Source organism: Caldanaerobius polysaccharolyticus DSM 13641 (assembly GCF_000427425.1).
GTDB lineage: Bacteria > Bacillota > Thermoanaerobacteria > Thermoanaerobacterales > Caldanaerobiaceae > Caldanaerobius > Caldanaerobius polysaccharolyticus.
Genome location: NZ_KE386494.1, coordinates 518216 through 575886 on the forward strand (window position 1 = coordinate 518216; position 57671 = coordinate 575886).

The following is a 57671-nucleotide window of genomic DNA, read 5'->3' on the forward strand; positions in this document are numbered from 1 at the left end:
AGTGCCCTACACCGTAAAACAGTATCATCACCGCTACCACCGGCATGGACAGCGGTATCACTATCCTGAACAATATGGTAAAGTCGTTGGCTCCGTCTAACCTCGCCGACTCTATCAGGCTGTCAGGTATACCCTGAAACGCCGTCCTCATTATTATCAGGTTCCACACGCTTATGGCTCCGGGTATTATCATCGCCCACATGGTGTTCACCATGTTCAGGCTTTTTACCAGCAAAAACGTAGGTATCAACCCACCATGAAAGAACATAGTAAAAGCTATTATAAACATGAATACGTCTCTTCCGTACAGGTCTTTCCTGGATAAGGCATACGCACCTAACGACGTCAGCAATATGTTTAATGTGGTACCCGCTACCACGTATATGAGGGTATTCTTGTACCCTATCGCTATCATCTCGTTCTTGAACACCATCCCGTATGCCCCTAATTGAAAGCCTTTGGGCCACAAGAGTATGGACCCGCTCTGCATGACTTTTACGGGATCACTCACTGACGCAAATACCACGTACAGAAAGGGATACAACGTAACTACCGTGATTATAAATAATATCAACGCATTCACCGCATCAAATATTGTCTCCCCCACACTCTGCTTTATCTTCAAGCTTTCACCCCCTCACCACAGGCTGTTCTCGGTCAGCATCCTGCTTATCTTGTTGACCACGATAACTAAAATAAAGCTTATCACTGAGTTAAACAGACCCACTGCTGTGGAGTAGCTGTAGTCCATCATCAGTATTCCTTGCCTGTACACAAAAGTGGATATCACGTCTGCCGTGTCGTAAATAGTAGGATTGTATATGAGGATGATTTTCTGGAAATCCGCTGACATTATGGCGCCAAACCTCAGTATGAGCATTATAACTATCGTGGGCAGTATACCAGGCAGTGTGACGTGTATCATCTGTTTCCACCTTCCTGCCCCGTCTATCTTAGCCGCTTCATAAAGCTGGGGATCTATGTTGGACAGTGCTGCCAGGTATATTATTGAGCCCCATCCTACACCCTGCCATATACCTGACCCTACGTATATGGTCCTGAACCACTGGGGCATGGTCATAAAGGGTATTCTCTGCAATCCCAGCATGGCCAGTATATCGTTTATCAGTCCATCCCTGGATGTAAACTCCAGTATTATGCCTGCTATTACCACGATGGATATGAAATGGGGCAGATAGCTTATGGTCTGCACCGTGCGCTTGTAGATCTGGTTTTTTACTTCGTTTAGGAGCAAGGCCAGTATTATAGGTGCAGGAAAGCCAAATATAATATCGTACACGTTAAGCAAGATGGTGTTTCGCAAAAGCCTCCAAAAGTAATAGCTGTGGAAGAACGCATTGAAATGGCTAAAGCCAGCCCAGGGACTTCCCAGTATGCCTTTTGCAGGGCTGAAGTTTTTAAAGGCGATTATAGCACCGTACATGGGGACGTAATTGAATATGATGAAGTAAGTCAATACCGGCAGCAGCATAATGTAGACGTATTTGTTTTTGTACCACTGCTTTTTGAGGAACTTCAGGCGCTGGGCTGTTGTAACAGACTGCTTAGTTGTGGAAACCTTTGCCTCCATTAAATACCTCCTCTCTTTGTTGTAAAATAATAAAAATATAACACCTCCTCACATAAATTATGTGGTTTTTTCATTGTTCATTTGTAATTTTTATTGTATTCTTTCATTTATTTTTTGTAAATCAATATTTTTTCACATCCATATTATAAATTTAACAGTGTAAAAACGATTTCTCTTAAATAAAAAATGGACAGAAAGCCTATAGACTGGCTCTAAACTGTCCAGGAGTGATGCCTTCGTATTTTTTAAAGACTTTTATAAACGTATTAACATTCTCGAAGCCTGATTTATACGCTACATCTTTAATCCTGCAATTACTATTTGAGAGGAGACTTTTAGCTCTTTCAATGCGCTTTTTGTTCAGATAATCTATGTAGTTAAATCCAGCATGTTCCTTGAAAAACCGGCTCAGATACTGACTGGATAAATTAAAATGTTCTGCTACCTTGTCAAGGCTTATGTCGATATCTGTAAAATTACCGTCGATATAGCTGATTATCTCTTCAAAAAGCTTTTTGTTTCCTTTTTTACGGCTATTTACATTTATACAAATGTTCTCAACAAGAGCTTTTATTTTTTCTATAGAGCATTTTATGCTACCGCATATTAAAAAATCGCTATGGGTATCAAAAATATTATACATGCCAAATGCGTTTATCTCATAAGCTGCTTTTAATACCGTGCTATAGATATCGTAAACAAAATACTTCATCATCTGCAGAGAAAGGCGCTTTTCACATATATTTTCCCTATACAGTTCATCTATAATCTGCATTGCGTGAATATCGTCTCCAGCTTTTATACAATTGGTCAGGGATATCTCTTTTTGAACAGGAAAATCATATATAACATTTTCTACTTTTATATCTTCATAAAATAAAATATCCATTCCTTTTAATATAGCATAATCAAGGGCAATCCTGGCTTCTTCGTATGATGTTGCTATGTTTTTATAATCGAGGTATATATTCCCTACGCCGATATTTACTTTAAAATGCAGTTCTGATTCCACAAATTCTTTAACTTCTTGAGAGAAAACGCCTAAATCCCCTCTACATGCCTCTACGTCACCGTCTTGGGTGAAAATTACCCCTATCAATCCACCGCTTAGTTCCATTATATAACCTGCACCAATGCGGTTAAGCGCATCTTCTATATTCCTCATAACGGTAAGCCTCAGCAATCCCATTTCTACATCTGTTCCTTGGGAGGCATCTTTAAAATTCAAATTTACCAAAATCACTGAAAAAAGATCAAAATTTAAATCTATATCAGTATTTTTTGACAGCTCTTCCAATGGCACATTTAAAATAGAGCCATTCAATAATCTCATAAGCAAATCCTGCCTAAACACAGGTTTATATTTTTTTATTTCCTCTTTATAAGCTGCAATATCGCTATAGGATTTTCGTATAACACTGTATATGGTTTTATAATCATCGTATTTATCGTCTGGCAACACACTTAACCTATCGCTATTTATATAAGAAAGTATTTCTTTTACAGGTTTATAACTTTTACCGGCAATGTAATACGATATAATGAGGCCGATAAATGCACAAAATAACACCAGACCTACAGTAAATTCCTTTACCCCTTTGACCTGTTTCATAAATACATTCAACGGCGTAATTGTAATATACTTCCATTTATTGTATGACGATGTAACGTATGAAATAACCGCGTTATTTCTAACATAATCAATAGTCTGAGAAGCGTTTGCAGTACCAGTGTTCCCATCAATAACCCTTGCGTAAATACCTCTTTTGTCATTAGTACTTATAACGTTTCCTTGAGAATCTAAAATGTAATAGTAACCCTTGCTGTCTTTTACTAGTCGGGACATCAAGGTAGAATATTGATTCTCGCCTATAAAAACTATTAATGAACCGAATTCATTGCTTTCATTCTGTGGAAGTGACTGTAAATATGTGATCTCTTTGCTGTTCCTGCTATCCACCGCAATATCTTGCGAAGGCACATAATGCTTATAATGATATTGATCTAACAACTGCTTCCACTCTTTATACGACATGCCTTTGTATTTATATACGGCGTTGTAAAACATATAAGGCGTGTACATTCCACTGCTGGATACGATAACTCCATTTTTCTTGGAATAAATAAAAATATCGTCTAAAAAATTATTAGGAGCTCTATACACAGCTAAATCCTTGATAACATCCATAATCAACAAGCGGGTGTCCACGTCCATAGGACCGCTATTGTATAAAAAGCTCCTTATCCTGGGATTGGACGACAACTCAAACGAAAGTTTATCTAACTCTTTTGCCCTCACGTCTATGACGTCAGCTGCTTGTCGCAGCATCGTCATATTTTCTCTCTTAACAGCTGTTTCCACGATGCTCGAAGTCTTTATATAATTGATGGTACCTATTATAGATATAGGGATGATCAAGATCAAGACGTAAGAAAAAAATATCTTGTAAAAAGTTTTTATCTTCCGAGTCATACCTTTCCGATTCCCCCTTTTGGCATGTCGCCCGTTGACGGAAAAACTATTTTCTCTATTTATCTCTATTTATTATTATAAAAAAAATCTATAGCCTTCTGATGCGCCATATTTTCCACTTCATCATCTAGGGGTATAAGTTCATTTATTCCATGCCTGGCTAAAGCGCGAGAAATCAGCATATCAGTCAGCACAGGGTTTTTAGGAAGTAATGGGCCATGTATATAAGTCCCAAAAACATTTTTGTAAACAGCACCTTCATACCCATCAATGCCATTGTTGCCATTACCTACTAATACCTTCCCTAGCGGCTTTACCTTATCTCCTAGATACGTCCTACCCGAATGATTTTCAAAACCCACTATCATCTCCCCGGAATCCAGTTGTACCACCACATTGCCTACAAGGCGATCTTTCCCACTCTCTGTATATACATCTAATAATCCCATTCCAGGTATTACAGTGCCATTCTGAGCTCTATAATAATTACCTAATAATTGATATGAACCGCAAACAGCCAGTATGACAACCCCGTTCTCCGCAGCATCTTTAAGGGAAGGGGCTTTGACGTTAAGAAGATCTTCTGACATAAGGTTTTGCTCCTTATCCTGCCCCCCTCCCATAAATACTATATCATAGTCATTGAAATCCACATTATCTCCAATGCCCACCTTATCAACTAATACATCTATTCCTCTCCATTGGCAACGTTTTTCAATGGCTATCACGTTTCCTCTATCGCCGTACAGGTTCATGAGGTCAGGATATAGATAGCATAATTTTAACAAATCTATCCCTCCCAAAAGGGTTTCGCGTAACCGGATTTTTCCAACATTCTCCTTAACTCCAACATACAGGTGTAAGTAGGCAATACAAACAACACATCTCCCTCAGGGACTCTTGAAATAGCTTCTCTCAAAGCCTTTTCCATATCGTTTATAGTAATTACCTCGCTCTCCACTTCCGCGTACTTAAGCCTAAGGGTCAATTCCTGAGCCCTCCTGCCAGTAGTGACAATCTCTTTGAGACCCTTCATAAGCGCTAGTTCCTCAAAATCTACATCCCATATCCATGACACATCCGTTCCGTCAGCGTACTTATCGTTCAACGCCAACAACAGATGTTTATTCCCTTCCAAGGAGGCTATAGTGTTTATTACCTGATTGTAACCAGCGGGATTTTTTACCAGAAAAAACATCACTCTTTTATTGCCTACCTCAACAATTTCTCCGCGCCCAAAAGACGTTTTGTTCTGGGCCAAGCCATCTCTGATCACTTCAGGCTCTACTTGGAACACACTAGCTACCGCCACAGCTGCCAACGCATTGTATACATTGTACATCCCCACCATGGGTACGTAAATGTCCAAGTCTTTTTTAAAACACTTTACAGCTAAATGAGAACCTGATATATCTCTGTCCACCAGTTTTAATAGGGATACATCAGGTTCTGGCCTGCTATGGCCACACTCTGGACATTTGTACTCTCCTAAATGAGAGTACACATACCTTATGTATATATACTCCGAACCGCAATTGTCACATATCTGAACGTCCAGATCTTCTCTTTGCCCCTCAGAAATATCCCTATCGTCTACCCCAAAGAATATGCTATTGGCGTGATACCTGCTCAACCCTGCTACCCTAGGGTCATCGGCGTTTAGTACGATTTTACATTCCCTTGATAGCTTTTTTAAACCTTTATCTATTAGATATAATGTCCTATCGATCTCAGTATACCTGTCCAATTGATCTCTAAAGAGGTTTGTCACAACTACCGCATGGGGTTTAATCTCTTTACACGCTAGGGGCATAGTGGCTTCATCCACTTCTAATAGCAATATGTCACCTTTAGGTTTCCCTAAAAAGCTACAGCCATTCAATACCGACGTAGTCAAACCCGATATAAGGTTAGCACCGCTCACATTATTTAGCACTTTATATCCATTTCTCTCAAATATGCTTTTGATCATCCTGCAGGTAGTAGTTTTACCATTGGTTCCCGTCACAATAATGCGACCTTTGGTAAACCTGCCTGCCAGCTTTTCCAATAGATGCGGATCTATTTTTCGCACTATTTTCCCTGGCAGACTAGTGCCACCACGTCCTATAGCCCTGAGAAATCTTTGAGTGAACTTTCCAACTATAATAGCAAAAATAAGCCTCAGATCCACTGGGTTTACATCTCCATACAAAAATAATATATATATATTCAAAACAATGTTAATCGCTATAAAATATGATAACATAAATGAGTTAAAAAAAAAGACCTAAACGGCCTGTGAAATGCAGTTACCTTTATCATCTATTTTTAACATAAAATATAAACATTATTCATCTGCTTCGCAATACTTATTCAAGGTTTCCCATAGTTCTCTATCTACTTTTTTTAAGTTAATCGGCTTCATGTTTTTATCCGTAAACGCCAATCTCACATATCCCTCGGCCAAAAGCTCCACGCCATTCAGTATTTCATATTGAAATTTTATGGTAGCCGCTTTTAGTTCGGCGATCTTGGTGTTAATAGTCAACACCTGATCGTACATTGCAGGCTTAACGTAATGGCAAAAGTTCTCTACCACCGGCATAAATATCCCCTTCCCCTCTAACGCCTTATATGGGATATTTATGTCCCTCATGTATTCTGTACGTCCCACTTCAAACCAAACAAAATAATTGACATTGTAAGCAACGCCCATCTGGTCGGTCTCTGCATACCTTACCCTTACTTTGGTCGTGTGCAAAAAGGTCACCTCTCTACCACGTGCACTTTTATGAGGTTAGTAGTGCCAGTCTGATTAACAGGAACGCCAGCAGTAATCACTACCGTATCCCCCTCCCTTACGAAACCTGATGCCAACGCCGTTTTAACAGCCTCTTCAATCATCTCGTCGGTGGAGTTTACAGCTTTTGTTATGAGGGGATATACACCCCATACAAGAGACAATTGCCTCGTCACCATGCGATCATATGTAACCGCTATTATAGGCGCAGCAGGCCTGTATTTTGATACCATTCTGGCCGTCAAACCAGACTTGGTGGCCGTTATTATGGCGGTGGCACCTAGGTCCTGAGCCGTAGTGCATGTAGCATGGCTTATAGCGTCGGTCACTGTAGCGTGAGAGCAATATTTTTCCCTTAGCAGCCTTTCATAATCAATGGCGTCCTCAGTCCTGGCAGCAATCCTAGCCATCATCTTCAAGGACTCTATAGGGTATTTTCCTGCTGCGGTTTCTCCTGACAACATTATGGCATCTGTCCCATCAAAGATAGCATTAGCTACATCAGCGACTTCTGCCCTGGTAGGCCTGGGGTTGCGTATCATAGAATCCAGCATCTGGGTGGCCGTTATTACAATTTTACCTGCGTCGTTGCATTTTTTAATAATTCGCTTCTGCACCAAGGGAACTTCTTCAGCTGCAATCTCTACCCCAAGGTCTCCTCTAGCTATCATGATACCATCCGACACTTCTATGATTTCGTCGATATTGTCCACGCCTTCACTGGTTTCGATTTTAGATATGATCTTTATATGAGATCCTCCGTTTTTTTCCAGAAGCTCTCTTATCTCAAGGACATCTGACGCTTTTCTTATAAATGATGCAGCGATAAAATCGACGCCTTTTTTTATGCCAAAAATTATATCGCTTATATCCTTTTCTGTTACAGAAGGCAAATTAACTTTAACCCCTGGAACGTTTACGCCTTTGTTGTCACCCAGTATTCCGCCGTTTTCCACAAGGCATTTTATATCGCCGCCGTCGATATCCATTACTTTCAAGGCTATAAGCCCATCATCTATAAGAATGGTATCTCCAGGCTTTACATCCTCAGGTAAACCTCGATATGTTATACTGCAAAACCTCTTATCACCTATTACATCTCTGGTAGTGAGTACAAATTCTTGGCCTTCTGTCAACTCCACGCTTCCATTTTGGACTTTACCTGTCCTAATTTCAGGGCCTTTGGTGTCCAACATAATTCCTACTTCCGCCGATTCTCTTTCGCATATTGACCTGACCATGTCAATGGTTCTGCCGTGCTCCTCCTGAGTTCCATGGGAAAAATTGAGGCGCACCACGTTGAGGCCGTAACTCAGCAAAAGTTTAAATATCTCGGGGTCTCTACTTGCAGGTCCCAGTGTACATATAATCTTGGTCTTTCGCATTTTCCCACCCCATCAAATTGAAAGGATCTTAGCTAAATTGTACAACTCCATATCAATAGTCTTTTTCATTTTAAGGGCTTCGTCGATGTCCACATCGTACAACGCGTCGTTTTTTATCCCTATAACCCTGTTGGTAGCGCCCTGCATCAAAAGCTCCACAGCCCTTGCTCCCATCCTGCTGGCCAGAAGCCTGTCAAAAGCCGTGGGACTACCCCCTCTTTGTATATGTCCTAAAACGCTAAACCTTATATCCAATGATGGCATTTTTTCTTTTATCATCTTTGCAAAATCCTCTGCGCGCCCCACGCCTTCTGCTAGAATTATTATGTGGTGTAATTTCCCTCTCTTTATTCCATAATCAATTTTGCTCACAATTTCATCGATATCGTACTTTACCTCAGGTATCAACACGGATTCAGCTCCACCAGCCAAGCCAGCGTACAAGGCTATATAACCGGCATTCCTGCCCATGACCTCGATTATGCTTGTCCTCTCGTGGGACGACATAGTATCTCTGATCTTATTTATAGCGTCCAAAACCGTATTCACAGCCGTATCAAAGCCTATTGTGTAATCAGTACACGCTATATCGTTATCGATTGTACCAGGAAGCCCTATTGTATTAATACCGTATTTGCTTATATCCCTAGCACCTCTATACGAACCGTCACCGCCTATGACCACGAGCCCATCTATATTATGCTTCTTTGCCACCTCAGCTGCCTTTTTTAAGCCTTCCTCTGTCTTAAACTCCTCACACCTTGCTGTTCTCAGAATAGTGCCGCCTCTATGAAGTATATCGGCCACAGACGAAACATCCAGCTCTTTAATCTCATCATGTATAAGGCCGTTGTAGCCCCTGTATATACCCAACACCTTAAGCCCATAATATACACCTGTACGAACTACCGCTCTTATAGCAGCGTTCATTCCGGGGGCGTCTCCACCGCTTGTAAGCACACCTATTGTCTTTACCATTTTAAAACCTCCTAACAATAATTATATGTAACAAGTATGTTATGAGCATCTTCTGCTTCCGCTTCCGGCACCAGCACCTCATAAATACCTTTTCTCTTTTTGCTCAATGACCGGATTTTTACTAAAAATCCCTCTGATGTGAGCTTGTCCTTGATCTTATTTGCCACATCTTCATCAGAAGCGACATAAATAACGGTCCACATAAAACCGCCTCCTGAAAAAACCAACCCATAACATATCCAATTTTAATTTTAATCTTTTTTATAGAGTTTTGCAATAAACAAACCTCACACTATCCTTGCCCAGGGCATCCTCCAAAAGGTTTAGCAGATTTTCATCCTTCCTTACCCAGAGTACCCGTTCAGCCATGACCATTTTTTTATCTCTTTCCGAATATATAAAAACAGGCACATCTCCCCTAAAGCGGCTCAACATATTCCTTATCTTGCTTAAATAAGAAAAATCGGGTACCTTAATGTAAAGTTTATCCAAAGCCTTGTCCTTTGTCAGTACGCTTATGTCCTCGCATATAACCTTGGGGCTCTCATCTTCTCTTAAACTTACTCTACCGGTTATGAGCACGATATTATCTTGCACGATGATTTCCTTTTTCTTCTCGTATATATTCGGAAACACGATCACCTCAAAAGATCCGTACATATCTTCTACAGTGACAAAAGCCATCATACTGCTGGACTTTGTAAATTTCACTTTTACCTCTGTTATCAGCCCTCCTATTGTAACCAGCTGATTATCCCTTAAAACTCCTTTTTCGTAACCCTGCTCGTATTCCAGCTCTTGCTGCATAAAGTCTCTGCTATCCACGTTACACAGCTTTTTCATTTCCTCAGCATACTCTGATAAAGGATGACCACTTACATAAACCCCTAAAACCTCTTTCTCCAATGCCAACAGCTTGCGGCGGGGAAACTCTGGTATATCCGGTAACTCTTCATTTTTAGGGATTACATCTGAACCCTCAAAAGCCATATCAAAAAGCGATACCTGGCCTTCTGCATTTCTCTTCCAATTATTTATTCTGGCATCGATCAACTTGTCGTATAACGCCATATACTGGGACCTTTTGCCTCCCAGGGAATCAAAAGCCCCTGCCTTTATCAAGCTTTCCAAAGATCTTTTATTTAATTCCCCCCATTCCAATTTATTCACAAAATCCGATAGGCTGGTAAACTTACCTTTTTGCGTCCTCGCCCTGATGATGGTATCTATAAGCCCTTGTCCTACATTTTTTATAGCCAAAAGTCCAAATCGTATTTTGTTTCCACATACTGAAAATTTTTCCACGCTTTCATTGATATCAGGGGGAAGAATCTCTATGCCCATCTTTCTACATGCCTGGATGTAAAAAGCGACTTTATCCGTATTGTCCATGACACTGGTCAAAAGAGCCGCCATAAACTCCACAGGGTAGTGGCATTTCAAATACGCTGTCTGATATGCCACGACAGCATAAGCCGCTGCATGGGCTTTATTAAAAGCGTAATTAGCAAAATCCACCATTTCATCAAAAATCTTATTGGCCGTAGCCTCATCGATGCCGTTTCGTATAGCCCCTGGCACCACTATATTTCCGCTTTCATCGGTTATACCGTATATGAAATTCTGCCTTTCTTTCTGCATCACGTCCATTTTTTTCTTAGCCATAGCTCGCCTTACCAAATCGGCTCTGCCCAGAGAATACCCAGCTAATTTTCTGACTATCTGCATTACCTGTTCCTGGTATATAAGGCACCCGTAAGTCACGTTCAGTATATCCTCCAAGAGAGGATGATCGTATTTTATGAGCTCAGGGTTGCGCTTATTTTTTATGTAGACAGGTATTTGATCCATAGGCCCCGGCCTATACAGAGATATGCCCGCTATAATGTCTTCAAGACTATCTGGCTTTAATTCCATCATGAACTGGGTCATACCGGCGCTTTCTAACTGAAATATACCCTCTGTATTGCCTTCACTTATAAGCTTATAGACGTTTTTGTCATCGTATTTTAATCGGTCAAGATCTATATCTTCTCCTTTGGCATCCTTGACCATTTGTATCGTGTCCTTAATCACAGACAGGGTCCTCAATCCCAAAAAATCTATTTTCAAAAGTCCCATTTCTTCCAATGTAGTCATGGGAAACTGGGTAGTGACTACATCATCGTTTTTTTGCAGCGGAACTATTTCCATAAGGGGAAGCTTTGATATGAGAACGCCAGCTGCGTGGGTAGACGCATGCCTCGGAAGTCCTTCTAACTTTCTAGCCGTATCTATCAGGTTTTTCACCTTGGGACTGGTATGATATAGTTGTCTGAGTTCGCCGTTTAATTCCAGCGCCCTGTCTATAGTCATGCCTAATTCCAATGGAACTTTCTTAGCAATCTGATCTACCTCGGCATAAGGGATGTTAAGGGCTCTTCCCACGTCCCTGATGGCCGCACGAGCTGCCATGGTACCAAAGGTTATTATCTGAGCCACATGATCTGCACCGTACTTGTGCACCACGTAATCTATTACTTCTCCTCTTCTCTCGTACTCGAAGTCTGTATCGATATCAGGCATGCTAATCCTCTCTGGATTTAAAAATCTCTCGAATACCAATCCGTATTGTATAGGATCTATTTTGGTTATGCCAAGGCAATAAGCTACAAGGCTTCCCGCTCCAGAACCTCGTCCAGGCCCTGTCAGTATTCCCTTTTCCCTGGCATATCTTATAAAATCCCACACTATGAGAAAATACTCCACGTAACCCATGTCATTGATTACCTTAAGCTCATATTCCAGCCTTTGCACAAGGTCATCGGTGATATGTTTGTATTTCTCTTTAAGCCCTTTAAAGCAAAGCTCTCTAAGGTACTGATAATTGGTCATGCCTTGAGGAGCTTTAAAGTCAGGGAGATAAACCTTTCCAAATTCAAAGGATACATTACATTGTTCAGCTATCTTAACAGTATTGGAGATAGCTTGCGGTATATCCTTAAAAAGGCTATACATTTCCTCAGGGGATTTAAGATAATGCTGGTCGCCATCAAATTTCATCCTATCCTCATCTTCCACTGTTTTACCTGTCTGAATACACAAGAGTATATCCTGGGCAGCGGCATCTTCTCGGCAGGTATAATGGACGTCATTGGTCGCTACCAGCGGTATGCCGGTCTCATCAGCTAGCTGCAGGATAAGTTTATTTACTTCCTTTTGCTCTGGAATACCTGAGTCCTGAAGCTCTAAATAAAAATCACCATTGAATACTTCTCTGTAAAAAAGCGCTAAATCTCTAGCCCCATCGTAATCCCCTGCTAAAAGCCTAGAAGGTATTTCCCCTGAAAGACATGAAGAAAGGGCTATAAGCCCTCCTGAATAAGACTTTAAAAGCTCATGATCCACCCTGGGCTTATAATAATGGCCTTCAATAAATCCCAGAGACACTAGCTTTACCAAGTTTTTATAGCCCGTCATATCTTTAGCCAGCAATATGAGGTGATAATTTGCTTGATCTAACTTGGGGTCGCGGTCAAATCTGCTTCTGGCAGCCACGTACACCTCACAGCCGATAATAGGTTTAATTCCCTCTTCTATACATTTTTTATAAAAATCCATTACGCCATACATGACGCCATGATCTGTTATAGCCAATGACTTCATTTTCAGCTCTTTTGCCCTATTCACAATGTCAGATATGCGCGAAGTCCCATCCAATAGGCTGTATTCGGTATGAACGTGAAGGTGTACAAAATCCACAGCAAAAACCCCCTTACACCTCATATGTATCCACGATAAAGAGAGAGAGATGTTCCATTAAATCTATTTCTTCGTATTTGCCCTCTTCATTTTCGTCGATAACCCTGACTACAGGCCTGTCCTGCATGTCGGGGTTATTGCGTACAACTATTCCCTTTTGACCTGTATTTAAAATAACACCTGAACCAACAGGATACAAGGCAATAAACCTTAAAAAGGTATTTACAAGATCGTAATCAAACTGGCTCATAGACATAGATCTCAAGTATTCTACCGCATCAGGTATTTTCATCTTGCGGCGGTAAACCCTGTTGGAAGTGAGGGCATCATAAACATCGCATATAGCCGCTATCTTCGCAAACTGGTGTATATTATCTCCTTTGAGTCCCAATGGATAGCCTTTACCATCAGGCCTCTCGTGATGACACAGAGCTATATAGCAGGAATAACCTGAAATCTCTCCGCTCTCTTTTAACATCTGATACCCATAAATAGTATGTCTTTTGATCTCGTCAAACTCGGCCGGGGTGAGCTTAGAGGGCTTCTTCAGTATGCAATCGGATATACACACCTTACCTATATCGTGAAGAAGAGCGCCTGTGCCCAATTCACTTAATTTTATCCTGTCGTACCCTAAAGCCAAACCTAACATCAGCGATAACACACACACGTTAACGCAATGGCTAAAGGTGTACTCGTCCTTTGCCCGTATATCTTGGAGATTCACCAGCATTTCGGATCTTTCCAGTAATTCATCAATGATAGATTCTACAATGGCTTTAGCTTGACTCGTGTCTACGTGTTTGTTCATGCTTATTCTTTCCATGGTGTTTTTTACGAAGATTTTCGCGTTTAACCTCGTTTCATCGGATATTACGTCTTTTATCACCACATCTCTGGATAAATCGTCCTCAATATAAACATCTGTAATACCTACTTCCTTTAGCCTCTTTATGTACTGTTCAGTGAGTACAACGTCTTTGTTAAGAAGCAACTGACCATTGGCGTTGTATACCGCTTTAGCTATGACCATACCTGGCTTTAAATTATATGTGCTAATAAGCCTCATACACATCTCCCAACTTTAAACAAAAAATAAAGGGTTTTATTTACCCTATAACTTCATCAGATGAATCCGAACTCAGAAGCTCAGCTAGCGTTTCTACAGCCTTTACCTCATCATCTCCATTGGCTATTATGGTTATAGTTGCTCCTTTTGACACGCCCAGTGACATAATACCCATGATGCTTTTAGCATTAACCCTTTTTTCATCTTTCTGAATCCATATTAACGAGTTAAAATTACCTGCTACCTGCACAAACAAAGCCGCAGGCCTGGCATGCAAACCCGTCTTATTTTTGACTACTACCGTCTTTTTATACAATTCACACATCCCCTCTCTGTTCTCTTATCTTTTTGGCTATGTCTTCTATTTTCTTTAAACGGTGATTTACTCCCGATTTACCCAATGGCGGGTTTAGCAATTGTCCCAATTCTTTTAAGCTCAGATCTCTGTTCTCTAAGCGGATGACTGCCAGCTCATATAGCTCTTCAGGGAGGCTTTTTAGGCCTACAGTACTATCTATGTACTGTATGCTTTCAAGCTGCCTTAAAGCCGCATTTACCGTTTTGCTCAAATTGGCGGTTTCACAATTTACGATTCTGTTGACGTTGTTTCGCACATCTTTAAATACTCTCACGTTTTCAAAATCCAGCAGAGCTTTGTGAGCGCCAACCATGTTTAAAAAATCTACTATCTGTTCTCCCTCTTTTAAGTATACTATATAATTATTTTTTCGCGCAATGATTTTTCCTTTAAGTTCAAAGAATCTTAATAACTCCCCAATGCTGAAAGCGTATTCCTCACTTCTGACCACCATTTCTAAATGGTAGCCTTTCTCGGGATCATTAAGAGAACCGCATCCGAGAAAGGCCCCTCTTAAATACGCCCTCTTTTCCCTATCGCCGTCGATTATGCGGTCGAGTATTTTATTGTTGATATCCCAACTACCGTCACTTGTTATAAGTATTATACCACATTCCATAAGGATTTTAAATGCATTTTCACCTTCGATTGTAATAAAATATAAATTGTGCTTGCCGAGATACCTGTTTCTTTTAATGCATACCTCCTGCCTAAAGCCAAAAACCTCCTTTATCAGCACGTATATCTTCTTTATTATGGCAGCATTTTCAGAAGATATTCTCACGGCAATGCCCTTCATCCCATGTACTTCTATATATCCGCAGGTGTGTATCAGCGCCGATAGTTCCGCTAATTCACACGACCTCTCCTCATCTTTTACTCTACTCAATTCTTCTTTTACTTGATGGGAAAATGACAAAAACTTACACCCCTTTGTCTCTTTGGGAAGACTTATAATCCTCCCATTCCTGTTTATTTTTAGAGTTAATCCATCTGCCGTATTCCTCTGAATTCAACCATTTGACGTACTGCTGATAATCTTTCCACTCCTGATACTCTCTGGAATTCTTCCAGAAATTGAATTCTTCCAGCATCGTCCACCTTTTAAACTCTTGAAATTCAAGCCATTTATACAGGTTTATACTTCTCCCGTAAAGGTTGTCGTAGACTTTATAGTACTCGTAATCCCTTCCGTACTTTGGTCCAGGCAACGCAATCATCTCCTTAATGTACCACAGTTTATAGTACATTATATGAGGATTGCGTAGAAAAGTACTAAGCCTGGACTACGTGTTCGTGCTCATCGTGAGGCCGAGTGCTAACGCTGTTAGACCACTTGCCGCATTTGTCGCCCCACCGCGCCACCACTATGTCGTTCTGTATAAACTCCACCACTTCGCACATATTGGGGCATCCGTCGCAGTCAAAACCGTTGGTCTTATACGTGAATTCCGTGACTTTGAAACCTTTAAAATTAGTGGCTTTATTTCTCACAGCATCTTTTGCAAGCAACGCGGCCCCTATAGCTCCCATTACGCCATGGTATTTGGGCACTATGACCTCCATCCCCAGCGACCTTTCAAAAGCCGCTTTTATCCCCTTGTTGGCAGCAACTCCACCCTGAAACAAAATAGGTTCCTGTATATCTTTTCCTTTACCTACGTTGTTGAGATAATTCCTTACCAAAGCCTCGCACAAACCATTTATTATATCAGGGAGGCTGTAACCCAGCTGCTGCTTGTGTATCATATCGGATTCGGCAAATACCGTGCATCTTCCCGCAATCCTAACTGTCTCCTTAGCCTTTAAAGCCATGTCTCCAAACTCTTCGATGGGAATATTCAACCTGTGGGCCTGTTGATCCAGAAAAGATCCTGTACCCGCCGCACATACCGTGTTCATGGCAAAGTCTGTCACGATCCCGTTTCTCAATATTATAATTTTTGAGTCCTGCCCTCCGATCTCAAATATGGTTCGCACGTCAGGTTTTATATGGGTGGCCGCTACAGCATGGGCCGTTATCTCGTTTTTCACTATATCAGCACCGATTATAAGCCCAGCCAGTTTTCTGCCACTTCCCGTAGTCCCTGCCCCAACTATCTCCACATTCCCAGGCATGGCCTCCTGAAGCAATTCCAAGCCTTTTAAAACCGCTTTTATTGGTTGTCCCTGCGTCCTTATATATATACTGGTTATGACGTCTCCTGATTCGTCCACCAGCGCCAGATCAGTACTCACAGAACCCACATCAACTCCAAGATAAGCCTTCACTTGATACCGCCTCCTTACTGTCCCGTTTCTTATGTAAAAGATCTATAAAGGCTTCCAGCCTCGTCTGATAACCTGCTGTTCCCGTGTTTTCATCATAGCTTAAAGACATAATAGGCACATTCATGTCCTTGCTTACCCTCTGAAGTATGCCCTGGGCCACTATCTCAGGCGTGCACGTAAAAGGAAATATGTGTATTATGCCATCGCATTGGCCAGCGTATTTTACGGCATTTCCTATGGAATTTACCCCATGTCCTCCTATATGCCTTTTAAGATACGGCCTGGCGTATTTCTTTATCCTCTCAAACTTCCACACAAATACACTGGACATCAAGTAGTCACTTAAATACTCGGTCTTTATCACTTCAGCGCCCAGCTCGTTGAGTTCTTTGTATATGTTCTGGCTCGGATATGGCTCCAGCAGGAAGTATATCTCACCGATAACAACGATTTTTAACGGGTCCCTATCGTCTTTTTCCTCTAAAGATCTCAGCGCTTCTATCCCATCTCTCGTAACCTTTTTTATCTCCTTCACTGAGTCGGCTTCATCCAATTTGTCGATATACTTTTCAAATATGCGAGTAGCCTCGCCTCTCTTCCTCTCATGGGCACGGGAAATCAAAAGCTGCCTCTCCAACCTATCTGAAGATACGATTTTTCTCCAAGCAAGATTGAGGCCGTGAAGTACGTTTTTTACAGTGGCTTTAGGAAAAAGCGGAGCCAAGTCCTGCAAAAATCCTTTTAAATCGCGGTCAGGAGGGTCTACCACCACCATCTTTACATCATATCCCAGATCTCTAAGTATTTCTTTTTGAACTTGGCCATAATAGCCAAAACGGCACGGCCCCACGCCTCCCAGCATCACTATTGCCTCCGCGCCCTTTTCTATCGCTTCAATGTAATTCCCTACATTGATTTTCAATGGCAAGCAGGCCAGCTCCGGCGAATGCTGCACACCTATATCCAAGGTCTTTTTGGTTATAGGTGGAGGCACTATAACCTCTGCTCCCAGATGTTCAAAAAGGCACTTGAGTGCAATACTTAAGCTCCCCATGTGAGGAAACGTAATCTTCATCGCCCCACCGCCTCCTTTAGCCTCAAAAGGTCAATAAAAGCCTCTAACCTCGTCTGGAGGCCCGCTTCACCCGACTGTTCGTCAATAGTAAGGCACAGTAGCGGAAGCGTCTTTTTTCTCTTGTATTCCCTCTCTACCAGCTCTTTTATAAGGGAATCAGGGCCGCAACCGAAAGCAGTCACCATAATGACACCATCCACATTCTCCTCGTCTAGAAAATAAAGCCCAGCACCCAATAGCTGTCTCCCGTAAGTCCAGAACATGTCCTTTTTAAAATGAGACGCTCCCTGGGCGATCTGCTCTTCCGTGAGCATATCAGCAGTAATTACCTGGCAACCCATGTCATTAAGCCTGTCTATTATCGACATATTTATGTAGTCATCGTAGATATCGTACGAATGACCAATAAGTCCTATCCTCATGCCATATCGCCTCTTCTCAGGGCTCACGTGGGCCCCAAAGAGGATTTTAAGGGCATCGTTGGCCGTCGTCTCCTTCAAAAGCCTCTCGTATTCTCTCTGCACCCTATCCGCCTTATCTCGGGCTTCTTTTATCTGGTGTACATCCTTTGTAAACATTCTGCCCAGCCTTATAACTTCCCTATCAAAGGCCTTTTCTCCTTTATAAAGATTTACTTCCATTTCTATAACAGGGGGAATATCGTCCAGCATCGCTTTCACCAGATCGGGTAAACCCAGGAATTTGGCACATAGATACCTATTCTTCTCTACGCTGACTATACGGGGTACAAATATACAATCAACGCCTTTGCCTTTTAAATCCAGTATATGCCCAAACATCACTTTGACAGGCAGACATGCCTCATCAACGCTGTTCTTTACCCCTGCATCCAGAATAGCCTTGTTGGTCCTGGAAGACACCACTACTTTGTTTCCCAACGTCTCAAGAAATACCTTCCACCATGGGAAAAAATTATAGTACAATAAAGCCCTGGGTACACCGATGACCACTTTAACACCTCCCATAATATCTTAGACATATACCGCATATATAATACCGTTGTCCTCACTCTTATTGTTTTACTATATTATACCTCAAAGTCAAATATTTTCACCAGTGAATTTTAAATGAGAGATAATATGGTATCAGCGAGCACTTCTTCATCATGGCGTATCAATCCCTTTACAACTTTAACCAGTTCCTTGCTTACCACTGTACCATATACATCTACACCATCGGGATATACAGGATAAGCACCATCTTTTTGATAAAACTTTAAAAGCTCTAAAGGAATAGGCATGCTATTGGCCACAATGTAATCAAGCTTTGTTATCTTACCTATCCTCATAAGTTCTTTAACATGGTCAGAAGCCGTATAGCCATCAGTCTCCCCGGGCTGTGTCATAATATTTAAAACGTATACCTTTTTAGCCGTAGACTTATTAATTGCCTCCGATACGCCTGGTATCAGAAGATTGGGCAATATGCTGGTATAGAGGCTGCCAGGCCCTAAAACAATACAATCTGCCGTCTCCAGGGCATTTATAACCTCAGGCAAGGGTTCCACGTCATCGGGTTGAATGCCAAGCTCCACAATACGAGTTTTTTTGGCCTTAGAGTATTCCGGTATACGGGACTCACCTATTATAACGCCCCCGTCCTCAAAAACCGCCTTTAGCTGTATATTCGACAACGTCACAGGAAGCACTCTACCTACCACAGCCAGCACATCACTCATACGCCTTACAGCCTCTTCAAAATTACCCGATATCCCATTCATCGCCGCAAGAAACAAATTGCCAAAACTTTGCCCTTTTAACATGCCCTCTGTAAAGCGATAATTTAAGAGTTTATACATTATAGGCTCTGTATTAGCCAAAGCCAATATGCAATTTCTTATATCGCCGGGAGGCAATATACCCAGATCTTGCCGCAGCATACCTGACCCTCCACCGTCATCTGCTACTGTCACCACGGCAGTTATCCTGGAGGTACGTTTTTTAAGCCCTCTTAAAAGGGTAGATAAACCCGTGCCACCTCCCAAAGCGACGATATTAACATCTTTTCCTCCCTCTCCCATATCGATACCTCTTTCATTTTAATATATCCCTATGCTCTACAAACACAGCGTAGTCATTTTTGCGCAAATAGTTGTACAGCTCGTTGGCAACAGTCACCGACCGATGTTTGCCACCAGTGCAACCCACCGCTATGACCAATTGCGTTTTGCCTTCTTTTACGTAATACGGAATTAGAAATTGCAGTATGTCGTATAACTTGGCCATAAATTCTTTAGTTACAGGAAAGCTCAACACATAATCCCTCACAGGAGCATCATTCCCTGTTAAATCCTTAAGCTCCTCTATATAAAAGGGATTAGGTAAAAACCTGACGTCAAAAACCAGATCGGCATCCAGTGGAATACCTGACTTGTAGCCAAAAGAAACGACTGTTATAACCAATCCTTTAAATTTTCGCCCCTCTAAGAATATGTTGGCCAACTGCTCTCTCAGCTGTGAGATAGTCAGGTTAGAGGTATCGATTATCGCTGTAGCTTTATTGCGTATAGATTCTAGCCTCTTTCTCTCGTCATGTATAGCCGCAATAACCCTTCCATCGTGGGCAAGAGGGTGCTTGCGCCTGCTCTCTTTATACCTCTTTATTAGCGCGGTATCGCTGGCTTCCAGAAACAATATCTCATATTGGTAATTCATTTTCTGCAAATACTCAAGGCTCGAATTGAGGTCATCAAAAAATTGCCCTCCTCTTAAATCAATAACCAGCGCTACTTTGTCTATTTTTTTTGATTCCGTAAATAGCTCGGAAAGCTTGGGAATCAAAGATGGAGGCAAATTGTCAATACAAAAATAACCCATATCCTCCAAAGCTTTAACAGCCTGGCTGCGCCCCGCTCCGGATAAGCCTGTTATTATGACAAACCTCATCTGTTCCTCTCCCCTTGTAACCTTCTATTCTCCCACAATTTTAACCTCAGGTTCCAGCTCTACCCCAAATTTATCGCGTACGGTCTTCCTCACATGCTCTATCAACCTCAACACGTCGTCAGCCGTGGCGCTGCCCAGATTTACTATGAATCCAGCGTGTTTTTCAGAAACTTGGGCATCGCCAATTCTAAAGCCCATTAAGCCAGCTTCCTGAATAAGCTTACCGGCGTAATAGCCCGCCGGCCTTTTAAATACACTACCAGCACTGGGCTGAGATAACGGCTGTTTAGCTTGCCTCCTATGAGTAAAATCATCCATTAGGGCTTTTATGTGACTGCAGTCACCTTTTTGCAATTTCAAAACGGCATTGAGCACAATTTTACCGCTACCTTGTAGTGCTGTCTTCCTGTATCCAAAATCCATATCAGCTTTTGTGTAGGTAAAAACCTGTCCATTTTCATCCATAACAGTACACTTTACAAAAATATCCTGTATCTCATAACCGTACGCCCCGGCATTCATCATCACCGCACCTCCCAGCGTGCCTGGGATACCAGACAGGCCCTCCATGCCAGAAAGTTCATTCTTTAAAGCAATCCTGGCCAATCTTGAAAGCAAGATGCCAGCTCCCGCTTCTAAATTTTCACCATCCACTGTAACCCGGGAGAAATTATCAGCTATTTTTATCACCACGCCCCTTATCCCTTTGTCCTTTACCAGCAAATTAGTGCCATTGCCCATAACAAAGTAAGGAGTGCGGGTTTGTTTGCACCAGATAAGTACATCTCTTAATTCATCCTCATTTCTCGGTAAAACCAGATAATCAGCCTTACCCCCTATTTTAAAAGACGTGTGTCTGCTCATCAATTCATCTTTAAGCACCACGGTTATATCCTCGAGTTTTTTTGCCATACTACTTCCCTTCTACGAAAAAATGTTCTTTTTTTATTATATCATATACTAAAAAGATGTAAAATTAAACAAAAGCTTTTAAAAAACAAAAAGCCTATACCTTCAAAAAGGTACAGGCTTTTGCATCAAGACTATGATATCACCTGAAAAGCGACACAAAAACTAATGTTATGGTGCTTATGAGCTTAATCAACACGTGTAGTGAAGGACCTGCTGTATCTTTAAAAGGATCTCCTACCGTATCACCTACAACTCCTGCCTTGTGGGCATCAGATCTCTTACCACCATAATTGCCTAGCTCTATAAACTTCTTGGCATTATCCCAAGCACCACCGCTGTTATTTAAAAACAATGCCATAATCACACCTGCGATAGTTCCAACCATTAAAAATCCGCCAGCAGCCTCTTTTCCAAGAAGAATACCCACCAAGATAGGCGTAATTACGACTATAAGGCCAGGGACAACCATTTCTTTTAAAGCGCCCTTCGTGACGATATCTACGCACTTAGCATAGTCAGGCTTAGCTTTGCCTTCCATTATACCCGGAATCTCTTTAAATTGCCTTCTAACCTCAAGGATGACGTACTGTGCAGCCCTGCCTACAGCGCGTATAGCTGTAGAGCTAAACAGAAATACTATCATAGCGCCTACAAACGCACCTATAAAGACCTCGGGTTTTCCAATATCTACAGCAAACCAGGACGTAAGCGGTTTGCCCAATATCTTCTTTACCTCATCCAGGTAAGCCGAGAACAGTAAAAAGGTAGCCAGAGCAGCCGAACCCACTGCGTAACCTTTAGTCAACGCTTTTGTAGTATTGCCACACGCATCCAACCTATCTGTCACAAGCCTTATGCTTTCAGGTGCTCCCGACATCTCGGTGATACCGCCTGCATTATCGGTGATAGGCCCAAACGTATCCATAGCTAGTATATATGCCGTAGTGGAAAGCATACCCATCGTGGCAATAGCAGTACCGTAAAGTCCTGCACTGGAAATACCAGGTAATGCAGCTTCGCCCAGTTTATAGGCGATGAATATTGCCAGTGATATAAACACCACAGGAAGCGCCGTAGATTCCATACCTACTGAAACGCCTGTGATTATATTCGTAGCAGGCCCTGTAGTTGAAGCTTTAGATATCTCCTGAACAGGCCTCTTGGTCACAGAGGTATAGTAGTCGGTTAAAAACACAAATATATAGCTCAATATCACACCCGTGACCGCTGAACCATATAATAACCAGTAATTAACTTCCCTTCCATCAGAAAGCTTACCTGACAGCATGGACTTTACCACAAACACGAGAACAATTAAATTTATTATCGTGGTCACTAAATAACCTTTGTTCAAGGCCTTCATGGGGTCTTTGGACTCATCCTTTGCATTTACAAAAAATATCCCTATTATAGATGCAATTATACCTATAGCACGGGCTACAAGAGGAAACAAAATGCCTTTCCACCCAAATATAGGATACAAAGCTACGCCCAGGATCATAGCGCCTATGTTCTCAGCGGCCGTAGATTCAAAAAGGTCCGCACCTCTTCCCGCGCAATCCCCTACGTTATCTCCTACCAAGTCCGCTACAACAGCAGGATTCCTGGGATCATCTTCTGGAATGCCGGCTTCTACCTTTCCTACTAAATCCGCACCTACATCAGCCGCCTTGGTGTATATACCTCCTCCCAGCTGTGCAAACAGCGCCACAAAAGACGCTCCAAAACCAAAACCCACAATCAAAGAAGGAGCTTCTTTTATGAGGGATTCATTACCCGACATCCCACCGTAAAGCAAGAACAGTGTAGCAACTCCTAAAAGCGATAAGGCAGTAACCGCAAGCCCCGTAACAGCTCCACCCCTCAACGCTATCTGAAGGGCTTTATTCAATCCAGACCTGGCACCGGCTGCAGCTCTTATATTTGAGTTAACAGCCATATACATGCCTATGTAACCAGACACAGCCGAACATATGGCGCCCATAATAAACGCAAAGCCTATACGCCATGCGAAATCGCTTGCCACATCGCTACCTTGAGAGAGATGGCCAAAATAATTGGCAATAACAATTATCAGCGCCACTATCACAGCCAATCCACCTATGGTCTTGTATTGCCTATTCAGGAAAGCCATAGCACCCTCTCTTATAGCGCCAGCAATCTCCTGCATTTTTTCATTGCCCTTTTCCTGGGCAAAGATAAATCTGATCAGGCCACATATAACCAAAATTGCTATAACTATAACACCGTAAATTAAAGCAAGATAAGTACCCAATGACACCAACTCCTTTAATTATTGTATGTTGCTACTGATTTTGATGCAAAACCCTTTCTTTACACCAAAATCAAACCCATTTTATATTATAGTAAAATACTGATATTTAGTAAAACGCTTTATTTTTTTATAAGCAGCACTTTTCAGAACAAAAAGGACTATTTTCTCTTTTACTCTCTCTATTTCTCATTAAATCTCGATTTTAAACATCTTTTAAATTTTTCTACTGATGTGTTTACAATCAGGTCTTCAGGAACCTCTGCTTCTCTTATGACCTCATAAGCCTTGTCAAACCTACCTATATCAAAAGCTATATGAGCATCGCTGCCAAGGGACAGCATAACTCCATAATCTCGAGCCAGCCGTGCAATATTCAGACAATTTTCATAACTACCTTTTCGACTGCCCATAAACGTGCCGTTGTTGATTTCTAAAATCTTACCGTACTTTTTAGCGGCGTTTACTACAGCTTCCTGATCAATGGGATATCTGGGATTGCCCGGATGAGCAATGATGTTAACATAAGGATTTTTTATAGCATTTATCATCGCTTCCGTGTTCTCTTCCACGCTACCACCTGGATAGCATATCTCGTGAAGGCTGGCGATCACCACATCCAGTTTTTCAAGGTATTTTTCAGATAGGTCAAGCTTTCCATCGTATCCCATTATATTGGCTTCAACACCCTTTAAAATCTCCACACCGTAAATATTGTCTGGAATCACCCTTAAGTTACCGAAAAAATACTCATGAGGTCCTCCTGGCATAGCAGGACCGTGTTCAGTGATGCATATAAGCTCAAGGCCCTTGTCGGAGGCTACTTTAGCCATTTCTATAACAGTGCTGTAAGCATGGCCTCCTGCTATAGTATGGCTGTGCGTATCCAATACAAACTTCAAACCCTATCACCCTTCCTTTCCGCTCTCTATTTGCTGCAAAAGTCGCTTATTTAATTCCTGGGCGGCATTGTAGCCCATGGACTTCTGCCTATGATTCATGGCCGCCACTTCCATTATTATAGCCAGGTTTCTACCAGGCCTTACGGGTATGGTGAGTTTTGGAAGGTTTATGCCCATGATTTCCATGTACTCGTCCTCAAGGCCCAACCTGTCATAGTATTTTCCTTCCTGCCATTCTTCCAGTTGTACCACCATGTCTATCTCTTTGCTGTTTCTTATGGCGCCGACGCCGTATAGATTTTTAACATCTAGTATGCCGATACCCCTGATCTCTATAAAATGCCTTATCAATTCAGGAGCAGCACCTATTAGGGTATTCTCACCAACTTTCTTTATCTCTACAGCATCATCTGCCACCAGGCGATGACCCCTTTTCACCAGCTCCAATGCCGTCTCGCTTTTACCGATGCCGCTTTCGCCTAAAAGAAGCATGCCCAATCCGTACACGTCCACCAATACTCCGTGGAGTGTTATCCTCGGCGCCAGTTCTTCATTTAAGTAGTTGATCAACCTGTTTATAAATTTAGTGGACTCCTGACTTGTCCTCAGGAGATACCTCCCATATTTTTTAGCAGCGCTCACTATTTCAGGCCTTATTTCCAGCCCTCTTGTTACCACAAGACATGGTATATCGTAGCTGAAAAACTTATCAGCCCTTTCTTTTTTCAATTCATCGCTTAAAGACGCAAAAAAAGACGTTTCAACCATACCCATAACCTGTACGCGCTCATAAGCGAAATGCTTATAATAGCCGTCTAACTGCAATCCCGGCCTGTTTACATCTATTGTCGTTATGGGGATGCTGTCTTTTCCTTCCACGATGATCTCCAGTTCCAGGTCTTTTATCATTTTTTCCACAGTTATACTAATCGACAATTTGATCCCCCTTGTCCTTTTGGCCTCCGCTGTGAAAAAACTCGTAAATGGAAAGGGCTACTTTGCTATTTATGCCTTCAACCTTTTTAAGATCATCCAGCGAGGCATTTTTTATATCTTCAATAGAGCCAAAATGTTTCAAAAGGGCCTTTTTACGGGCTTCTCCTACCCCTATTATATCATCTAAAACAGATTTTGTAACGGACTTACTGCGCAAGATCCTGTGATATGCAATAGCAAACCTGTGGGCTTCTTCCTGTATCTTAGCTACCAGCCTAAAAGCCCGCGAAGTCATCGACATGCTGATTTCCCCGCCTCTATATATCAACCCTCTGGTCCTGTGCTTATCGTCTTTTACCATGCCACATACTGGTATATCAATATTCATATCTCTCATCACATCAAGGGCAGCATTCACATGGCCCTGGCCACCGTCAATTAATATGAGGTCAGGCATCCGCGAAAATTTATCATCGTCTTGTCTTCTGGCGTGCTCAAACCTCCTGAACAGCACCTCTTGCATGCTGCTGTAATCGTCAGGACCTACTACAGTCTTTATTTTAAATCGCCTGTAATCCTCCTTCCTAGGTTTACCATTTTCAAACACCACCATTGAGGCAACTGATTCGCTTCCTTGGACGTTGGAAACATCATAAGCCTCTATCCTATAAGGTGCAGCGTCAAGCCCTAGCATATCTGCCAATTCCAAGGAAGCTTTATCAGTAACCGCATTGTTCTGTTTTTTGTCTAAAGCAGCAAGGTCCATTGCTTTCTCAAGGGTATCTTCTGCGTTGTTTTTCACCATTTTAACTAAATCCAATTTTTCCCCTCTCTTAGGAACAAAAACCCTCACTTTAGATCCCTTAATATCGGAAAGCCATTGAGACAATACCTCTTCCTCTCCTGTCTCACACATCAACAATATTTCTTCAGGTATAAAAGATAAACCCGAATAATACTGTTTGAGAAAACCGGCCATTATTTCACTATCGTCCAAATGTTCTGTGTTTTTTAAAATATGGCTATCTCTATCTATGAGTTTACCTTTTCTTATGAAAAATACCTGCACACATACCCTGTCCCCCTTGCGCGCCAGAGCCACCACATCTACGTCGCCCATATCCAGCTTTAAAACCCTTTGCTTTTCCATGAGTTTTTCTATAGCGGATATCTGATCTCTTAACCTGGCAGCCCTCTCAAAATCTAAATTATCTGAAGCTGCTTTCATCTCTTGTTTCAAAATATCGATAAGCTTATCCTGCTTCCCGTCTAAAAACATGCTCACATCGTGACAAATCCTACGGTATTCTTCATAAGATATCTTTCCTGTGCAAGGCGCCGAGCATTTCCCTATGTGGTAATAAAGGCATTCCCTCATTTTGCCTTTCTTTTTGTCTACATCCACATTGCACGACCTTATAGGGAACATCTTTCTTATTACGTCTATGGTTTCTCTTACCGCATAAGCGCTGGAATAAGGCCCATAGTATTTAGAGCCATCTTTAACCACTTTCCTGGTAAACATTATCCTGGGATACTTCTCATTGGTGATTCTTATATAGGGGTAGTTTTTATCATCCCTGAGCAGTATATTGTACTTGGGCTTGTTCTCTTTTATTAGATTGCACTCCAGTATAAGGGCCTCCAATTCCGATGCGGTTATTATATACTCAAAATCGGCGATATTGTTAACCATTGCACGCACTTTTGGCGACTGATTTTTGCTGTTCTGAAAATACTGCCTTACCCTGTTTTTAAGAGAAATTGCCTTGCCCACGTATATTATCTCATTTTTGTCGTTTTTCATTATATAAACACCTGGTTTTTCAGGCAATGCTTTTAACTTCTGCTGCAAATCCTTCATGTCATCACCTCCCGAGATACGCCGATATCACATCTCTCGCAATGGGCGCCGCAGTAATGCCACCTGTACCGCCTTCTTCCACCAGCACGGCGACAGCTATCCTTGGGTCGTCAGCAGGAGCAAAACCTACAAACCACGCGTTGTCTCTATCTTTACCTGTCTGAGCCGTTCCCGTCTTCCCCGCAACCTGTACGCCTGATATGGCCGCGGCGGTTCCTGTACCGCTGTTTACAACGGATACCATCATGTCCTTTATAGCAGCGGCGATTGCCGGCGAAACTGGCGTCAGAAAGCTCCTTGGCGAAGCACTCTGGACCACTTTGCCGTCAGGGCTTATCACCTCTGATACCATATACGGTTGCATCATAATGCCATTATTGGCTATGGCAGAGGTTATCATAGCCATCATAATAGGGGTAACCTGAACCTTTCCCTGCCCAATGGATCTCTCTGCAAGCTCCACATTATCTGACAACAGCTTAAAAGGTGGAAATGTGCTTTTGGATACAGGCAGGTCAAAATCTAATTCATTATTGAAACCAAAAGCTTCTGCCATTTTGATCATATCGCTTTTGCCTACCTCAAGCCCTATCTTTACAAAAGTAGAATTGCACGAAACCCTGAAAGCATCGCGCAAATTTAAAGATCCATGGGCTTCGCCCTGGTAATCCGATATCTTTCTTCCATCGACTATTACATATCCCTTGCAATTGTAAATTTTATCATTAATCCCAGAAACGTACTTGATCGCTGCGCTGGCTGTCACTATTTTGAATGTAGAACCAGGGGCATACAAACCATTTAACGCCCTGTTCAATAGCGGACTATTGGGATCGCTGTTCAACTGTTTCCAATCGCGGTCAATGGTATTAGGGTCAAAGGTTGGTTTTGACACCAAAGCCAAAACAGCGCCAGTTTTCGGATCCATGGCTACCACTGCGCCTTTATAGTCGCCCAGCGCATTGTACGCTACTCTTTGGAGTTTGCCGTCTATGGTCAACCTCAAGTTATCGCCGATCTTGCTCTTGCCCAGTATTTCTGAGCGCAGCACGTCCACAGGTTTATTGCTCCCTAAACCTAGTAAAGCCCTGTTATAATAAGCTTCTAGTCCCGCGCTTCCATATTGAACGCTTCTGTAGCCTACTATAGGCGAAAAGATCTTTCCATCAGGGTACACGACATTCCAGTAACCATTGCCGTCTTTAGAACTGTATGCCAATACCTGACCGTTTCTGTCGATGATACTTCCTTTCTTGACCTTGCGCTCTTCCATCAACGCCCGAGTATTGTACGGATTTGACAACAGACTGGGAGCATATGAAATCTCAAAATAGGTCATGTACACCACAAGAGACAAAAGCATAAGCGACAATATCCCAAAAACCACTTTTATACTTCTATTGGTCCTATTGGTGTTCAATGCTATCACCTATTCTCTCTGAAACTGACTTGAGTATCCCAAGTAAAATAAAGCTCATGACAATAGAACTTCCTCCATAGCTTATAAATGGCAGTGTAACTCCTGTGAGGGGAATAAACTTTATCACGCCACCTATAATGGTAAACACCTGTATGCTGAACATAGCCGTAAGGCCCACGGTTACCAATTTATCCACAATGTCCTCACACCTTAAAGATATCCTCATGCCCCTGTACAGTATCAAAAAGTACATGATTATAATAGCGGCTGCCCCCAAAAAACCCATTTCCTCGCATATGGCAGAGAAGATAAAATCGGTGTATACGGCAGGAATCAATTCAGGGTGTCCAAGGCCAAGGCCGGTACCCAGATACCCCCCTGAAGATATGGCAAGCAGAGATTGGACGATCTGATATCCCTTACCTGGCACATCTATCCATGGATTTAACCATGCATCGATTCTGATCCTGACGTGGTCAAATATATAAAAACTCATCAGGCCCCCTATTCCCAAAGCCATAAACCCTATAGCGGCGTAAAGCCAATTGGATGTAGCCACGTACACCATGACCAACCCCGTGAGGAAAAATATCAAAGCAGATCCTAGGTCCTTCTGCAACATCAAAAAAAGTACCAGTAAAAGTGTAATGCCAAAAGCAAATAGCACCTGCCTTTTCCCTTTTTTCTCGGCTAGAAAATTTGACATAAACAATACGTACAACAGCTTTACAAACTCCGAAGGCTGAAATGTAACTCTACCTATGCTGAGCCAATTGGTAGATCCGCCCACTTCTTTGCCGAACACAAGGGTTACAATAAGCATGGCAAACCCCGCCACTATATAACCAAAGTAATACCTGTTGACCTTATCGGTAAATCTATACAAGTAAGCAGTTATTATAAACAAAAGCATGCCAGATGCCACCCATACAATCTGCTTTATCGCCAAGTTGGGTTGCAGGCGGTATATTATTATAAGCCCTATTTCGGACAGAAAAGCGCTTATTAGAAACAGCACCACATCCCCCTCGGGCATGAGGTATTTTATGAGAATGTAAACCATGGAAAAGACAAAATCAAATATCAGCGCTATATACAGAGGCTCTGTCCTGACAGGTATTTTATATATAGAAAGCAGAGAAAAAGCAATAAAACTCATGATGTATATTAAATAAAAAAGTCTCCTATACACTCTCTCCTGTATTTCCATCCTATTCTCTCCTCATCTTCTATCAAAGTGCTCGCTAAACCTGAAATCTTCATTGGCGATAGAAATTATATCGCCGGATTTTAACCTTACAGGCTTCTTAATCCTCCTTCCATTTACAAAAGTCCCATTAGTGCTTTTGAGATCGTCTACCCAAAATTTTCCGCCTTTTTTGTAGATCTGAGCATGTTTACTGGACACGTATTCGTTTTTTAAAATCACATCGCAATCGTCAGCCCGCCCGATGGTTGTCACATTGTACAGAGTGTAATTCTCAAAAGGAGGCTTTAAAGAGGCTATGCGAGCCGTTGTCTCTACATTTCTTATATCCTTTTTGCTCCTATCGCCTCTTATATCCATGTACAACAGCTTGAGCACATTGTACAAAAAATAGTATATTATAATTATAAATACAAATCTCAATACCCACGCAATAAAATTATACATACCTTCACCTCTATGGATTTCTGGGTATATTATATCACAAATACCTTTTACCCATAAAAATAAAAGCACAACTCATGTGCTTTTATTTGCTCTTACTAAGTATTTTCTTTAGATATTGACCTGTATAGGAGAATTCATTCATGGCCACTTCTTCGGGGGTACCACAGGCAATCACTCTACCCCCTTTATCACCGCCATCAGGACCCAAGTCGATGATATAATCAGCTGTTTTTATGACGTCCATGTTGTGCTCAATGATTACAACGGTATTGCCACCTTCAACCAACCTGTTTAAAACCTGGATAAGCCTGTCCACATCTGCCATGTGAAGCCCTGTAGTAGGCTCGTCCAGTATATACACAGTCCTCCCCGTGGCTTTCTTGCTCAACTCGGTTGCCAGTTTTATCCTCTGAGCTTCCCCTCCAGATAATTGAGTGGAAGGCTGTCCTAATTTGATGTACCCAAGGCCTACATCGTGCAAAGTCATGAGCTTATTCTTAATCCGGGGTATATTTTCAAAGAACTCCAAGGCCTCATCAACGGTCATGTCCAGTACATCTGATATATTTTTACCTTTGTACTTTATTTCCAGCGTCTCTTTGTTATATCTTTTCCCTTTACATACCTCACATGGCACGTACACATCTGACAGAAAATGCATCTCAATCTTTATAATCCCATCGCCGTGACATGCCTCACAGCGACCTCCTTTTACGTTAAAGCTAAACCTACCCTGCTTATAACCTCTCATCCTGGCTTCAGGGGTAAGAGCAAATACCTCTCTGATATAGTCAAAGACGCCGGTGTAAGTGGCAGGATTAGACCTAGGCGTCCTACCAATAGGCGACTGATCTATGTTTATCACCTTATCCAGGTTCTCCACTCCCAGAATTTCATCGTGATCGCCCGGTACCTCCTTTGCCTTGTTCAATCGCCGGGCAAGGCTCTTATAGAGTATTTCATTTACAAGGGTGCTTTTACCCGACCCGGAGACTCCCGTCACACACGTTATCACGCCCAGTGGTATCTTCACGTCAATGTCTTTGAGGTTATTTTCTCTAGCCCCTTTTATCTCCAGCCATTTTCCGTTAGGCTTTCTCCTCTCCTGGGGAATGTGTATCTTTTTTGCGCCGCTCAAATATTGGCCTGTTATAGATTCCTTGCACCTCTTTATATCCTCAACGGTACCCGCTGCTATGATCCTACCGCCGTTCTCCCCAGCACCTGGACCCACGTCTATGATGTAATCAGAAGCATACATGGTATCCTCATCGTGCTCCACCACTATAAGGGTATTGCCCAAGTCTCTCAGGTGTTTGAGGGTTTTTATAAGCTTGTCGTTGTCTTTTTGGTGAAGTCCTATGCTGGGCTCATCCAGGATGTAAAGGACACCCATTAGCCCTGAACCGATCTGGCTGGCCAGTCTTATCCTCTGGGCTTCTCCTCCCGAAAGAGTTCCTGCAGAGCGGGATAATGTGAGGTAATCCAGCCCTACGTCAATTAAAAACCCTAACCTGGCGTTTATCTCCTTTAAAATCTGGCCAGATATAAGCCTTTCCTTTTCGCTCAGCTTAAGCCCTTCTAAAAACTTTTTTAGCTCTATAATAGACATATTGCTGAGTTCAGCGATGGACTTTCCACCCACGGTCACCGAAAGGCTTTCTTTTTTTAACCTATCCCCCTTGCAAGCTTCACATGGGATTATCCTCATGTATTTTTCTATCTCTTCTTTTACTATCTCAGACTGGGTTTCATGGTAACGCCTTTCAAGATTGTTTATAACGCCCTCAAAGCTGGCATCGTAATAACGACCATCAGACCCCTTGACCTTTACCTTTCTATCGCCTATACCATAAAATATAATATCCAGCTTATCACCTAGGTCCTGTAAAGGGACTGTAATGTCAATGCCATATTCTCTGGCCACGGCCAGAAGAACTTTGTACGTCCAGCTGTCTTCAGAAGCTATCCACGTATTTACCGCACCTTCTAATATAGATTTTGACATATCAAAAAGCAAATCGGGGTCGATTTTCATCTTAAACCCCAAACCGCTGCACTCAGGGCAGGCGCCATAAGGGCTGTTAAATGAAAACATCCTGGGGGTAAGTTCCTCAATACTTATGCCACAGTCGGGACACGCTAGATTCTGACTGAACAGCAAATCCTCACCGTCCAGCACGTTTATCACCACAAGCCCTCCAGAGAGCTCCAGTGCCGTTTCTATAGAATCAGCCAGCCTGCTCCTTATATCATTCCTTACGATCAATCTGTCCACAACTACATCTATGTCGTGCTTCTTGTTTTTCTCCAGATTTATATCCTCTCCAATATCATAGATGTTACCATCAATCCTAAGCCTCACATAGCCCGCCTTTTTTATGTCATTGATGAGCTTAACATGTTCGCCTTTTCTGCCCCTCACCACAGGCGCCAGAACCTGTATTCTCGTCCTCTCCCCTAGTGCCATCACTTTGTCGATCATCTGATCCACCGTCTGCTGAGAGATCACCCTGCCGCACTTAGGGCAATGAGGGATTCCTATGCGAGCGTATAGCAACCTAAGGTAATCGTGTATTTCGGTTATAGTACCCACAGTAGATCGCGGGTTTTTGCTGGTCGTTTTTTGGTCTATAGATATTGCCGGCGACAGCCCTTCAATGTAGTCCACATCGGGCTTATTCATCTGACCCAAAAACTGTCTGGCGTAAGCAGAAAGGGATTCTACATACCGCCTCTGGCCTTCAGCATATATGGTATCAAAAGCTAATGACGATTTGCCAGAACCGCTAAGCCCTGTTATCACCACCAATTTATCCCGTGGAATCTTTACATCTATGTTCTTTAAATTGTGCTCCCGGGCCCCTTTGACATAAATATAATCCATTATCTCACCCCATAAAAATAAAAGCTATCATAGCGATAGCTTTAACGCCTCATATCTACTGTATTTCTGTAGTGGAGATAAGGGGAGTCGAACCCCTGACCTCTACAATGCCATTGTAGCGCTCTCCCAACTGAGCTATATCCCCGCCGACGATATATATAATACAATATTTTTTCCTCCGTGTCAATACGTGTTTACTGAATGTTTTAATACGAGTTCTTCCACTGCCTTAGCAAATTGGTCAGGGCACGATGTATCCCCTTGGCATTTAATGCCTTTAAGCCTCTCCGTCGCCTCCTTTACGTCCATCCCCTCTAAAAGCTTTGCCAGGCCTTGAAGATTTCCCTTACACCCCGCTATAAAATTTACATTGGCGATTTTACCGTCTATCACATCAAATACGATTTTCTTGCAGCAGACGCCGTGAGGTACATAACTGTAACGCATCAGTGCTATTCACCTCTCACTATTTTTTATATGCAATCTTCCCACTAATTACTGTCATATCAACAGACAAATCATTATTTAAAACAACAATGTCAGCATCCTTGCCTGTGCTTATACTGCCTTTTCTGTCATCTATGCCAATTGCCCTCGCAGGATTAAGAGTAGCCATTTTTATAGCTTCTGAAAGGGGTATTCCAAGAGTCGTTATATTTGCCACTGCTTTATCAAGAGTAAGAGTACTTCCGGCTAAAGAACCGTTCTCTATTCTCGCTACGCCTTTTTCTACGATAACTTTTTGTCCACCAAATACATACTTACCATCTCCAAGACCGCAAGCTAGCATCCCGTCTGAAATTAATATAATTTTTTCTGTACCTTTTATCTTTATTAAGATTTTTACTGACGCTGGATGTGAGTGTATAAAATCACATATTAGTTCACTATATATTTTCTATCGTCCAGAAACACCTCACCTAAGGCACCGGGTTCCCTGTGTTGAAAACCTTTCATGCCGTTATATGTATGAACGGCAAGTGAAGCTCCATGGTCAACGGCGTTTTTCATCTCTTCATAAGTAGCATTTGTATGCCCTAATGATATTTTTATACTCTTCTGGGTTACATATTTTACAAAGCATCCATCTATATCTTTTTCGGGAGCCAATGCTACTACTTTTATGCTATTATTTGACGCCTCAATGAACTTTTCCATAATGCTAATATCTGGTTCTAATATATACCTCTCGTCCTGAGCTCCTTTGTGTTCTTTGCTTATAAATGGCCCTTCGACATATGCGCCTATTATTTGCGCTCCATCTGTCCCTTTCTTCATTGTATCGCTTACGTTTTTAAGGGCATTATGAATATACTGTACTCCCATCGTCATAGTTGTAGCACAAAATGAAGTTACACCATGCTCTGCAAGATGAACTGAAATACTGTTTAATGCATCATAGCTTGCATCCATCACATCATATCCAACGCCACCGTGTACGTGTATGTCAATAAAACCAGGTACTATTTTTTTGCCAGTTACATCAAATACTTCAGCATCTTCTTTTATTATACCTTTCCCTATTTCTGATATCTTGCCGTCTGAAATTAATAAATCGCAATCATAAAGTATTCCGTCATTTGTATATATTTCACCATGCCTGAATAAAATGTTTTTCATATATATCCACCTTACAGTTAAAAATTTTATAATTTATCATTCTAATTATACCACACGTGAATGTCTACTGGCTTAATATAAGGGCAGCTGCTCCTAACACCCCAGCATCCTTGCCAAGCTTCGCTCTTACAATTTCTACTACCTCTGCATTGGCTTTTAAAGCCCTTTTGCCTATTTCCTTCATTATCCCTGCGTACATCATATCGAGGTCGTTGGACATGCCTCCACCTATTATAATGCGCCGGGGATTAAAACTGTTTATGATATTGGATATGCCAACCCCTAAAAGCTCTGCTTCTCTGTTCACCATCTCCAGCGCGTATTCGTCCCCTTTTCGCGCAGCGTCAAATACCACCTTCGCGTCTACTTTCTCTATGTCCCCTCCCACCATATCCAGTATTATGGACTCTCTCCTGCCGCTTTTAAGCCCCTCTACAACACGCCTGGTAAAGGCAGTACCAGAAGCCAAAGCCTCCCAACAGCCATAATTGCCGCAACCGCACAGAGGGCCATTCATATCAATGGTGGTGTGACCTAACTCTGCACCGTTGGAATTCTCTCCGTGAAATAGCTTGCCATCTATAAAGGCGCCTCCTCCTATACCCGTGCTCACCGTTATGTACACAAAGTTTTTGATGCCCTTGCCAGCTCCAAAAATCCCTTCCCCAACAGCAGCCGCATTGGCGTCATTGTCTACTTTTATAGGTACTGGAAATTCTTCCTGTATCCTGTCCTTCAATGGAACATCTACCCAACCAGGCAGGTTAGAAGTAAACTTGATAACCCCTTTTTCAGCGTCCAGCGGACCAGGCGACCCTACTCCTATTCCCTCCAGTTCGCCTAAGGAAACCCCTGCTTTATCCATAACAGTGTGTATGGTATCCTTTATCTTTTGTATTACCGCATCAGGCCCTTTATATGCTTCAGTAGGGACGTTTTCCCTCACCAGTATCTCTCCTACTTTATTTATGAGAACAGTGCTCAACTTGGTACCTCCCAGGTCCACTCCTACTATGTACTCTTTGTCAGACATAATATCACCGCCTATCTTTCGAATTTTTTGCATACATGCCACGCACACAATGGACTGGCTGGTAGAGCCAGTCCATCAATTATCTTATACTTAAATCCACTCTTCCTGCAGCTGACCAGAATTTACCCTCAACTATTTCAAGTCCCTCAGACTTTCTTTCGGCTAGCCAAAGCCTGGCATATGCGTTTGCGAGTTCTAAAAGATCAGAGGTTGTTATATTACCCTCAAGCCTTTTCAGACATACGCGTAACACCTGTCTTATAAACCACAGATCCTCAGGAAGATTTACTTTAGACGACTCTTGAGTAACTTCTTCAAAAACTTGTTTTATATTAGTTTTATCAGATTCGCTCATGCGGTAATACCAATAATCTGCAAAAAGCAAGTGCTTTATGTTATTGGTTATCTCCGCTCTGCCAAAGGCTTTTCGTACGCGCAGCACATTTCCATCCTCACCAGATAGGCTGATCCATTTCTGCTCCCACTGACCGCTGCCCTCTGCCAACTCCATGCCAGCTAAAAGAAGCGGCTTTAAGTATGAAAATAGGCATTCCTCACCATCGTCACCCCAGGCTGTTATAAAAAAGCCAGGCAGTTTCTTATGAACTGCTGCACCTATAAAGTTCTTTAAATTTTCAATGGCGCAGTGGAAATCAGGGTAGAATCTGCCCCAGTTTGAAAGCCCAGGACATACTATCTGTTTATCTTGGCGCTGACTTCCGAAGCTTTCTATTTTATTTAAAAAGAACTCTTTTGTTTGCGCACTGTAGTCCCAGTTGGCTATAATAACGCGATCCCATATATCGCTCTTTAGTATACTTTCCCATATTTTTCTCTCACTTGATCTAAGGTACATGCCGGTTACCATATCACCCCATACTATTGGGATTTTACCGTATTTTTCAACCATCTCAATCATATTGCGATAATGATATTCATACAGCATTGGACCTTGGAATGTCCATGTTTTATCAAGGCTTTTTCCCCTGCCCAGCGCCCACGTTTCATCCCCGCCTATATGTATGTATTTTGACGGGAAAAATTCCAACACTTCTTCAAGGAGTTCATATGCAAACCCTCTCGCCTCATTATCTGATAGGTCTAAGCATCCCTCGCGGGGTAAATGCCATTCGCTGTATTTTGAAAACTCTGGCAACATCAGTATCTGTTCCATATGGCCTGCAAGCTCAACTGAGGGCAATACCTCTATGCCAAGTTTACGACCGTGTTCTATTATCTCTTTAAGTTCTTCTTGCAAAAGCCTTCCTCTCGTACTTCCTATTTGAGGGTACTTTTGCCATGAGAACAGGTCTTCAAGATAGATGGCAAAATAATTGTATTTAAGCAAGAAAAGCCAGTTTAGTATATCTTTAAAAGTTGAAACACTGGGAACACCGCCACGTGCTATATCGAGATGATATCCTCTAAAAGGAAAACAAAAATCCTCTTCTATGACGACTTCTGGCAGAGCATCTTTTCTCTGCATTAAAAGCTGTATTATTGTAGCATAAGCGATGTTTTGATCACCCCATATTTTTATCTTGCCATCTTCTATCGATATGCCACATCCTTTTTTGTCTATTTTTTCAATTGTCCAACAACCTTTGGGTATAGAAAAGGTTTGTGCCAAAAAACAGGGCATGTTTGAAAAGCCGTCAAAAGCAAACCATTGCCCCGTAAAACGTATAGATTTGGGTTGAGGTACTATGTTGACCACAAATTTCTCCTCCCTTTAACTTTTTTGATTTTATTGGTACTGCTTTAATTCAATCATCCAACTTTCCTATTTTGAAATTCTTGAAGTGGCAGTGACCTCCTTTTAACAAAGATACTCCTATCTGGCCTCTTAAGTAAGGATTATTTTTATCATCATATTCAATCAATACTTTGCCTTTACTCATAGCTTTTATGTTGGCACCTTTTACTTCAATCCTGAACGTATATTCATTGTTATATTCCCACTTAAATGGAATTTCTTTAAGTGGGCGATACCCATTTTCATTTTTGTAAAGTACAAGCTTGTCATTATCCGCAAGGCCTACAGCATACGAACGCATAGCCCCTTGTACACGGAAGTTAATATTGTGGTACTTCCCCACCTTTGGAATCACTGTGGCTTCAAAACTGTAATCCTTCCAATCATAGCTCCCTGTATAAGCCTCTCCAAAATCATTTGTGCTTCCACTTAACTCCCCATTTTCCAATGTCCATATTCCTTTAAGATAAGTGAACTGGCTTACCTCTTTGTGTAAACCATGCCATACTTCCATCCTTTCTTTATTAAATTCTATCGTATAGTCAGGCTGTCCTGAAAAATCAAAATCATCAACATATGCAACAAATGTAGAATTCCAGCCGTGTTTCAATATAAACTTTACTCCAGCTTCTTCAATACATGCGCCTTCAAGGTGGGGAATCTCAAATGAAAGTTCTATCCATCTATTTGCTATTAGTTCAACTTTCTCCGATTCAATAAACTTTTCGTTATTGCCATCTTTAACATACAAACATGCAAAAGCCTGCGCGTCACTATCCTCCGGAAGCATTACACTGGCACTTATCCTTTGTCCTGGATATAGTATTGGTGAAAAACTTGGATCATAGCGGCTGTCATGGAAGTCACTAGGCCTATAGTAAGTTTTATGAAACACCCTTAATTCATTGCCGTATGCTACAGGTTTTGCTATCACTTTGAGAGCACCTTTACCACTGTGAGAGAATTGAGTAGTATGAACCAAGTCATACTCAAGATTGCTCTCACTCTCCCACGCCAAACGAAAGCCATGGGTTGAGCCCGGAAATTCAAAATGGAACTTAGCTGCCCTTCCCTCCAAAATATCCTTCCACTCTTCTGGTGGCTCTTCTCCTGCTATTTTATATGCAAGGTTTGCAATATATGATGCGCACCATGGAATATCAAGTATGTTTAAACTTCCTATGACACTCGAACACACCAAAAAATCGTTGATAGGTTTTCTCCATTTTTTATAGTCTATACCTTCAAGCCCGCATAAAACTCCCATAATAGTGCCAACATTGCCAACATTGCAGTCGGTATCCCAACCGCACATGTTGCAGATGTTAATAGTTTTTGAGAAATCTCCTTCCCCATACAACATGGATAATATCATTACAGCGGAATTAGGAATTATATGGCACGTGCCGGGATAGCGGTCATATCCATAATTAGTTTTTATAAACTTAAAGCATTCTCTCCAATTTTCAGGATGCTCATTATAAAACTTTATTACATCACGAGCCATCCTAGCATATTCGCAGTCCTTTGGTATAACCGACAATCCCTTCTCTATAACCTTTTTTATATCCTTCTCTGTAAATGCAGCGCTGATGCAAGCAGCTACAAACATACCGCCGTAGATACCGTTTCCTCCATGGGAAACGCTGGCCGCTTTTTCTGCATATTCAGCCGCAAGTTTGGGGTTATCAGGTATTACCAACCCCCACGTATCAATAAAGATCTGGCCGCCAATTTGCTCAGCCACAGCTGGCCCATTCTGTTCTATGGAACCCGAAAGCGGAGCCATTATACCGCTCCTTAAATTAAGGTATGCGGTGTGCTCTGTTGACTTACCGTATCCACCCCACCAGAAAAAACCATGCTCATAGGGCACATAATTAAGCCAGGTTAGACCTATATGCTCGGCTGTGATGTCAGAAGTGTATGTATAGTCTTCCAGTGCCCGCAAAAAAAACAGTGGCCCATTAATGTCATCATCAGCTGCAAATTCCTTGTAGTTCACAAGATAGTCAGTAATTTCTCCATAAATTTTTCCTATCTTTTCATATGTCCATCCTTCAATCGGGGCCCCGTGACGAACTCCTATTATTTTACCCAGTAAGCCTGCATAGACTCTATTTATATAATCTTTTGGAATTTTCCCCATTTTTCTTACTCTCCTTTTTCTATTGCCTTTCATTAAGAATGGAGATAGTTCTGCAAAAAAATAATGATTATATAACCTCTAATACGTCTGCATCAGGAAATTTAGGGAATGGGCTATGAGGTTCACTCTGATACCAGTAGCCAACTGATGCAATATCATCCTGTAAAGGAAGGTATCGTCCGCCAGATCTCCAACCTAAAGCCTGTATGGTTACTTTCAAATCTTTTTCAAAGCGTATTGGATCCATTATATGCCAGCGGTACATTCCGAAACGCTGTTGGCTTTTATATAAGCCGTCGGGTTTTATTACTTGAGAAAGACCTGAGTACAATGATGAGAATTTACCGTATTGTCCTTGAGGAAATTCAAAATTCCATGCACCTCCGAAATAGTCTTCAGTTCCAGTGCCGCATATGGTAGGAAAATCTTTATCCCCATCTAAGTAAAATTTTATCTCGCCTTCACCCCACCATCCGTTGTTGTTTACGCCCCATGCGATATATGTACCAACGTAATGCCCTTGTCCTTTTACATCGTCAAGTATTATATGGACCTCCTTATATTTAAGGGGATTATCACGACGCCATTGGGCATGAAAATACCCCACATTATCAGGTATATCCGTCAACGTATAGTCAATTTGATAGTACAGCACTGCAGGCTTATCGCTGAGATTTTCTATGGTGATCTTCGCTGATTTTTTAAAAGGCATAGTCCAATAAGAATTCATTCCACCAGCTGGATTTACAGCGATGGCTATAGAGTTTACATTGCTTAGCTCGCACCATCCATTGCAAAAAAAATCGCCAAAGGGAGTTTCCACTGATGGATGCTCTTCTCCATCCCAGTACATCCTTAGTACAAGAGATCGCCATTTATCTGGAAAACATGTCATCCATATGTGCTGGATAACGCCAGGTCCTTCAATATCTGCTAATGTAAAAACGCTTTTTTCTGGAATATTTATTGATGGAGAAACCTTCCAACCCACTCCCAGCTCCCTGGCGCATTCTTTTCCTGTGCCTTCTGTTGCCATTCCACCTTTACCTTTTTCACCAGTAAAGTTTTCTGGGCTTATCGATCGAGATTTCGCGTTAGATAATAGAGGTAAATTACCAAGGTTTAATCCGAAACCATTAAAAATCATCATTTATCCCTCCTGATCATCGTTTCCATAAATATTTTAACACCACTTTTTTAAAAACGATTGTTTTTATAGCCTCTACCTGAGCCGATCCAACGCTCTCCAATAGCAACAGCGTTAACGTCATTTATCAATATCGTTTTCTTATTTATTTGTTAATAACCGAATTCAAGTTTAATAAAGCATCAAGATGTCTAGATGTATCGAAAACCAAAAAATCAGGCATAATGCTGTACGGTGAAAGCTCTGCAGTTATATATCCGTCATACTTAACTTTGTACAGAGTTTTCATCACTTTTATCCAATCCACATCACCTTGAAAAATATTCTTGAACCCTTTAATATTCCCTATTGAAGTATCAAAATCTTTAACATGCACTCTTATAATGTAATCTGAAAGAATCTCTATCCAATATTCTGGATAAGAAAATGCCATTACGTTGCCCACATCAAAATAAGATTTTACGTAAGGGCTCCCAATCTCCTCTATAAAATTTCTCATCTCTATAGGACTTAATAAAAACTTATTCCAGACATTCTCTATTCCTATATACACTTTATTCTCTTCTGCTTTCACTCTTAATTCTTTTAAGGCCTTCAAAGACTTATTATATGCATCTTTATATGAAACAGTTTCATTGACAATACCCGGTACCACAAGTACTGCATCTGTTTCCAATAATACCGCAGTGTCAATCATTTTCTTAACTATATCAATTCCTTTTTGTCGTATCGCATTATCTTCACTTGTCAATGAATACACCCAGTGTAAGGACGTCGAGATACCAACTATTGATATCCCGACGTCTTTTGATATATTCAAGATTTCTTTTATTTCTTTCTCACTCGACTCAATTGTTAATCCATAATTTTCACCTAATTTTAAATCGTCAATTACACTTTTGCTTTTATTAAATTCCGTCATATTAATCTCTATACCGTCATATCCAGCTATTTTTGCCTTTTTAATGCATTCTTCCAATGAATAATTTTGTGGAAAACACCAGGCATTAATCCCCTTTTTCATACTATTACCACCTTACAACTTTATTTTCTCTCGCTGATTCGTATGCCATCAAAGCAATCTTAAGGGCAAATAAACCGTCCTCACCTGTTACTGGAGAAGGTCTATCATTTTTAATGCAATCAATAAAATCCTTCAACATTAGATAATTCATATCATCTCCCCAGTCCAAATACTGGCTATATTTAATATTATTGCTATATAGCATTCCATGTTGTGCAAATGCGTCTAAATTAATTGCTCCTTTCGTACCTATTATTTCCATAGTCACATCTCCCCATGTAGGAAAAGATTCAGGCCTCGACCATGAAGCATCAAGTGTCGCGTATGTGCCATTTTCAAATTCCATTGATATGATTCCACTATCTTCAACAGGTATATCGTAAAACATGGTACCCATCTTGGCATAAACTTCTTTTATATCAGAACGTAAAATCCAATGCATCAGGTCCGCAACGTGTACGGTATGGTCTATAATAGCGCCTCCTCCAGATAGATTTTTGTCGACAAACCACCCGCCGGGCATCTTACCATGATTTGTGGCATTTATAGCAATAATGTCTCCTATTATCCCACTATCAATAATCTCTTTTGCGCGTTTTACTGACGGTTCATATCTTACTGGAAACGAAACCATCAATTTTACGCCATTTTTATTACATTCATCTATCATTTTTTCTGCATCACTAATGGTAGTTGCGATTGGTTTCTCTACAATAACATTTTTCTTAGCTTTAGCAGCATTTATCGTCATTTCGGCATGTTTTACATTTGCAGAACATATGATCACTGCATCTATGTCTTCATCTAACAGTTTTTTATAATCTTTATAATATTTAAGCCCATAATTTTGCGCAAAATTTTTACCTGCTAGCTCATTGCTTTCAGCAATCCCTGCAATTTCAACATTAGGAATGTTCTTTAAAGCAGATACATAACCATTAGCATGCATATGCTCACAGCCTAAAATACCTATCCTCATTTTAGCACCTCCTCAGGTTTAACTGGTCTATCCAACTTTATAGATTTTATAGCAGCCAGCGCAATACCCAATGACTCTAATGCCTCATTCCCTGAAATAGGCGGTTCTTTTTTAAATTCAACTGCATTTAAAAATAGCCTTATTTCTCTTGTGTACGGATTAGAATCTGTATCGAGCGGGCTTTCTGGTACAGCTACACCACTTTTTTCACTCTTTATATTTGTTGTTCTAACATTAAGAGGTACTGATTTAGAACTGTCATATTCAATAAGTCCCTCCGTACCTGCTATTTCAAGTTTAGTTACAAATGGAGTGTCCTCTGAACCTGACCAGTCCGCTACAAGATGAGCTATAACGCCATTATAAAATTCTAAAATTACAAGGTCATATTCTGGATCTTTGTAATCTTTTCTTTTTAAAATATTACCTTTTGCATATACTTCTTTAACAGGTCCAAAGCACATTTTTAAAAAATCTATATCATGTATAAGCATATCCTGTATTGCCCCGCCGCTTTTTTCCGCAATGCCATACCATTCCCTCGTTACAGCTGGATTAGGTCCACCCCTATATGTCCTCACTATCTTAGGAAGACCGATAAGTCCTTTTTTTATTGTACCATACGCATTCTCATATTCCGGAAAATACCTTAAGACATGTGCAACCATAAATGTGACTCCTGCGACGTTTGTGGCTTCTATCATCTTTCTCCCTTCTTCGATACTTAAAGCCATTGGCTTTTCACACAAAACATGCTTTTTTGCAGAAGCCGCTTTAAGCGTATAATCGCAATGTAAATAAGTCGGTACACATATATCCACAACATCTATATCAGGTCTTTCTATTATTTTATCGCCATGATCATAATATTCGGCATTAAACATCGAAGCGAGCTCCTTGGCTCTCTCTGGTATTATGTCTGCAACCGCAACAACCTTTGCTTCAGGAATACTTTTATAGCACTTTGCATGTATAGTACCAATACCACCTGCTCCAATAATACCCACTTTAAGCATATAAGTTCCTCCTTTTAAATTAATTTTATAGCTTTGTACAATAATATCCTGCCTTTCTTCCCAATAACATTTTATTATTCACTGCTATACTAAAGGCTACAGCTTATTTCTTTTTCATCAATAAGACTCGCAGCTTTTCTGTCGATTACCAGAGTAACATCGGGGTGAAGGGCAAGGACTGTTGAAGGCACATTTGTAGTAAGGTATCCTTTTATAGTTTCTCTTATAGCCTTCGCCTTGTTCTGGCCGGATGCCAGCAGCATAATCTTTTTGGCCTTCATAATCGTGCCTACACCCATGGTTATAGCTTTTCTTGGCACCTCTTCAGCACTATGAAAAAATCTCTTATTAGCCTCTATGGTCTCTTTAGCCAGCTGTACCACATGAGTTTTGGTATCTATATTGGTATCAGGCTCATTAAAACCTATATGGCCATTTACTCCCAACCCTAATATTTGAAGGTCAATACCCCCTGATTCCCTTATGGCTTCTTCATATCTTTCACATTCTTTCTCCAAGTCCTCGGCGCATCCATCAGGAATGTGAATATTCTCTGGCTTTATGTTTATATGGTCAAAAAAATTTTTGTGCATATAATAATGATAGCTTTGCTCATGGTCCGCAGGTAAACCGATGTACTCATCAAGATTGAAGGATACCACATTTGAAAAATCGATAATACCTTTTTTATACATTTCAACAAGTTCGCCATACATGCCCAATGGCGTACTGCCTGTAGCCAGTCCCAGTACCAGATCTGGCTTGTTTTTTATCTCCCACGCCACCATTTCCGCTGCTTTTCTACTCATGTCCTTGTAATCTTCAGTTATAAATATCCTCATATCAATACCCCTTTCAATACATCAGTAGATTCCAATACCCGCGCCACTCCGCCTATACACCCAGCATTGTTGCCCAACAAGGACTTTTCGATGGTGACATCAAAGGGTGCCAACCGATTCACAGACGCCATGATCTTATCCATTGCTTTGTCTCCGGCGTAATATAGATCGCCACCTAATATCACTTTTTTAGGATTTATAACAGCGATCAAATTCGCTATTCCCATAACCAGCAGTTCAATATATTCATCGATTACCTTCTGGCACAATTTATCGCCAAGCTCATATCCCTCGAAAACCATATGCGGTTTAACCGCTGAACCAGTTTCGTTAATCGCTTTATGAAGATACGAATCACTATAGCTGGCCATCAACTTCAATGCATTTCGTACCATGGCATGATCGGCAGCCTGCAACTCAAAAGCGCCAAAATCATTAAGAGTGAAGCTCTCCTTAACTCCTTGTCCAAGTACCATATAACCGATCTCTCCAGCCGTATAACTGCTACCTCTATATAGTTTACCATCAATTATTATTCCACAGCCTATACCTCTGGCCACAGATAGATATATGAAGTTATCAATCCCTACGCCAGCGCCCTTCCACTTCTCTCCAAGTGCTGACAGTTTTACATCATTTTCAGGATAAACAGGTAGGCCTATTTTTTTCTCCAGTTCCTTTGATATCTTTACATTTTGCCATTTTAAAGCCGGTGAGTATACAACAGAGGCTTCTTCAATATTCACTATACCCGGAATGCCTATTCCTACCCCTAGCACTTTCCCTTGATCTCTTAATTTATCTACGATGTCAATCACATCCTTTATAACATCTTCACCGCTGTTTAACCTGCATATAGTGCTATTTAAAATATTGCCACCTAAATCAGACAACACCGCCCTTATGCTATAACCGCTGATATTTATACCTATAACTCTGGCTACATCCGGGTTAAAAACCAGGTTTATTGGCTTTCTACCACCATTAGATGAAGCCTCGCCTTTCCCCTCTTCTTTTACATAGCCAATTTTAAGCAGCTCATCTATAATTGATGAAACAGCAGATTTGCTCATGTTGAGTTCTTTAGCTATATCAGCCCTGGAAATAGATCCTTTACGAACTATCAAGCTTATAACATTAGACATGTTTATATTCTTCATCATCTGCGTAGATGCCTTTTTATAGATTCCCACTTTATTGCCCCCATAGTTCGTTCTCTTGACTAACTAATTTGATTCTATCATATATAGCTTAATTTTGCAATACCGTTACTTATTGACCATATCGGTTGATATTATTTATTCATGTACATCTATCATGACTTTCATGGCGTGATCTTTTTGTTTTTCTATGTATTCGTAAGCCTTAAGGTAATCTCTAAAAGGAAAATGATTTGTAATAAGAAATTTAAGATTTACTTTTTTGTGCTGAATCATTTCAATGGCTTTTATATAATCTTCTTCCACATACATCAATGTCCCTATCAGCCTTAGCTCTCTATCCTGTACCAGCCCCAGATCTACCGTGACCTTTTGACCAAACACTCCTACTACAATGATGTCTGTCCCTTTGCGGGCACAACTTATCGCCTGCTCTACAGTAGCATTGACTCCCACACACTCCAGAATCAGATCGGCTTTGTCGGGTCCAAAATTTTCTGTTAGCGCCTCTTTAAGGTCCTTTTTATCAGGGTTTACGCAAAAATCTATACCACATCTTTCAGCAATACCCAGGCGATAATCGCTCAGGTCCGTTATCATAACCTTTTCCGCTCCCATTCCCTTTGCCGCCTGAGCCACAAGATTTCCTATCGTGCCTGCCCCCAAGACCAACACTTTTTTCCCGATGACACCGTTGCTTCTTCTCAGCGCGTGCACAGCCACGGCCAAAGGTTCCACCATAGCTCCCTCATCGTAGCTTATGCCTTCAGGGAGCCTTAAAACCTTTTTAGAATCTACAGCAAAGTATTCAGAAGCCATACCAATGGTCTGAAAGCCCATTACTTTAAGCTCCTCACATATATTATACCTTCCATGAGTACATGGATAACAACTGCCACAGTACACCTGTGGTTGCACTGTAACCATATCTCCTGCCTTTAAATTCCTTACGTTAGAGCCAACCTTTACTATTTGCCCGGACACCTCGTGGCCCTGAACGACCGGATATCCTGTGTAGGGATGAGTGCCATGATAAACGTGGACATCTGAACCGCATATACCTATTCTCATTATCTTTATAAGTACATCATTGACCCCAATTTCCGGAATGGGAACATCCCGAAATTCTATTTTACCAGGAGAAGTCATAACCGCTTGAATCATAAGTGACCATCCTTTCTTAAATAAGCCTTCGTACTCCGTTGCCTACAATCAACTGGGGTGTATATATTACCTCTCGATTTACAATAGACCTATCTTTTATCCTCTCCAAAAGCATCTCGCCAGCTTTCCTGCCTATTGTTCTGGCATTTAAAGTCACTATACTGGGCTGTACGTACATAAGCTCTACGTTATCTATATCGCCATAGGAGGCTATGGATACGTCTTCAGGGACCTTTATTTTATTTACCCTGAAATATTTCAATGCACCCAGTGCCATGGCGTTATTCATAACTACCACTGCCGTCGGCGGATCAGTCAATTTCAGCAACTCTGCTGCCCCCTGATAACCGGATTCCATAGTAAAATCCCCATCGTACCTGTAAACGTAATCATCTCCCACTTCTATACCTGCTTGTAACATAGCCTTTTTAAATCCCTCAAAGCGTTCTTTACCCGTACTTACGCTTAAATCTCCGTTTATCACAGCGATTTTCCTGTGTCCTGAAGATAACAGGTGTTCGGTTAAAGTATAAGCTCCCTCAAAATTATTGCTGTCAATAAAGTCCCCTCTAAAAGCACTGTCTTGCACCTTTCTGTTAACCAGAATTACGGGCAAATCATTGCTAAGTTTGGAAATAAAATCATCGTTTCTGCCTGTGGTATTTAATATCAAGCCGTCAACCTTCCGGCTTATAAGCAATTTAAGGTACCTCAACTCTTTTTCTTTTTTATTGTCAGTGCTGCACACGATCATATTGTAATTTTCTTTATTTATAACGTCCTCTATCGCTTTTGTCATTGAGGTGAAATAATCATTAGAGATATCAGAAACAATAAAACCTATGGTAAAGGTCGTATCGTTTTTCAAACTCCTCGCTATTGAGTTAGGATAATAGTTTAGCTCTTTAATTGCTTTTAAAACCCTTTTCTCTATCTCCGGGCTTACGTAATAATTGTTATTTATAACCCTGGATACAGTAGCAATAGAAACTCCTGCATGTTTAGCCACATCCTTTATTGTAACATTGCTCACAGGCCTTGCCCTCCGTAAACGTATTCTAAATATCCACTAAATACATATTTACTATATTATATAGCGTTTCTCTTTGTCAAGATAAATTTAACAATAAGGTTGCATCTGTAAGTTACGAGTTTTGTAGCAAAATGTGAAATTTATTGACTTTTCCCATATAAAGTGCTATTCTATCTTATGTTATTATGTGGATATTTAACCGATAATGTGTTATATATTGTTGTATTATCATGAAAATTAAGATTGTTTTTTAGTGGCATGTTTTCTAATTTTGCAGTTTGAGGAGACACAAAATGTTAATCCGCAAAGACGTTTTAAATTTAACATTGCCTATTATCGCCGAACAGGCATTTGTGATGTTCATGGGCGTCATAAACACTATCATGGCCAGTCGTTTGGGAAAAGAGGCTGTTTCAGCCATAGGTATGGTTGACTCTATAAACAATATATTTATCGCTTTTTTCTCCGCCCTGGCAGTAGGCGGTACGGTGGTAGTAGCGCAATACATAGGCCAGAGAAGCGTTAAATACGCCAATGAATCGGCAAAGCAGGCAGTATACTCAGGAACGTTATTATCTCTAGCCATAACCATTATCATGTGGGTATTTCGCAAATACATAGTCATGTTGCTCTTTGGGGCAGCAGAGCAAAGCGTTTTGAACAACGCCAACATATACATAACGATAACGCTTATGACGTACCCCTTTATCTCATTGCAGCTTGTAGCCAGCGGGGTACTTCGAGGCGCAGGCGACACTAAAACCCCTATGAAAGTTACCATAATGATGAACGGACTCAATGTGGTATTCAGCTACATTTTGATATACGGCTTGCACATTAAAATACTTTTTTTGCACGTATTTCTAGAAGGCCTCGGAGTAAGAGGCGCAGCTCTGGGAATTGCCACCGCCAGAATTATCGGTGCGATCACTATAACACTGGTCTTAATCAGGGGATCAAAAATCATTAAATTGACCCAATTACACAGGTTTAAATTAAACACCACACTGCTTAAATCTATATTCAACATCGGTATACCCGCTAGCGTGGAGTCATTGCTCTTTAACGGCGGAAAGCTGATAACGCAGGTCTACATAGTAGACATGGGCACCGTATCCATAGCCGCTAATTACATAGCAGGTTCCATAACCGGCATGTTGAATATTCCGGGTTCAGCGATGAGCATAGCCGCCACCACCATCGTAGGTCAAGATATGGGCAAAGGGGACAGCAATGATGCAAAAAACTCAATGTGGTATCTGACAAACCTTTCAACCGCATGCCTTGCGACACTAGGAGCACTGTCTTTTCCCTTATCAAGAGTACTGGCCTCATTGTACACCCAGAACAGCGAAATAATAGCCCTTACTTCCAGCCTGCTCAAATGGTACGCCCTATGGATGCCCGTATGGCCTTGGGCTTTTGTCCTGCCCGCAGGCCTAAAAGGCGCCGGAGACGTTAAATACACTATGGTCACTTCTATCATAGGAATGTGGGCGTTCAGGATTACAATGGGTTACATACTGGGAATACCGCTAAAAATGGGTGTAGTTGGCGTTTGGCTGGGCATGTTCACCGATTGGCTGGTTCGGGGATTTCTCTATTACAAGCGCCTACAAAGCGGCAAATGGAAAGAACACACCGTGGTGCAAAAAAACTCTCCACTTAACCTATAAATAAAACTCATCATTCCTTATGCTCCTGTCTGCCTCCAGAACATCTCATACACTGTAAACATAACATAATAACATAAAGAAGTTTTCCTACAATCGAAAGGAGTTCTATTTATGCTATCAAGCGTTAAATTTATAAAGCAATCACTGGAATTGCACCTCTTTTTTGCGAGGATTATGAAAGAACATTCGTTCTTTTTAGAAGCAGGGTTTACTCCAAAGGATGCCAATTTTACTTACCAAGCCGACGTATTACGAATGGAGTTCGACAGACTTTTAGCGGATACAATATCGCTATCTAATGGCGTCGTCAGCCCCGAGGTTGTTCAATCCGGCGAAGTAGTCACACCTTATACGTTAAGGGCTGAAATGGCAACGACGTATTATACAGGAGTACAGATACCAACTGGCCTTACACAAGCAGAAACCGGATTAATGGGCGGGGAACCTATGATCTCAAACCCATTTCTTGAGCAAAACGTATTTATATTAAATCAACAAGCGATATGTTTAATCTCGGCTTTAATACAGTTTAAGACTACACTTTTGTCCAATGTATTGTCCTGCAGAATGTTTACAGTCAATTATCCGTTACTTATTGACCACATTTTGCGGGAAGCGAAGTTCTATTTGCAAATGGTTCAAAGGCTTCAAAATCGTGAAGAAATCAATGTAGAAAAAGAAGCCTACGAGCAAGAAATATTCTGGAATAAGATTATGGCAGAACATTCAAAATTTATACGGGGATTATTAGATCCAACTGAAGACGAGCTTATTAATATTGCTAATAACTTTGGAAACGAATTTGACCAGCTGGAAAAAGAAGCAAAACGAGCTATGGATAAGGCATTGCCACCTGAAAAAGTTACAAGGGATAGTCTCGAAGCCACAAAGAAGATCCGCGATTTTAAGGCGCAAGGTACGCAAGGATTGCTTGAATGTAAAATCAGATCCATAATTATACCGCTATTGGGTGACCATGTACTGCGCGAAGCTAATCATTATCTGCGTTTGTTAAAAATGTTTCAAAAAACTCATAGTGTAAAATCGGCAAAGTAAAAAACTCGCCCTATTTGAGCGAGTTTTTATATTCCCTCTATCCGTGAATAAGGGCCGGAAGGCACCTAACGCACACATGTTTTGTTTCGCCCTTATACCTGTATTCCAGAATGGGTGCATCGTACTGGGTATTGCCGCAAAACGCACAGCTGTCAGCCTTTAGCCTCATCTTGTGCTCTATAACAGCCTGCTCATTAAAAGGCGCAGCCTCTCTTTCCTCTATGGTCAATGCCCCTGTGGGGCACACATTGAGGCAAAAGCCTGCCCCATCACAGAGCTCCTCGCTTATCACCCTGGCCTTGCCGTCAACTATGGCGATGGCGCTTTCTACGCAAGGCGAAACACATAAGCCGCATCCGTTGCATTTTTCCTCATCGATTTTTATAATCTTTCTTAAAACCACAATACCACCTCTTTACAATATTTTTAAACCAGGACTATTTTACTATAAATAAAATAAAAAACTGTGATATATGTCACAAAACAGCTTTTTGATGTGTTTATATAGTGAAAATGTGGCGGGGGTGATCAAAATCCAACACGAGAATTTCAAAGATATCTTTGAAGCTTATTACCATAAGGTATGCCGGCAGGTAGCACTCACCTTAGGAGATGAAATCCTGGCCCAGGATGTGGCTCAAGAAGCCTTTTTAAAGCTTTATACAAATCCTCCCGCCGATACCGCCAGTATAGGAGGTTGGTTGTGCAAGGTGGCCATGAACATAGCTTATAACCGAATAAGAACTGAAAAAAACTTGAAAAGCCGCGAGCAAAAAGCACTTTCGCAGGATCTGCTCTTCTCCCCAGAAGACACAGTTATAGACATGATGGAACGCAAAAAAGCCAGAGAGGTGCTTATGAAAATGGACAGAAAAGACATGATGTGCCTAGTGCTCAAGCATTCGGGATACAGCTACGAGGAAATCGCCAATGCCCTGGGCATAAAAAAATCCTCAGTGGGCACCACTATTGCCAGGGCTCAGAGAAAGTTTAAAAAGCTATTTGAAAGCGAGGTGTAAAACATGTGCTTTGATGAAGGTACTCTTCAGGCCTATATAGACAATGAACTGGACGATGACACCCACAGGGAAGTAAGATTTCATGTAATGCAATGCGCAAAATGCAGATCCAAGTTAAAAGAGCTTAAAGAAATAGACAGCTTCGTGGGCAGGACCATGAATGTACCGCCCATAAATACCGACACAGCGTGGCTTGTGTGGAGCAAAAAAATGATGAAAAGGAGAGGTGTGTTCAATATGGTAAAGAGGTATAAAAAATACATCGCAACGGCAGCGGCCGTCGCCTTTATCGCGTCATCCATCATCTTTCCCCCCGTAAGAAATGTAGAAGCCCACTTATTGAGCCTTTTCAGGCTCAACAAATTCCAGGCCGTCACCATAACTCCTGATGACATACAGAAGATGCAGATGCAATTTCAGCAAAACGGCATCAATAATATAGACCTCAAAGAATTTGGCGACATAAAAATCGCCGGCGATCAAGTATTTCAAACCTTCCAGCCCGACGAAATAGATAAGTTCAAATCTTCTCTGGGGTACGATATAAGCATACCACAAGTAGACAACTTCAAAATTCAATATTTAAGTATAGAGAAAAGCAGAAAAATAGAATTTAAGCTTAACGTAGATAAAGTCAACAGCCTGATAAAAACCTTTGGCGGAAACAAGCTGTTCCCAGAAAGCTTGAAAGGAAAGACATTCACCGTAAACCTCGGCGATATAGCCAATATAGGTATGAGAGAAGGAGAAGGTCAGGACAAAAACAGTTCTTTCCTCTCCATGGGCACCGTAAAAGTTCCTGAGATCACCGTGCCCGAGGGCGTGGACCTCAATGAGGTAAGGGATGCTGTCATAAACCTGCCGTTTCTACCCGATAATATCAAAAAACAGATAGCCGCAATAAAGGACTGGAAAAACACCATACCTGTGCCTCTTGCCAATGACAAAAACAGCAGCAGCGAAGCCCAAAACGTGACTATAAACGGCAATCCGGGCATCCTGGTGGTACACCGCCTCAAAAATCAGAATTACCAGTACAGCACACTGGCATGGGTTAAAGGAGACGTAATATACACTCTCCAGTCATCAAACCTGCCGCCGGACCAACTAACTCAAATAGCCGGGTCCATGAGGTGATCCCATGATAATAGAGACGTACAGCCTGACAAAGCAGTTCAACGGCAAGGGAGGTTTTTCTGATATAAACCTGACCGTAGACAGCGGTCAGGTGTTTGGTTTCCTGGGACCCAACGGCGCAGGAAAAAGCACTTTTGTGAAGACACTGGTGGGGCTATTGTACCCCACCTCAGGTCTTGCTTACATCCTGGGAAAGCCCCTAGGCGATGCAACCGTCAGGGAAAAAATCGGCTTTTTGCCCGAGGGCTTTAAATATCACGACTGGATGACAGGTAAGGAACTTATGGAATTTCACGCCAGGCTATATAAAATGAAAAACCCCAGTAAAAGAATCCAAGAGCTTATAGAACTGGTAAAACTAAAAGGGCACGAATCAAAAAGGATCAAGAATTACAGCAAGGGCATGCAACAGAGGATAGGTCTTGCCATAGCCCTTTTGCCTGACCCTGACGTCGTATTTTTGGATGAGCCTACCTCAGCATTAGACCCGGTGGGGCGTATAGAAGTGAGGGAGATCATAAAAGAGCTTAAAGCCATGGGTAAAACCGTATTTTTAAACAGCCACCTTTTAAGCGAGGTGGAAATGGTATGCGATGAAGTAGCGATTATAAACCACGGGCACATCATAGCCAAGGGAAAGCTTGACGAGCTCCTCGCGAAGACCACCAGAGTTGAAATAACAGCAGAAGGAGTATCTTCTGACCTGGTAGATAAACTGTCGTCTATGGGCGACGACTTTCAAATCCGTGGCAATACCATGGTACTGACAGTGAAGAACAGGGATGACATCCCCTTGATATCAAAAACAGTGGTGGAGTCAGGAGCCAGGCTCTACGAGCTTAAAAACCACACAGATTCACTGGAAGAGTTATTTATAACCCTGCTAGGAAAGGATGAACAAAATGCTGACCATCGTTAAATACACCATAAAGGAAATGGCCAGAAAACGGGCTTTGCTTTTTGTAGCTCTGCTTACCGCAGGGTTTCTTGCCATCTATGGATACGGCTTGCATATGGTCTTCAGAAACACTGGCAATAGTGGCAACTTCACCAACGTTTTTTACTACATACAATATTCACAGCTTCTGTCAGCGGGGCTTTACTTTGGCAGCTTTATAGTGGCATTTTTGACCGTATTGACATCGGTCAGCGCCATATCAGGAGACGTGGAGAGCAGCGCCATATATGCAGTGCTGGTAAAACCCATAAAAAGGTATGAGGTTGTACTGGGCAAATTCATAGGCTACGGAATCATCCTCACCGTTTATAGCTCCTTTTTCTTCCTGGCCATAATCGGCCTCAACATAGCTACAGGCAACAAGTTGACCTTTCAATTTTCAAACATCCTGAAGGCGATGTTTTATTTTGACCTGGGGCCTATAGCCTTCCTGTCCTTTGTCGTATGCATGAGCTCTATGCTTTCCACCGTCAATACAGGTGTCATAAGCGTCATGGCGTACGGCATTGCTATGATAGGCGGCATCCTGGAGCAGATAGGGACATTAATACCCAAAGGAGAGGGACAGGGCCTGATCAACGCAGGTATAATCACCAGCCTTGTAATGCCCACTGATGTGATCTTTCGCAAGATGACCTCAGAGCTTTTAAGCACCTCAGAGGGATTTAGCTTTATAACAGGCGGGCTTTTCGGCGCTCAATCCCAGCCCAGCCCTTATATGATAGGGTACATCTTCGCGTACATCGTCTTTCTGGTGATTTACGGCTCCGTAAAATTCACTCACAGGGATCTCTAAACTGCTTCTGTCCCATCTTTTTCTTTAAACTGTTTATCTGCTCCAGCCTCTGTTTAAAATTCTTTTCCAGGCCTGATTCCGTAGGTTCATAATAACTCCTATCCTTTAAATTATCAGGCAGGCACTGCATGTCTGCCACTTTCTCATCATAATCGTGAGCGTACTTATACCCATCGCCATACCCTAGCTCTTTCATAAGCCTTGTAGGGGCATTCCTCAGGTGAAGAGGCACTCCTTCTGCCATGGTTTTCAATGCATCCGCCTTTGCCCTGTTGTAAGCCACATACACCGCGTTGGACTTGGGAGCCAGCGCCAGATATACAGCCGCCTGGGCCAGGTTTACGCTGCATTCTGGCATCCCAATATAGTGAGCAGCATCATAGGCAGCCACCGCTATCTCCAGTGCTCTTGGATCTGCCAGCCCCACGTCCTCCGATGCAAACCGTATCATCCTCCTGGCCACGTACAGAGGATCCTCCCCTGCCTCCAGCATCCTGGCCAGCCAGTATACCGCTGCCTGACAATCGCTGTTTCTCAAGGACTTGTGAAACGCCGAAATGAGGTTATAATGCTCTTCTCCCTGCTTGTCGTACAGCAGGGATTTTCTCTGCATGGCATCCTCCAGTATAGCATCTGTTATCACCCGCCTGCCGTTGCCATCGACAGGGCAGCCTGTAACAGCCATCTCCAGGGTATTTAACGCCACCCGGGCATCCCCATTGGCAAAGGTAGCTATTTTTTGCAGCTGCTCATCTCTTATTACCACATCGTACTGCCCCAGGCCGCGCTGGCTGTCCTCTAAAGCCCTTTTGAGCAAAACCATAAGGTCCTTCTCGCTCAATGGGTTCATGACAAAGACCTTGGAGCGGGATAACAGCGCCGAATTCACCTCAAAAGAAGGATTTTCTGTAGTCGCCCCGATCAATATGATATCGCCTTTTTCCACATAAGGCAAAAAAGCATCCTGTTGCGCCTTATTGAAGCGGTGAATTTCATCAATAAACAGCACAGTCTTGTTCCCAAATCTGCTCTCAGCCTCAGCCTTTTCCATGATCTGCTTTATATCTTTTATGCCAGAGGTGACTGCGCTAAATGTGACAAAATTGGAATGGGTCATATGAGCGATGATCATAGCTAAGGTGGTTTTACCCACGCCCGGCGGTCCCCAGAGGATCATGGACGTTATGCTGTCTGTCTCTATAAGGTTTCTCAAAAGCTTGCCCTTTCCCAGTATATGCTCCTGACCCACAAACTCATCCAGATTCTGAGGTCTCATCCTGTCAGCCAGCGGCTTATTTTTTTCTCTTTCCCCATCAAATATAGACCTTTGTTTATACATCAAATCCTCTCACCAAACTCCTCATCATTCATATCGTATACCTTCCACGGTATTCTGCTTATCAATTTGCCTCTATATAATGCCTGGCTACCCATGAATATGTGCTGGATATTTCCCTTATCAGGAAGTTTAACCTCATACCATATACTTCTTTTGAACTCACGCATATTCACAATATTTCGATCAGCTATGGAGTTAAAAGCTCTGCGGTATACAATCAACTTGCCATTTACAACTCCCACGTCAAAGCGCTTAATATCGTTACCCTTGTAAAATATCCTCATCTGAAGCTGGTACGCTACTTTATTTGAAATCGGCGCTTTGGTCGTAAGTCCAATCCATAGCACGCCATTATACCTGAATACCCGCAAGTCATCCAAATCCGCACTTTTATATATCTCCTGGCTGAACATACCATCGATACTCTTTGCTACTATATAATCTTTGGTTTTATCCAGCGCGCCCAAGGACGGCAACTGGTTAACCCCTGAAATATTCACCTTTGGCACATACCCAAACAGCTCACTCTTCCTGACAAAAGCCATCAAAAAAGGCTGCATTATCTCAATCTGCGTCCTATATTGCAACAACGCTTTTTTCTTGATGCTTATCTCATCTTGACTTAACTGGAATCTCTGCCATCTCTCCCATTTAAGATCTATCGGTGGGTTTTCATTCAGCGTAGTAACAGCCATCCACGGCACAGGCCATTGGGGATGGTGAACAAGATACGTATGTTCCCTTATATGGTAATTCTGTTGTAATATGGTATAAACCACGAAATTGCTAACAGCCCAATGATCGGCATTTGTATCATTAGGATCCGGATAAAAAATATCAGTAGGCCTAAAACTTTTGACCAAAGATGAAAACGCCTCAAAGGCATTCTGTCCTGTATACTCTATCCCAGGTCTGTACACGTTGGTCTTGTACGGTGAGCGATAAACCCATACGCCGCCACTTCTGCGCGGTACATTCCAGAAATCGTCCCACAAAAACCTCAAACTGCCATCGGCGAATCCTAAAAATATCAAATCTTTTCTCGGCAATCCCAGCGTTTGCATCGCCACTATGCTCTCTCTTTGCCTCTGAACCCCTAACCTGTAAAAGTCCTTATTGGTGGGATGTAGTCGTTTTGAAAAATTTATAGCCGCGCGCTTGTAACTCTCTCCAGATGTAAAAATAACTACTTTAATTGGTATATGCATCTTTAAAGCTTCTTTTATGACACCTGCGGCGCCTATAGATTCATCGTCTGGATGGGGTGCAACTACCATAATTCTGCTGCCGG

At 41.7% G+C, this 57671-nt stretch carries 49 protein-coding genes, 1 tRNA gene and 1 pseudogene (2 of these 51 running past the window's edge); 6 read left to right on the plus strand and 45 right to left on the minus strand.

Annotation, left to right across the window (positions count from 1 at the left end; all coding sequences use genetic code 11):
• The 42 genes and pseudogenes from CALPO_RS0103480 to CALPO_RS0103685 form a co-directional block, all read right to left on the minus strand.
• A protein-coding gene (locus tag CALPO_RS0103480; protein ID WP_026486085.1) for a carbohydrate ABC transporter permease crosses the window boundary here: on the minus strand, positions 1-625 show its 5' portion. It extends 254 nt beyond the left edge of the window; 625 of the gene's 879 nt are visible here — the first part of the coding sequence; the start codon lies at positions 623-625; the stop codon falls past the left edge of the window.
• A 12-nt stretch (positions 626-637) separates the two neighbouring features.
• On the minus strand, positions 638-1591 hold the full coding sequence (locus CALPO_RS0103485; protein WP_051585809.1) for an ABC transporter permease: 954 nt from the start codon (positions 1589-1591) through the stop codon (positions 638-640).
• 199 nt (positions 1592-1790) lie between these two features.
• Positions 1791-4064 carry a helix-turn-helix domain-containing protein gene (locus CALPO_RS0103490; RefSeq protein WP_026486087.1) on the minus strand — a complete coding sequence of 758 codons (2274 nt, stop codon included), beginning with the start codon at positions 4062-4064 and terminating at the stop codon, positions 1791-1793.
• Positions 4065-4129: 65 nt separating this feature from the next.
• Complete coding sequence (locus CALPO_RS0103495) at positions 4130-4852, minus strand: type 1 glutamine amidotransferase (RefSeq protein WP_026486088.1); 723 nt, start codon at positions 4850-4852, stop codon at positions 4130-4132.
• A 2-nt stretch (positions 4853-4854) separates the two neighbouring features.
• A complete protein-coding gene (locus CALPO_RS0103500; RefSeq protein WP_051585810.1) occupies positions 4855-6237 on the minus strand; it encodes a MurT ligase domain-containing protein in 1383 nt (460 codons plus the stop codon).
• Positions 6238-6393: 156 nt separating this feature from the next.
• Complete coding sequence (locus CALPO_RS0103505) at positions 6394-6807, minus strand: acyl-CoA thioesterase (RefSeq protein WP_026486090.1); 414 nt, start codon at positions 6805-6807, stop codon at positions 6394-6396.
• Between the two features lie 5 nt (positions 6808-6812).
• On the minus strand, positions 6813-8231 hold the full coding sequence (gene pyk / locus CALPO_RS13175; RefSeq protein WP_051585811.1) for a pyruvate kinase: 1419 nt from the start codon (positions 8229-8231) through the stop codon (positions 6813-6815).
• A gap of 12 nt (positions 8232-8243) precedes the next feature.
• Positions 8244-9209, minus strand: coding sequence for a 6-phosphofructokinase (gene pfkA, locus CALPO_RS0103515; protein ID WP_035172093.1), 966 nt, complete (start codon positions 9207-9209; stop codon positions 8244-8246).
• Between the two features lie 11 nt (positions 9210-9220).
• A complete protein-coding gene (locus tag CALPO_RS0103520) occupies positions 9221-9412 on the minus strand; it encodes an SPOR domain-containing protein (protein WP_026486092.1) in 192 nt (63 codons plus the stop codon).
• A gap of 58 nt (positions 9413-9470) precedes the next feature.
• The gene (locus CALPO_RS0103525) at positions 9471-12974 is read right to left on the minus strand and encodes a DNA polymerase III subunit alpha (protein WP_035172097.1); all 3504 of its coding nucleotides are present in this window, start codon (positions 12972-12974) and stop codon (positions 9471-9473) included.
• Positions 12964-14019 (minus strand): HD-GYP domain-containing protein, encoded by a 1056-nt coding sequence (locus CALPO_RS0103530; RefSeq protein ID WP_026486094.1) that lies wholly within the window; start codon positions 14017-14019, stop codon positions 12964-12966. Before CALPO_RS0103530 ends, CALPO_RS0103525 begins: the two co-directional genes overlap by 11 nt.
• A 40-nt stretch (positions 14020-14059) precedes the next feature.
• Positions 14060-14335, minus strand: coding sequence for an HPr family phosphocarrier protein (locus CALPO_RS0103535; protein WP_026486095.1), 276 nt, complete (start codon positions 14333-14335; stop codon positions 14060-14062).
• 1 nt (position 14336) lies between these two features.
• Positions 14337-15296: a DNA-binding protein WhiA gene (whiA, locus tag CALPO_RS0103540; protein ID WP_026486096.1), complete on the minus strand. Its 960-nt coding sequence runs from the start codon at positions 15294-15296 to the stop codon at positions 14337-14339.
• 4 nt (positions 15297-15300) lie between these two features.
• Positions 15301-15588, minus strand: a complete 288-nt coding sequence (locus CALPO_RS13180; protein WP_051585812.1) for a hypothetical protein — start codon at positions 15586-15588, stop codon at positions 15301-15303.
• A 64-nt stretch (positions 15589-15652) separates the two neighbouring features.
• On the minus strand, positions 15653-16648 hold the full coding sequence (locus CALPO_RS0103550) for an acyl-CoA dehydratase activase (protein ID WP_026486097.1): 996 nt from the start codon (positions 16646-16648) through the stop codon (positions 15653-15655).
• A complete protein-coding gene (locus tag CALPO_RS0103555; protein ID WP_026486098.1) occupies positions 16626-17723 on the minus strand; it encodes a 2-hydroxyacyl-CoA dehydratase in 1098 nt (365 codons plus the stop codon). The genes CALPO_RS0103550 and CALPO_RS0103555 overlap by 23 nt, the downstream gene beginning before the upstream one ends.
• Entirely contained in the window at positions 17720-18694 is a 975-nt protein-coding gene (locus tag CALPO_RS0103560; RefSeq protein ID WP_407638205.1) for an acyl-CoA dehydratase activase-related protein, read from the minus strand. Before CALPO_RS0103560 ends, CALPO_RS0103555 begins: the two co-directional genes overlap by 4 nt.
• A 113-nt stretch (positions 18695-18807) precedes the next feature.
• Positions 18808-19764 carry a gluconeogenesis factor YvcK family protein gene (locus tag CALPO_RS0103565; RefSeq protein ID WP_026486100.1) on the minus strand — a complete coding sequence of 319 codons (957 nt, stop codon included), beginning with the start codon at positions 19762-19764 and terminating at the stop codon, positions 18808-18810.
• Between the two features lie 13 nt (positions 19765-19777).
• Entirely contained in the window at positions 19778-20629 is an 852-nt protein-coding gene (rapZ, locus tag CALPO_RS0103570; RefSeq protein WP_026486101.1) for an RNase adapter RapZ, read from the minus strand.
• 24 nt (positions 20630-20653) lie between these two features.
• Entirely contained in the window at positions 20654-21541 is an 888-nt protein-coding gene (gene murB / locus CALPO_RS0103575) for a UDP-N-acetylmuramate dehydrogenase (protein ID WP_026486102.1), read from the minus strand.
• A 139-nt stretch (positions 21542-21680) separates the two neighbouring features.
• Positions 21681-23816 carry a sodium-translocating pyrophosphatase gene (locus CALPO_RS0103580; RefSeq protein ID WP_026486103.1) on the minus strand — a complete coding sequence of 712 codons (2136 nt, stop codon included), beginning with the start codon at positions 23814-23816 and terminating at the stop codon, positions 21681-21683.
• Positions 23817-23995: 179 nt separating this feature from the next.
• Positions 23996-24715: a phosphatase gene (locus CALPO_RS0103585; RefSeq protein WP_026486104.1), complete on the minus strand. Its 720-nt coding sequence runs from the start codon at positions 24713-24715 to the stop codon at positions 23996-23998.
• A gap of 6 nt (positions 24716-24721) precedes the next feature.
• On the minus strand, positions 24722-25645 hold the full coding sequence (hprK, locus tag CALPO_RS0103590) for an HPr(Ser) kinase/phosphatase (RefSeq protein WP_281172738.1): 924 nt from the start codon (positions 25643-25645) through the stop codon (positions 24722-24724).
• Positions 25641-27515 carry an excinuclease ABC subunit UvrC gene (uvrC, locus tag CALPO_RS0103595; RefSeq protein ID WP_026486106.1) on the minus strand — a complete coding sequence of 625 codons (1875 nt, stop codon included), beginning with the start codon at positions 27513-27515 and terminating at the stop codon, positions 25641-25643. Before uvrC ends, hprK begins: the two co-directional genes overlap by 5 nt.
• A gap of 4 nt (positions 27516-27519) precedes the next feature.
• Positions 27520-28944, minus strand: coding sequence for a peptidoglycan D,D-transpeptidase FtsI family protein (locus tag CALPO_RS0103600; RefSeq protein WP_245589879.1), 1425 nt, complete (start codon positions 28942-28944; stop codon positions 27520-27522).
• Complete coding sequence (locus tag CALPO_RS0103605) at positions 28922-30145, minus strand: FtsW/RodA/SpoVE family cell cycle protein (protein WP_026486108.1); 1224 nt, start codon at positions 30143-30145, stop codon at positions 28922-28924. The genes CALPO_RS0103600 and CALPO_RS0103605 overlap by 23 nt, the downstream gene beginning before the upstream one ends.
• Positions 30146-30157: 12 nt before the next feature.
• Positions 30158-30589 carry an FHA domain-containing protein gene (locus CALPO_RS0103610; protein WP_026486109.1) on the minus strand — a complete coding sequence of 144 codons (432 nt, stop codon included), beginning with the start codon at positions 30587-30589 and terminating at the stop codon, positions 30158-30160.
• Positions 30590-30671: 82 nt separating this feature from the next.
• Positions 30672-33476, minus strand: a complete 2805-nt coding sequence (gene uvrA, locus CALPO_RS0103615) for an excinuclease ABC subunit UvrA (protein WP_035172107.1) — start codon at positions 33474-33476, stop codon at positions 30672-30674.
• A gap of 72 nt (positions 33477-33548) precedes the next feature.
• Positions 33549-33621, minus strand: a tRNA-Ala gene (locus tag CALPO_RS0103620).
• 38 nt (positions 33622-33659) lie between these two features.
• Complete coding sequence (locus tag CALPO_RS0103625) at positions 33660-33923, minus strand: TIGR03905 family TSCPD domain-containing protein (RefSeq protein ID WP_026486111.1); 264 nt, start codon at positions 33921-33923, stop codon at positions 33660-33662.
• A 19-nt stretch (positions 33924-33942) separates the two neighbouring features.
• Positions 33943-35096: pseudogene (gene nagA / locus CALPO_RS13185) on the minus strand (N-acetylglucosamine-6-phosphate deacetylase).
• Between the two features lie 64 nt (positions 35097-35160).
• Positions 35161-36129 (minus strand): ROK family protein, encoded by a 969-nt coding sequence (locus tag CALPO_RS0103635; RefSeq protein ID WP_035172110.1) that lies wholly within the window; start codon positions 36127-36129, stop codon positions 35161-35163.
• 79 nt (positions 36130-36208) lie between these two features.
• Complete coding sequence (locus tag CALPO_RS0103640; RefSeq protein WP_026486113.1) at positions 36209-37846, minus strand: beta-N-acetylhexosaminidase; 1638 nt, start codon at positions 37844-37846, stop codon at positions 36209-36211.
• Positions 37847-37895: 49 nt separating this feature from the next.
• Positions 37896-40034 (minus strand): ADP-ribosylglycohydrolase family protein, encoded by a 2139-nt coding sequence (locus tag CALPO_RS0103645; RefSeq protein WP_035172113.1) that lies wholly within the window; start codon positions 40032-40034, stop codon positions 37896-37898.
• 67 nt (positions 40035-40101) lie between these two features.
• Positions 40102-41184: a glycoside hydrolase family 172 protein gene (locus tag CALPO_RS0103650; protein WP_026486115.1), complete on the minus strand. Its 1083-nt coding sequence runs from the start codon at positions 41182-41184 to the stop codon at positions 40102-40104.
• A gap of 142 nt (positions 41185-41326) precedes the next feature.
• Positions 41327-42205 carry a sugar phosphate isomerase/epimerase family protein gene (locus tag CALPO_RS0103655; RefSeq protein WP_026486116.1) on the minus strand — a complete coding sequence of 293 codons (879 nt, stop codon included), beginning with the start codon at positions 42203-42205 and terminating at the stop codon, positions 41327-41329.
• A gap of 4 nt (positions 42206-42209) precedes the next feature.
• A complete protein-coding gene (locus tag CALPO_RS0103660; RefSeq protein WP_026486117.1) occupies positions 42210-43184 on the minus strand; it encodes a Gfo/Idh/MocA family protein in 975 nt (324 codons plus the stop codon).
• Positions 43181-44200, minus strand: coding sequence for a Gfo/Idh/MocA family protein (locus CALPO_RS0103665; protein ID WP_026486118.1), 1020 nt, complete (start codon positions 44198-44200; stop codon positions 43181-43183). The genes CALPO_RS0103660 and CALPO_RS0103665 overlap by 4 nt, the downstream gene beginning before the upstream one ends.
• A gap of 89 nt (positions 44201-44289) precedes the next feature.
• Positions 44290-45042, minus strand: coding sequence for a glucosamine-6-phosphate deaminase (gene nagB, locus CALPO_RS0103670; RefSeq protein ID WP_026486119.1), 753 nt, complete (start codon positions 45040-45042; stop codon positions 44290-44292).
• Positions 45039-46235, minus strand: a complete 1197-nt coding sequence (locus CALPO_RS0103675; RefSeq protein ID WP_026486120.1) for an ROK family transcriptional regulator — start codon at positions 46233-46235, stop codon at positions 45039-45041. The genes nagB and CALPO_RS0103675 overlap by 4 nt, the downstream gene beginning before the upstream one ends.
• A gap of 105 nt (positions 46236-46340) precedes the next feature.
• A complete protein-coding gene (locus tag CALPO_RS0103680) occupies positions 46341-47366 on the minus strand; it encodes a zinc-dependent alcohol dehydrogenase (protein ID WP_026486121.1) in 1026 nt (341 codons plus the stop codon).
• Positions 47367-47382: 16 nt separating this feature from the next.
• Positions 47383-48399, minus strand: coding sequence for a LacI family DNA-binding transcriptional regulator (locus CALPO_RS0103685; protein ID WP_026486122.1), 1017 nt, complete (start codon positions 48397-48399; stop codon positions 47383-47385).
• 293 nt (positions 48400-48692) lie between these two features.
• On the opposite strand from CALPO_RS0103685, the gene CALPO_RS0103690 reads away from it, so the two are divergent.
• Together CALPO_RS0103690 and CALPO_RS0103695 are read left to right on the plus strand one after the other, a co-directional pair.
• Positions 48693-50075, plus strand: a complete 1383-nt coding sequence (locus tag CALPO_RS0103690) for an MATE family efflux transporter (RefSeq protein ID WP_026486123.1) — start codon at positions 48693-48695, stop codon at positions 50073-50075.
• A gap of 111 nt (positions 50076-50186) precedes the next feature.
• Positions 50187-51131: a DUF2935 domain-containing protein gene (locus tag CALPO_RS0103695; RefSeq protein WP_026486124.1), complete on the plus strand. Its 945-nt coding sequence runs from the start codon at positions 50187-50189 to the stop codon at positions 51129-51131.
• 37 nt (positions 51132-51168) lie between these two features.
• Here the strand turns inward: CALPO_RS0103695 and CALPO_RS0103700 are convergent, their stop codons facing one another.
• A complete protein-coding gene (locus tag CALPO_RS0103700) occupies positions 51169-51534 on the minus strand; it encodes an ATP-binding protein (RefSeq protein ID WP_026486125.1) in 366 nt (121 codons plus the stop codon).
• A 121-nt stretch (positions 51535-51655) separates the two neighbouring features.
• Between CALPO_RS0103700 and CALPO_RS0103705 the strand changes: the two genes are divergently transcribed.
• The 4 genes from CALPO_RS0103705 to CALPO_RS0103720 are packed head-to-tail and all read left to right on the plus strand — an operon-like array spanning position 51656 to position 55041.
• On the plus strand, positions 51656-52150 hold the full coding sequence (locus CALPO_RS0103705; protein ID WP_026486126.1) for an RNA polymerase sigma factor SigX: 495 nt from the start codon (positions 51656-51658) through the stop codon (positions 52148-52150).
• A gap of 3 nt (positions 52151-52153) precedes the next feature.
• Complete coding sequence (locus CALPO_RS0103710) at positions 52154-53287, plus strand: DUF2275 domain-containing protein (protein ID WP_026486127.1); 1134 nt, start codon at positions 52154-52156, stop codon at positions 53285-53287.
• A 4-nt stretch (positions 53288-53291) separates the two neighbouring features.
• Complete coding sequence (locus CALPO_RS0103715) at positions 53292-54206, plus strand: ABC transporter ATP-binding protein (protein WP_026486128.1); 915 nt, start codon at positions 53292-53294, stop codon at positions 54204-54206.
• Entirely contained in the window at positions 54190-55041 is an 852-nt protein-coding gene (locus CALPO_RS0103720; RefSeq protein WP_026486129.1) for an ABC transporter permease, read from the plus strand. The genes CALPO_RS0103715 and CALPO_RS0103720 overlap by 17 nt, the downstream gene beginning before the upstream one ends.
• On the opposite strand, the gene CALPO_RS0103725 is transcribed toward CALPO_RS0103720, so the two are convergent.
• Together CALPO_RS0103725 and CALPO_RS0103730 are read right to left on the minus strand one after the other, a co-directional pair.
• Positions 55022-56383 carry a replication-associated recombination protein A gene (locus tag CALPO_RS0103725; RefSeq protein ID WP_026486130.1) on the minus strand — a complete coding sequence of 454 codons (1362 nt, stop codon included), beginning with the start codon at positions 56381-56383 and terminating at the stop codon, positions 55022-55024. The genes CALPO_RS0103720 and CALPO_RS0103725 overlap by 20 nt on opposite strands.
• On the minus strand, positions 56380-57671 hold the 3' portion of the coding sequence (locus CALPO_RS0103730; protein ID WP_026486131.1) for a PIG-L deacetylase family protein. Its footprint extends 139 nt past the window's final position; the window shows 1292 of its 1431 coding nt (coding positions 140-1431); its start codon lies off the right edge, out of view; it ends in the stop codon at positions 56380-56382. The genes CALPO_RS0103725 and CALPO_RS0103730 overlap by 4 nt, the downstream gene beginning before the upstream one ends.

Excerpts from the sequence above, each read along its gene's own strand:
- CALPO_RS0103565 (WP_026486100.1), bottom strand. The coding sequence starts at position 19,764 with ATGGGAGAGGGAGGAAAAGATGTTAATATCGTCGCTTTGGGAGGTGGC.
- uvrC (WP_026486106.1), bottom strand. The coding sequence starts at position 27,515 with ATGAAGGATTTGCAGCAGAAGTTAAAAGCATTGCCTGAAAAACCAGGT.
- murB (WP_026486102.1), bottom strand. The coding sequence starts at position 21,541 with ATGGCAAAAAAACTCGAGGATATAACCGTGGTGCTTAAAGATGAATTG.
- CALPO_RS0103680 (WP_026486121.1), bottom strand. The coding sequence starts at position 47,366 with ATGATTCAAGCGGTTATGACTTCTCCTGGTAAAATAGAATTTCGGGAT.
- nagB (WP_026486119.1), bottom strand. The coding sequence starts at position 45,042 with ATGAGGATATTTATAACTGAAGATTACAAGGACATGAGTAGAAAAGCA.
- CALPO_RS0103660 (WP_026486117.1), bottom strand. The coding sequence starts at position 43,184 with ATGAGGATAGGTATTTTAGGCTGTGAGCATATGCATGCTAATGGTTAT.
- CALPO_RS0103635 (WP_035172110.1), bottom strand. The coding sequence starts at position 36,129 with ATGTCTGACAAAGAGTACATAGTAGGAGTGGACCTGGGAGGTACCAAG.
- CALPO_RS0103645 (WP_035172113.1), bottom strand. The coding sequence starts at position 40,034 with ATGGGGAAAATTCCAAAAGATTATATAAATAGAGTCTATGCAGGCTTA.
- CALPO_RS0103665 (WP_026486118.1), bottom strand. The coding sequence starts at position 44,200 with ATGCTTAAAGTGGGTATTATTGGAGCAGGTGGTATTGGTACTATACAT.
- CALPO_RS0103625 (WP_026486111.1), bottom strand. The coding sequence starts at position 33,923 with ATGCGTTACAGTTATGTACCTCACGGCGTCTGCTGCAAGAAAATCGTA.
- CALPO_RS0103695 (WP_026486124.1), top strand. The coding sequence starts at position 50,187 with ATGCTATCAAGCGTTAAATTTATAAAGCAATCACTGGAATTGCACCTC.
- CALPO_RS0103690 (WP_026486123.1), top strand. The coding sequence starts at position 48,693 with ATGTTAATCCGCAAAGACGTTTTAAATTTAACATTGCCTATTATCGCC.
- CALPO_RS0103605 (WP_026486108.1), bottom strand. The coding sequence starts at position 30,145 with ATGGAAATACAGGAGAGAGTGTATAGGAGACTTTTTTATTTAATATAC.
- CALPO_RS0103490 (WP_026486087.1), bottom strand. The coding sequence starts at position 4,064 with ATGACTCGGAAGATAAAAACTTTTTACAAGATATTTTTTTCTTACGTC.
- uvrA (WP_035172107.1), bottom strand. The coding sequence starts at position 33,476 with ATGGATTATATTTATGTCAAAGGGGCCCGGGAGCACAATTTAAAGAAC.
- CALPO_RS0103715 (WP_026486128.1), top strand. The coding sequence starts at position 53,292 with ATGATAATAGAGACGTACAGCCTGACAAAGCAGTTCAACGGCAAGGGA.
- CALPO_RS0103555 (WP_026486098.1), bottom strand. The coding sequence starts at position 17,723 with ATGAAGATTACGTTTCCTCACATGGGGAGCTTAAGTATTGCACTCAAG.
- CALPO_RS0103610 (WP_026486109.1), bottom strand. The coding sequence starts at position 30,589 with ATGTATAATTTTATTGCGTGGGTATTGAGATTTGTATTTATAATTATA.
- CALPO_RS0103720 (WP_026486129.1), top strand. The coding sequence starts at position 54,190 with ATGCTGACCATCGTTAAATACACCATAAAGGAAATGGCCAGAAAACGG.
- CALPO_RS0103650 (WP_026486115.1), bottom strand. The coding sequence starts at position 41,184 with ATGATGATTTTTAATGGTTTCGGATTAAACCTTGGTAATTTACCTCTA.
- rapZ (WP_026486101.1), bottom strand. The coding sequence starts at position 20,629 with ATGAGGTTTGTCATAATAACAGGCTTATCCGGAGCGGGGCGCAGCCAG.
- pfkA (WP_035172093.1), bottom strand. The coding sequence starts at position 9,209 with ATGGTAAAGACAATAGGTGTGCTTACAAGCGGTGGAGACGCCCCCGGA.
- CALPO_RS0103525 (WP_035172097.1), bottom strand. The coding sequence starts at position 12,974 with ATGAGGTGTAAGGGGGTTTTTGCTGTGGATTTTGTACACCTTCACGTT.
- pyk (WP_051585811.1), bottom strand. The coding sequence starts at position 8,231 with ATGCGAAAGACCAAGATTATATGTACACTGGGACCTGCAAGTAGAGAC.
- CALPO_RS0103530 (WP_026486094.1), bottom strand. The coding sequence starts at position 14,019 with ATGAGGCTTATTAGCACATATAATTTAAAGCCAGGTATGGTCATAGCT.
- CALPO_RS0103485 (WP_051585809.1), bottom strand. The coding sequence starts at position 1,591 with ATGGAGGCAAAGGTTTCCACAACTAAGCAGTCTGTTACAACAGCCCAG.
- CALPO_RS0103710 (WP_026486127.1), top strand. The coding sequence starts at position 52,154 with ATGTGCTTTGATGAAGGTACTCTTCAGGCCTATATAGACAATGAACTG.
- CALPO_RS0103520 (WP_026486092.1), bottom strand. The coding sequence starts at position 9,412 with ATGTGGACCGTTATTTATGTCGCTTCTGATGAAGATGTGGCAAATAAG.
- CALPO_RS0103655 (WP_026486116.1), bottom strand. The coding sequence starts at position 42,205 with ATGAAAAAGGGGATTAATGCCTGGTGTTTTCCACAAAATTATTCATTG.